The 56476-nt window shown below is 69.9% G+C and carries 50 protein-coding genes (1 of these 50 cut by a window edge); 27 read left to right on the top strand and 23 right to left on the bottom strand.

All coding sequences use genetic code 11. From position 1 onward, the window contains the following. From KGD87_RS26075 to KGD87_RS26055, 5 genes are all read left to right on the top strand, one after another. On the top strand, positions 1-53 hold the 3' portion of the coding sequence (locus KGD87_RS26075) for a hypothetical protein (RefSeq protein ID WP_284663404.1). It extends 1387 nt beyond the left edge of the window; the window shows 53 of its 1440 coding nt (coding positions 1388-1440); its start codon lies off the left edge, out of view; it ends in the stop codon at positions 51-53. A gap of 162 nt (positions 54-215) precedes the next feature. Continuing rightward, positions 216-641: a nuclear transport factor 2 family protein gene (locus tag KGD87_RS26070; protein WP_284663402.1), complete on the top strand. Its 426-nt coding sequence runs from the start codon at positions 216-218 to the stop codon at positions 639-641. Positions 642-1035: 394 nt separating this feature from the next. Further along, entirely contained in the window at positions 1036-1890 is an 855-nt protein-coding gene (locus tag KGD87_RS26065) for a hypothetical protein (RefSeq protein ID WP_284663401.1), read from the top strand. A gap of 37 nt (positions 1891-1927) precedes the next feature. Next, entirely contained in the window at positions 1928-2506 is a 579-nt protein-coding gene (locus tag KGD87_RS26060; RefSeq protein WP_284663399.1) for a YceI family protein, read from the top strand. Next, positions 2503-3321, top strand: a complete 819-nt coding sequence (locus KGD87_RS26055; RefSeq protein ID WP_284663398.1) for a QcrA and Rieske domain-containing protein — start codon at positions 2503-2505, stop codon at positions 3319-3321. Before KGD87_RS26060 ends, KGD87_RS26055 begins: the two co-directional genes overlap by 4 nt. Before the next feature lie 67 nt (positions 3322-3388). Here the strand turns inward: KGD87_RS26055 and KGD87_RS26050 are convergent, their stop codons facing one another. The 6 genes from KGD87_RS26050 to KGD87_RS26025 form a co-directional block, all read right to left on the bottom strand. After that, positions 3389-4558 carry a CBS domain-containing protein gene (locus KGD87_RS26050; RefSeq protein WP_284663397.1) on the bottom strand — a complete coding sequence of 390 codons (1170 nt, stop codon included), beginning with the start codon at positions 4556-4558 and terminating at the stop codon, positions 3389-3391. Positions 4559-4668: 110 nt separating this feature from the next. Continuing rightward, positions 4669-5793, bottom strand: coding sequence for an ArsA family ATPase (locus tag KGD87_RS26045; RefSeq protein WP_284663396.1), 1125 nt, complete (start codon positions 5791-5793; stop codon positions 4669-4671). 52 nt (positions 5794-5845) lie between these two features. Then, a complete protein-coding gene (locus tag KGD87_RS26040; protein WP_284663395.1) occupies positions 5846-6790 on the bottom strand; it encodes an ArsA-related P-loop ATPase in 945 nt (314 codons plus the stop codon). A gap of 137 nt (positions 6791-6927) precedes the next feature. Further along, on the bottom strand, positions 6928-8148 hold the full coding sequence (rocD, locus tag KGD87_RS26035) for an ornithine--oxo-acid transaminase (protein WP_284663394.1): 1221 nt from the start codon (positions 8146-8148) through the stop codon (positions 6928-6930). 132 nt (positions 8149-8280) lie between these two features. Further along, entirely contained in the window at positions 8281-8964 is a 684-nt protein-coding gene (locus tag KGD87_RS26030) for a hypothetical protein (RefSeq protein WP_284663393.1), read from the bottom strand. 78 nt (positions 8965-9042) lie between these two features. Beyond that, complete coding sequence (locus KGD87_RS26025; RefSeq protein WP_284663392.1) at positions 9043-9348, bottom strand: hypothetical protein; 306 nt, start codon at positions 9346-9348, stop codon at positions 9043-9045. A gap of 64 nt (positions 9349-9412) precedes the next feature. Here KGD87_RS26025 and KGD87_RS26020 point away from each other — a divergent pair, with 64 nt between their 5' ends. Together KGD87_RS26020 and KGD87_RS26015 are read left to right on the top strand one after the other, a co-directional pair. Next, a complete protein-coding gene (locus tag KGD87_RS26020; protein ID WP_350099822.1) occupies positions 9413-10432 on the top strand; it encodes a TFIIB-type zinc ribbon-containing protein in 1020 nt (339 codons plus the stop codon). After that, positions 10429-11400: a TFIIB-type zinc ribbon-containing protein gene (locus tag KGD87_RS26015; protein ID WP_284663390.1), complete on the top strand. Its 972-nt coding sequence runs from the start codon at positions 10429-10431 to the stop codon at positions 11398-11400. The genes KGD87_RS26020 and KGD87_RS26015 overlap by 4 nt, the downstream gene beginning before the upstream one ends. A gap of 21 nt (positions 11401-11421) precedes the next feature. Here KGD87_RS26015 and KGD87_RS26010 read toward each other — a convergent pair whose 3' ends face one another. Continuing rightward, a complete protein-coding gene (locus KGD87_RS26010; protein WP_284663389.1) occupies positions 11422-12759 on the bottom strand; it encodes a serine/threonine protein kinase in 1338 nt (445 codons plus the stop codon). 69 nt (positions 12760-12828) lie between these two features. Then, on the bottom strand, positions 12829-13974 hold the full coding sequence (locus KGD87_RS26005; protein WP_502888045.1) for a serine/threonine-protein kinase: 1146 nt from the start codon (positions 13972-13974) through the stop codon (positions 12829-12831). Positions 13975-14189: 215 nt separating this feature from the next. On the opposite strand from KGD87_RS26005, the gene KGD87_RS26000 reads away from it, so the two are divergent. Continuing rightward, positions 14190-14663 (top strand): helix-turn-helix domain-containing protein, encoded by a 474-nt coding sequence (locus KGD87_RS26000; protein WP_284663387.1) that lies wholly within the window; start codon positions 14190-14192, stop codon positions 14661-14663. On the opposite strand, the gene KGD87_RS25995 is transcribed toward KGD87_RS26000, so the two are convergent. Continuing rightward, on the bottom strand, positions 14649-15965 hold the full coding sequence (locus KGD87_RS25995) for an ATP-binding protein (protein ID WP_284663386.1): 1317 nt from the start codon (positions 15963-15965) through the stop codon (positions 14649-14651). The genes KGD87_RS26000 and KGD87_RS25995 overlap by 15 nt on opposite strands. Then, positions 15962-17587, bottom strand: a complete 1626-nt coding sequence (locus tag KGD87_RS25990; RefSeq protein WP_284663385.1) for a sensor histidine kinase — start codon at positions 17585-17587, stop codon at positions 15962-15964. The genes KGD87_RS25995 and KGD87_RS25990 overlap by 4 nt, the downstream gene beginning before the upstream one ends. 241 nt (positions 17588-17828) lie before the next feature. On the opposite strand from KGD87_RS25990, the gene KGD87_RS25985 reads away from it, so the two are divergent. Beyond that, positions 17829-18731 carry an MYXO-CTERM-anchored inactivated metalloprotease gene (locus KGD87_RS25985; protein ID WP_284663384.1) on the top strand — a complete coding sequence of 301 codons (903 nt, stop codon included), beginning with the start codon at positions 17829-17831 and terminating at the stop codon, positions 18729-18731. Positions 18732-18804: 73 nt separating this feature from the next. Here the strand turns inward: KGD87_RS25985 and KGD87_RS25980 are convergent, their stop codons facing one another. Both KGD87_RS25980 and KGD87_RS25975 read right to left on the bottom strand, forming a co-directional pair. Further along, positions 18805-19275 (bottom strand): NUDIX hydrolase, encoded by a 471-nt coding sequence (locus KGD87_RS25980; RefSeq protein WP_284663383.1) that lies wholly within the window; start codon positions 19273-19275, stop codon positions 18805-18807. Then, positions 19272-20255 carry a DUF2380 domain-containing protein gene (locus tag KGD87_RS25975; protein ID WP_350099814.1) on the bottom strand — a complete coding sequence of 328 codons (984 nt, stop codon included), beginning with the start codon at positions 20253-20255 and terminating at the stop codon, positions 19272-19274. Before KGD87_RS25975 ends, KGD87_RS25980 begins: the two co-directional genes overlap by 4 nt. A 700-nt stretch (positions 20256-20955) precedes the next feature. Here KGD87_RS25975 and KGD87_RS25970 point away from each other — a divergent pair. After that, entirely contained in the window at positions 20956-22119 is a 1164-nt protein-coding gene (locus KGD87_RS25970; RefSeq protein WP_284663381.1) for a serine/threonine-protein kinase, read from the top strand. Here the strand turns inward: KGD87_RS25970 and KGD87_RS25965 are convergent. Continuing rightward, positions 22116-22475, bottom strand: a complete 360-nt coding sequence (locus KGD87_RS25965; protein ID WP_284663380.1) for a helix-turn-helix transcriptional regulator — start codon at positions 22473-22475, stop codon at positions 22116-22118. The genes KGD87_RS25970 and KGD87_RS25965 overlap by 4 nt on opposite strands. A 210-nt stretch (positions 22476-22685) precedes the next feature. Between KGD87_RS25965 and KGD87_RS25960 the strand changes: the two genes are divergently transcribed. Both KGD87_RS25960 and KGD87_RS25955 read left to right on the top strand, forming a co-directional pair. Then, positions 22686-24527, top strand: coding sequence for a serine/threonine-protein kinase (locus tag KGD87_RS25960; protein ID WP_284663379.1), 1842 nt, complete (start codon positions 22686-22688; stop codon positions 24525-24527). Positions 24528-24564: 37 nt separating this feature from the next. Continuing rightward, positions 24565-25476 carry a DUF2381 family protein gene (locus tag KGD87_RS25955; RefSeq protein WP_284663378.1) on the top strand — a complete coding sequence of 304 codons (912 nt, stop codon included), beginning with the start codon at positions 24565-24567 and terminating at the stop codon, positions 25474-25476. Positions 25477-25808: 332 nt separating this feature from the next. On the opposite strand, the gene KGD87_RS25945 is transcribed toward KGD87_RS25955, so the two are convergent. Together KGD87_RS25945 and KGD87_RS36960 are read right to left on the bottom strand one after the other, a co-directional pair. Then, positions 25809-26564, bottom strand: coding sequence for a DUF5953 family protein (locus tag KGD87_RS25945; protein ID WP_284663377.1), 756 nt, complete (start codon positions 26562-26564; stop codon positions 25809-25811). After that, a complete protein-coding gene (locus KGD87_RS36960; RefSeq protein WP_350099808.1) occupies positions 26561-27151 on the bottom strand; it encodes a DUF6310 domain-containing protein in 591 nt (196 codons plus the stop codon). Before KGD87_RS36960 ends, KGD87_RS25945 begins: the two co-directional genes overlap by 4 nt. Positions 27152-27815: 664 nt before the next feature. On the opposite strand from KGD87_RS36960, the gene KGD87_RS25935 reads away from it, so the two are divergent. The 5 genes from KGD87_RS25935 (at position 27816) to KGD87_RS25915 (ending at position 35636) form a co-directional block, all read left to right on the top strand. Beyond that, a complete protein-coding gene (locus KGD87_RS25935) occupies positions 27816-29456 on the top strand; it encodes an NHL repeat-containing protein (protein WP_284663373.1) in 1641 nt (546 codons plus the stop codon). A 129-nt stretch (positions 29457-29585) separates the two neighbouring features. Next, on the top strand, positions 29586-29966 hold the full coding sequence (locus tag KGD87_RS25930) for a hypothetical protein (protein WP_284663371.1): 381 nt from the start codon (positions 29586-29588) through the stop codon (positions 29964-29966). A 746-nt stretch (positions 29967-30712) separates the two neighbouring features. Continuing rightward, complete coding sequence (locus KGD87_RS25925; protein ID WP_176413195.1) at positions 30713-31090, top strand: response regulator; 378 nt, start codon at positions 30713-30715, stop codon at positions 31088-31090. Then, entirely contained in the window at positions 31087-33615 is a 2529-nt protein-coding gene (locus KGD87_RS25920) for an ATP-binding response regulator (RefSeq protein ID WP_284663369.1), read from the top strand. Before KGD87_RS25925 ends, KGD87_RS25920 begins: the two co-directional genes overlap by 4 nt. Continuing rightward, on the top strand, positions 33612-35636 hold the full coding sequence (locus tag KGD87_RS25915; RefSeq protein ID WP_284663368.1) for a response regulator: 2025 nt from the start codon (positions 33612-33614) through the stop codon (positions 35634-35636). Before KGD87_RS25920 ends, KGD87_RS25915 begins: the two co-directional genes overlap by 4 nt. 10 nt (positions 35637-35646) lie before the next feature. Here KGD87_RS25915 and KGD87_RS25910 read toward each other — a convergent pair whose 3' ends face one another. From KGD87_RS25910 to KGD87_RS25900, 3 genes are all read right to left on the bottom strand, one after another. Beyond that, a complete protein-coding gene (locus KGD87_RS25910; protein WP_284663366.1) occupies positions 35647-37071 on the bottom strand; it encodes an LVIVD repeat-containing protein in 1425 nt (474 codons plus the stop codon). A gap of 292 nt (positions 37072-37363) precedes the next feature. After that, positions 37364-38968 (bottom strand): LVIVD repeat-containing protein, encoded by a 1605-nt coding sequence (locus KGD87_RS25905; RefSeq protein ID WP_284663364.1) that lies wholly within the window; start codon positions 38966-38968, stop codon positions 37364-37366. Between the two features lie 111 nt (positions 38969-39079). Continuing rightward, positions 39080-40762 carry an LVIVD repeat-containing protein gene (locus KGD87_RS25900; RefSeq protein ID WP_284663362.1) on the bottom strand — a complete coding sequence of 561 codons (1683 nt, stop codon included), beginning with the start codon at positions 40760-40762 and terminating at the stop codon, positions 39080-39082. Positions 40763-41042: 280 nt separating this feature from the next. Here KGD87_RS25900 and truB point away from each other — a divergent pair, with 280 nt between their 5' ends. Then, the gene (gene truB, locus KGD87_RS25895) at positions 41043-41951 is read left to right on the top strand and encodes a tRNA pseudouridine(55) synthase TruB (protein WP_284663360.1); all 909 of its coding nucleotides are present in this window, start codon (positions 41043-41045) and stop codon (positions 41949-41951) included. 585 nt (positions 41952-42536) lie between these two features. Here truB and tkt read toward each other — a convergent pair. The 3 genes from tkt to KGD87_RS25880 all read right to left on the bottom strand — a co-directional run bounded on the left by tkt (position 42537) and on the right by KGD87_RS25880 (position 46839). Beyond that, positions 42537-44600 (bottom strand): transketolase, encoded by a 2064-nt coding sequence (gene tkt, locus KGD87_RS25890; protein WP_284663359.1) that lies wholly within the window; start codon positions 44598-44600, stop codon positions 42537-42539. A 169-nt stretch (positions 44601-44769) separates the two neighbouring features. Then, positions 44770-45978, bottom strand: a complete 1209-nt coding sequence (locus tag KGD87_RS25885) for a vWA domain-containing protein (protein ID WP_284663358.1) — start codon at positions 45976-45978, stop codon at positions 44770-44772. A 12-nt stretch (positions 45979-45990) separates the two neighbouring features. Continuing rightward, entirely contained in the window at positions 45991-46839 is an 849-nt protein-coding gene (locus KGD87_RS25880) for an AAA family ATPase (RefSeq protein WP_176421253.1), read from the bottom strand. Positions 46840-47016: 177 nt separating this feature from the next. Here KGD87_RS25880 and KGD87_RS25875 point away from each other — a divergent pair, with 177 nt between their 5' ends. From KGD87_RS25875 to KGD87_RS25845, 7 genes are all read left to right on the top strand, one after another. Further along, positions 47017-47184 carry a hypothetical protein gene (locus tag KGD87_RS25875; protein WP_284663355.1) on the top strand — a complete coding sequence of 56 codons (168 nt, stop codon included), beginning with the start codon at positions 47017-47019 and terminating at the stop codon, positions 47182-47184. Between the two features lie 126 nt (positions 47185-47310). Beyond that, positions 47311-48174 carry a cell wall protein gene (locus KGD87_RS25870; protein ID WP_284663353.1) on the top strand — a complete coding sequence of 288 codons (864 nt, stop codon included), beginning with the start codon at positions 47311-47313 and terminating at the stop codon, positions 48172-48174. A 162-nt stretch (positions 48175-48336) separates the two neighbouring features. Continuing rightward, positions 48337-48858, top strand: coding sequence for a hypothetical protein (locus KGD87_RS25865; protein ID WP_284663352.1), 522 nt, complete (start codon positions 48337-48339; stop codon positions 48856-48858). A 474-nt stretch (positions 48859-49332) separates the two neighbouring features. Next, on the top strand, positions 49333-50445 hold the full coding sequence (locus KGD87_RS25860) for a 3-oxoacyl-ACP synthase III family protein (RefSeq protein WP_284663351.1): 1113 nt from the start codon (positions 49333-49335) through the stop codon (positions 50443-50445). Continuing rightward, positions 50445-51041, top strand: a complete 597-nt coding sequence (locus KGD87_RS25855) for a DUF2378 family protein (RefSeq protein WP_284663350.1) — start codon at positions 50445-50447, stop codon at positions 51039-51041. The genes KGD87_RS25860 and KGD87_RS25855 overlap by 1 nt, the downstream gene beginning before the upstream one ends. A gap of 76 nt (positions 51042-51117) precedes the next feature. Continuing rightward, positions 51118-51726, top strand: a complete 609-nt coding sequence (locus tag KGD87_RS25850) for a hypothetical protein (RefSeq protein WP_284663349.1) — start codon at positions 51118-51120, stop codon at positions 51724-51726. Between the two features lie 79 nt (positions 51727-51805). Next, positions 51806-53257: a hypothetical protein gene (locus KGD87_RS25845; protein WP_284663348.1), complete on the top strand. Its 1452-nt coding sequence runs from the start codon at positions 51806-51808 to the stop codon at positions 53255-53257. A gap of 16 nt (positions 53258-53273) precedes the next feature. On the opposite strand, the gene KGD87_RS25840 is transcribed toward KGD87_RS25845, so the two are convergent. Together KGD87_RS25840 and KGD87_RS25835 are read right to left on the bottom strand one after the other, a co-directional pair. Then, the gene (locus KGD87_RS25840; RefSeq protein ID WP_284663346.1) at positions 53274-53936 is read right to left on the bottom strand and encodes a hypothetical protein; all 663 of its coding nucleotides are present in this window, start codon (positions 53934-53936) and stop codon (positions 53274-53276) included. A 9-nt stretch (positions 53937-53945) separates the two neighbouring features. Beyond that, positions 53946-54428, bottom strand: a complete 483-nt coding sequence (locus KGD87_RS25835) for a nuclear transport factor 2 family protein (protein WP_284663344.1) — start codon at positions 54426-54428, stop codon at positions 53946-53948. 200 nt (positions 54429-54628) lie between these two features. On the opposite strand from KGD87_RS25835, the gene def reads away from it, so the two are divergent. After that, the gene (gene def, locus KGD87_RS25830; protein WP_284663343.1) at positions 54629-55144 is read left to right on the top strand and encodes a peptide deformylase; all 516 of its coding nucleotides are present in this window, start codon (positions 54629-54631) and stop codon (positions 55142-55144) included. Beyond that, positions 55141-55860, top strand: a complete 720-nt coding sequence (locus KGD87_RS25825; RefSeq protein ID WP_284663342.1) for a sterol desaturase family protein — start codon at positions 55141-55143, stop codon at positions 55858-55860. The genes def and KGD87_RS25825 overlap by 4 nt, the downstream gene beginning before the upstream one ends. Positions 55861-56476 lie beyond the last annotated feature (616 nt).

Below are 56476 nucleotides of genomic sequence, written 5' to 3'. Positions count from 1 at the left end.
ACGCGAAGGAAGGGTGGAATCGGGAGGCGTGGACCCGGGCCTTGCCGCGCTGACGCCACGGACCTGGGACAGACGTGCGTCGACCACCGGGCCCTGCGGCGAGTCCCCCGAACGGCGGTCCGGAGGGCGAGGCGCCGGGCCCTCCGGAGGGCCATGTCCCGAAGGCGTGCGCACCCTTCCCCCGGGTGACTCTTTCACGAGGAGCGAGGCAGCGCATGGCGATGGAGCGAGCGCAGCGGTTCGTGGACGCACTGGCGAAGCTGGAGAAGGAAGGCGACATGGAGGCCCTCGTCTCCCTCTTCAGTGACGACGCGCAGGTGAGCAACGTGGCCTCGAAGCGGGTCTTCTCCGGCCGGGAGGGCGCCCGGCGGTTCTGGCGTGAATACAAGGGCACTCTCCAGCGCGTGGAGTCCACCTTCCGCAACATGATTGAGGCGGGCTCCCGCGTCGCGCTCGAATGGGAGACGCAGGGCACCGCCCACAACGGCGCGGCGGTGGCCTATGAGGGCGTGTCCATCATCGAGTGGGATGGCGACCGGATCCGCCGCTTCTATGCGTACTTTGATCCGCACGCGCTCGGCCTGGAGCTGACCGCCGGCAGCGCGCCGCGCACGGAAGTCCCCGCCACCACCCCCGCGTGAGGCGTGAGGCCGCCCCGCCTGGGGGCGTCAATGGGTTCCCTGTGAAGTGAGCCGCCGGGCTCGCCAGCCCGGCCGCGCCTTCCACCCCTGGCCGTTGCCAGACACTGGGCAGTGACCTTCAGACACCTCCCGATTCCCAGGTGCGGACGCTACCGTCAGCCGCCGCGTCCCCGGACCGCCGACGCTGTCCGGACAGGGACCGCGGAAAATGATGCCGGTCCGCCGGTTCTTAGGCGGTACCGTTCGACGCGGTGCGTTTCCCGGAAAGCCCGGACGCGCTAGCGTTCGCTCCGTCCTCGGAGCAGGTGGGTGGGTGATGGGGTGGCGGAGGACACGCGCTCGGATGACCGGTCCTGACCCGGCAGTTTGCTTTGCGTCTACACGGAAGAGCCTGATGACCCGCTTTGCTGCCTTCTTCATCGTCCTGTCGCTGATTGCCGCACCCCAAACCGCCTGGGCCCAGCAGCGCCAGACCGAGTCCGCGAAAAAGACCCGGGCGGTGAAGTCCTCCTCCAAGACGAAGGCCACGAAGAAGAAGGCCGTGAAGCCGACCCGGGCCACGTCGAAGCGCAAGCCCGCGAAGAAGGGCAAGAAGGCCCCGCCGGCCGTGGACGCCCCGGAGCTTCAGCCCGCCCAGCCCATGATGCAGGTGGAGCCCGCCAGGCCCCTGTCTCCGACGGACGACGCGCCCACCGTCCAGAAGGAGTCGGGTGAGCCTCCGGCGGAAGGGGGCGACTCGCTGGACTTCGACCTGCTGGAGCCCGCCGAGGCCGCGGCCGCCGCGCAGGTGGACCCGGACCTGGAGAAGCGCATTGGCCGGCGCCGCACCATGCTCAAGCTGCACCAGGGCCTGGGCTTCGCGATGGCCGCCGGCCTGGTCGGCACCACGGTGGTGGGGCAGCTCCAGTTCAACGACTCGTTCCGCGGTGGCGGTGATGACCGCAACCTGCTGGGCCTGCACCGGGGGCTCGCCATTGGCACGTCGGCGCTGTTCGCCACCGTGGGCCTGCTGGGGGTCCTGGCGCCGGAACCCTTCGAGAAGGATACGTTCCAGTGGGACACCATCACCGTCCACAAGCTGTTCATGGCGCTCGCCACCGTCGGCATGGTGGCGCAAATCGTCCTGGGCATCATGGCCACGGACCGTTTTGGCAGGCTGTCGGAGACGGACCTGGCCACCGCGCATCAGATTTCCGGTTACGTGACGCTGGGCGCGGTGTCGGCCGGCGTCTTCACGCTGTTCTTCTGAAGCGCATGCCTTTCGTAGTGGTTCCCTGGAGGTTGACGTGATTGCTCGACGAATCGTCCTGATCGCCACCCTGGTGCTCGCGCTGCCCGCAGTCGCGCAGTCGCAGGCCCGCACGTATAGCGTCAAGAAGGACGCCAGCTCGCTCACCTACAAGCTCAAGCACAAGCTGCACGAGGTGGTGGGCAAGGCGCCGCCCAGCGACGGCAAGGCCCGCCTGATGCCGGACGGCACGCTCCAGGTGGCGGTGCGCGCCAACGTGAAGGACTTCGATTCAGGCAACGCCAACCGCGACGCGCACATGATGGAGACGACGGACGCGGCGAAGTTCCCCATCATCGACTTCAAGGGCGTGGCCACCGGCGTGAAGCCGCCCACCAGCTTCCCGGCGAAGGTGCCGGTGAAGGTGAAGGGCCAGCTGACGTTCCACGGCGTGAAGAAGACCGTGGAGATTCCGATGACGGTGCTGTTCAAGTCGGAGAAGGAGGCGGTGGCCGAGGGCAGCTTCGACATCAGCCTGGATGCCTATAACGTCAACCGCCCGTCGCTGTTGATGGTGAAGGTGGACGACGTCCTGGTGCTGGAGCCCAAGCTGGTATTCGAGGTGGAGGGTACGTGAGTTCGACGCGACGAGGATTCCTCAAGGGCATTCTGGGAACAGGCGCGGCGAGCGCGGCGGCGACGACGCTGCCGGGCTGCGCGCCGGACATCAACCCCGCTCCGGTGACGGACGTCACGGCCAGCGATGCGGGAACGGTGGACATCCTGGTGTCGCGCTATCCGGACCTGGAGCCCGTGGGCGGCGCGTTGACGGTGCGCGTCCCGGGTGAGCAGGTGCCGCTGCTGGTGGTGCACTCCAAGGACGACGGCGCGCCGGACGACTTCTCCGTGCTGTCGTCCCTCTGCACGCACGTCGGCTGCCCGCTGGGCTTCGACGGCAAGGACGTCATCTGCCCCTGCCACCTGTCGCGCTTCAGCGCCACGGATGGCGCGGTGCTTCAGCGGCCGGCCACCGTGCCGTTGCAGACGTTCGCGGCGGCGTACAACCCGAACACGGGCGTGCTGCGCATCAACCTGCGCGCGGGCCAGAGCGACTTCCCGTCCGCGGTGAACGGGCAGGTGGTGCTGCCGCTCAGCCAGTTCCCCCAGCTTCGGGACGTGGGCGGCTCCGTGACGGGGGTGCCTTCCGGGTACGGCAAGCGCATCTTCGTGTTCCGCTTGCAGGACAACTCGTTGTCGGCGGTGGACTCCGTGTGCACCCATGCCTTCTGCGAGGTGAACTACCGCGAGCAGGAGGCGGACCTGTTCTGCGCCTGCCACGCGTCCATCTTCACGCGGGACGGCGCGGTGACGCAGGGCCCGGCCACGATTCCCCTCAAGAAGTTCACGGTGTCGGAGACAGGCGACTCCGTGGTGTTGACCGGCGTGGCGTGAGCCATGCGCCGGGCGCGGGTGGGCCAGGCACCAGGCCCGCCCGCAGCCGAAGGGCGCGCGGCGTCGCTCAGCCGAGCCGGCTCCAGAAGGAGCGCCTGGAGGAGATGCGCTCCAGGGCTTGTTGCAGCGCCTCGTCGTGGTCGGCGCGCAGCGCGATGTCGCCCAGGGAGATGATGCCCACGATGCCGTCGTCGCGCTCCACCACGGGGATGCGGCGCAGCTGACGGCGCCCCATCAGCCCGATGACGTCATGGAGCGTGTCGTCCGGCGTGACGGCCTCCACGTCATCCGTCATCACGTCGGACGCGCGGAGCTGCTCGGGTGAGCGGCCTCCCGTGAAGGCGCGGACCACCAGGTCCCGGTCGGTGACGATGCCCGCCAGCCGGCCTCGCTCGTCCACGATGGGGACGACGCCGCAGGACTCGTCCTTCATGATTTGCGCCACGTCCCGCAGCGGGCTCTCCGGGCGCGCCGTGCGCACGTTGCGCGTCATCACCTCGCGGGCCATCAGCGGCTCGTGACGCCAGCGACCGGGGCGGGCGCGGCCCGCGACGGCGGTGTAGACCTGGGTGCTGGCGCCGTCACGCCGCGCGCCGGGGGACGAAGGCGCGCCTGTTCCCGCCCGGCGGTGGGTGCTCGCCTCGTCACGGGCTGAAGCGGACGCCGCGCCTTCCCCGCGGTAGGTGCTCGCCTCGTCGCGGCCCGGGCCATGGGAAGCGCTCCGGTCCACCCGGTAGTGGGGGCGCGGGTCGCCATGGCGCTCCTCGCCGTGCAAGGCGCGCTCACGGCCATGGAAGCGCACGTCGCGGTAGGCCTCTCCCTGAGGGGCCTGCGTGCGGGAGGGCTCGCCGCCACCGCCGCCGTAGCCGGTGCGGTCCCAGGACCGGTAGTCGGCGCGCTGGCGGGAGAACTCGACGTCCTGTTCCCCGGTGTCGTGCCGGGGGCCCTTGCCGCTGGCATAGTGGCTGTCCCGGTCGTCCTGGCCGTAGGGGCCGCTGCCCTCCGGGGGCTCGCCGTTCATGTCCTCGCGAGGCCCGTCATCCACCTGGGTGCGCGGCCTGGCCATGCGCATCGTCGCCGCGCGGTGGTAGCGGCCCTGCCGGGTGGAGGCCTCCTCGTCGCGGGCGGGGTTCCAGCCGGTGAGGTCGGACTCGGCGCGCTCCCGCGAGCCCGGAGGCGCCACGTCCGCCTCGCGGTGGGGTTCATCCCTGCCGTTGTCCATGCTTCTGTGGGTCATGACGCTCCTCGGGCGCAGTGGGGTTCAAACTGCAACGCTGGTGGTGGGGCCGCGTGCCTCCAAGGTGCGGGCGTCCGAGCGAGCGGGTGCCTGTCCCGCCCTGGCGCTCCTCACCCCGCCGCCAGCGCGTCCCCCAGGCGGACCAGGCCGCTGAACTCCTCCAGCTCCGCGCCCGCGTCCGGCGCGGCCACCGCGAGCGTCCCGGTGGGAAGGTGCCGGGTGAGGCGGTCGAGCACGTCCTGGTGGGCCTTGGCGCGCGCCTGCTCCACCGCGGCCAGGCGAGCCAGGGCCGCCACGGCGTGCTCCGCGTGGCGGTCGCCACCCGTGTGCTCCAGCAGGGCCTCGGGCGCCGCGAGCACGTCGTCATGGGCCCAGCTCCGGTTCAGCACGTAGCCCGCGAAGGGCAGGCCCCGCGCGGCCAGCGTCTCGCGGAACCAGGTGGCCTCGCGCAGGGAGGCGGGCTCAGGGGACGTCACCAGCAGGAAGGCCGCGTCCGGTGAGGCCAGCCGCTGGTGCAGCCGCTCCGTGTGCAGCCGCATGCCGGAGAAGAGGCCGCCGAACGCGCCGATGAAGCCGCGCATCTCCTGGGTGAAGCCCGCGCCGAAGATGCCCGCCAGCACGCGGTCCACCACCACCTGCGCGCCGTGCCACAGCCGCCCGCCGCGCGCCCGCTTCTGCGGGCCGAACAGCGACACGATGCGCTCATCCAGGAAGCGCGCCAGCCGACCGGGCGCGTCCAGGAAGTCCAGCGCGTGCCGGCTGGGGGGCGTGTCCAGCAGGATGAGCTCGTAGCGGCTGTCCTCGAGGAAGCCGTCCAGGGCCTCGGCGGCGGCGTACTCCTGCACGCCCGCCACCAGCTCCGACAGGAAGCGGTAGAGGCGGTGGTCGACAATCGCGCGCGCCGCCTCGGGCGTGGGCGCCAGCCGGTGCACCATGCGCTCGAAGATGGCGCGGGGGTCCAACATCCACACATCCAGGAGGCCCGGGCCCTGGCGGCCAGCGGCGAAGAGGCGCTCGGGGGGAATCGACGTGGGCTCGGGGCCGCTCTCCTGCAGTCCCATGGCCTCCGCGAGCCTGCGCGCCGGGTCGATGGTGAGCACCAGCACCCGCCGTCCCGCGCGCGCGGCGGCCACGCCCAGGGCCGCCGCCGTCGTCGTCTTGCCCACGCCGCCCGCCCCGCACAGGACGACGACGCGCTTGTCTCTCAGCAGCCGGCGCAGGTCGCCCGCGCTCACGGCGTGCGCCCCCGTGACACGCGCCGGCGCCCACCGCCTCGCGGTCCGTGGCTCACGGCAGGGCCTCCTGCCGGAGCGCGTGCTCCGGGTGAGGTGCGAAGCCCTCCGCCAGCGCCTCGATCAGCGCGGGGCCGGTGCCGGGAAGCTCTGGCAGGGTGAGCAGCGGCGCGCGCAGCGTGCGCGACAGCCGGAGGGAGGCGGCCCGGGCCCGCTCCAGCCGCTCCAGCTCACGCCACCCCTGGTGCGGCCCGTGCGCGGCGAGCAGCCGGCGCAGCGCGGCGCGGGACTCGGGCGTGAAGGGGTCCTCCGGCATCCGGTTGAGGACGGCCGCGGACAGGGGCAGCTCCAGCCGGCGCAGCTCGGCGGCCACGGTGAGCGCCTCGCTGACGGGCAGCGGCTCCGGCAGGCTGGTGAGGACCACCGCGGTGCGCGCCGCATCCTGGAGGAAGTCGAGCCCCTCCCGCACGTCGCGGCCAATGGGGCCCCCGGGCATCAGGGACAGCACGCGCTGGGGCAGGGCGGCCAGCGCCAGCGCGTGTCCCGTGGCGGGCAGGTCGACGACGGTCAGCGGGTGGACGAAGCGCCCATCCGGCCGGGTGAGCCGGAGCAGCGCCAGCAGTTGGTACATCAGCCCCATCTCCCGGAGCGCGGGACCGGCTTCCAGGAAGCGGCGCAGGGCCCGGGTGCGCAGCGCGGCGTCGGCCAGCCAGCGCGCGGGCAGGGCGCGCTCCAGGAAGTGCCGGTGGCCCTCCGCCGCGGACAGCCGCACGAAGTGGAGCCCGGGACGCACCCGCGTCACTTGGGGCCCCGCCTGACGCGCTCCCACTCGCGCGGCCAGGGGGGAAGGCCCGTCCTCCTCCGGCGCCAGCTCCGCCAGCAGCACGGTGCGGCCCGCGCGCGCGGCGGCCACGGCCAGCGCCGCCGCCAGCGTCGTCTTCCCCACGCCGCCCTTGCCCGATACGAGCAGCGCACGCTTGTCCCAGAGGGCTTCGAGCACCGGCCACCGTCCTGTCGCAGCGCCCCAGGCCGCGCGCTGTTCCGATACGGTGGGGAAGGCGACACGCCAGGACAACCGAGGCCCCGGTGCCACGGCCCCAGGCACGCGGTCGCTCGCGTGCCCGGGCGGCGCTGGGACTACAGCGCCTCGATGACCTTCTTGATGCGCTCGAAGGCCCAGTCCAGCTCGGCCTGGGTGACGATGAGCGGCGGCGTGAGGCGGATGACGGAGTCGTGCGTCTCCTTGCAGAGCACCCCCTCCTTCATCAACGCCTCGCAGGCGGGCCGCGCGGAGATGTCCAGCGCCACGCCAATCATCAGCCCCCGGCCACGCACCTCCACGATGTGGCGGTTCTTCAGCGTCTTCAGCATGGCCAGGAACGACGCGCCCAATTCAGCGGAGCGCTCCACCAGGCGCTCGTCGCGCAGCACGTCCAGGGCGGTGCGCGCCACGGCGCAGCCCAGCGGATTGCCGCCGTAGGTGCTGCCGTGCTCGCCGGGGCGGAGCACGCCCATGACCTCGTCATCCGCCATGACGGCGGACACCGGGTAGAAGCCGCCCGACAGCGCCTTGCCCACCACGACGACGTCCGGCCGCACGTCCTCATGCTGGAAGGCGAACGTCTTCCCGGTGCGCCCCAGGCCCGTCTGGATTTCATCCACCATGAACAGCACCCGGTGCTGGCGGCAGAGCCCGGCCACCTGCTTCAGGTAGCCCTCGCGCGGAATCAGCACGCCGGCCTCCGCCTGGATGGGCTCCATCAGGATGGCGCAGGTGTTGGGGGTGATGGCGCGCCGCACCGCCTCCACGTCGTCGTAGGGCACCACGGTGAAGCCGGGCGTGAAGGGGCCAAAGCCCCGCCGGTAGCTCGGCTCGGTGGAGAAGCTGATGAGGCTGATGGTGCGCCCGTGGAAGTTGTTCGCGAAGACGATGACCTCCGCCTTGTCCTCGGGGATGCCCTTGACGGTGTGGCCCCACTTGCGCGCCAGCTTGATGGCCGTCTCCACCGCCTCCGCCCCCGAGTTCATCGGCAGCGCGCGGCTCAAGCCAGACAGCTCGCGCAGCGCCTTGTAGAGGTGAGGGAGCTGGTCGTTGCGGAAGGCCCGTGACGTCAGCGTCACCTTCGCGGCCTGCTCGCGCAGCGTCTCCAGGATGCGCGGGTGACAGTGCCCCTGGTTCACCGCCGAGTACGCGCTCAGGCAGTCCAGGTACTTGCGGCCCTCCACGTCATGGACCCAGCAGCCCTCGCCCCGCTCGATGACGAGGTCCAGCGGATGGTAGTTGTGCGCGCCATACCGCTCCTCCAGGTCGATGAAGTCGCGCGTGGAGAGGGCGGGGGCGGCGTGCTCGGTGCTCATGGAACTCCCTGGGGTGTCGGGTGGCGCGAAGCAGGACCCTCGATTTCGATGAAGTCCTTCGACGTGTCCACCCTCGCATGCGCCCAGGGGGTTGTTTCGTTGAGCACCGCACCCCGGTCATGGCTCGCCGCGTCAGTGGACGGACCAGCGCTCCGCGATTTCCTCGCAGGCGAGCACCACGTCGCTCAGCCGCCGGATGTGCGCCCGCGGCGCGGTGAAGACCGTCCCCGCGAAGACGTCCACCACCTGGATGAGGCGGTGGTCACACGGGCCCAGCGGGCACAGGTGCTGCTCGGTGAAGCGCTGGAGCAGCGTGCCAATGTACTGCCCTGAGCGCTCATCCAGCGGCTGGTGCTTGGAGAAATAGAGCTTCATCAAGCCCACGCGCGCGTTGCCATGTCTGTCCATGCGCTGGAGCACGACCTCCGGCCGCACGCTGATGGTGACGCCCGCCACCTCCAGCACCGGAGGCTCCGCGCCCACCGCGCTGATGAGCGTCTCCTCCAAATCCAGCCAGGGCACCAGGTCCGCGAAGCGCTCGAGCGCCTCCGAACAGAGCTGCAGCCGCTGCGCCTCGAACTCCGTCTGCGGCACGCTGCACGCGAAGCGGCGCTGGTGCTCGCGGAGGATGGACAACTCCATGCCCCGGCAGAGGAAGTCCGTAATCGCGTGCGACGCCTCCGGGTAGCGCAGGTACTGCTGCTCCGGCGGGTGCTTCTGGTCGCGGATGATGCGCTTGCGACGCGCGGGCGTGGCGACGAGGTACTCGCCCAACTTGTTCACGGACACACGCGGCAGTTCACGGATTTCCGCCATGGAATCGCTCCCCCTGGGTGCTGGCGAATGAGCACACAGTACAGAGGGGGGCTGACACGCATGGGACGGTGTGAGGGCTTACTCCCTCTGGGGTTCGCCGTCGGGATAGGCGTTCCAGTACGTGTCGGGCAAGGGGTTGGTGCCGGCGTCGCTGCGCGGTCCATCCCCATCCCCAATCTCATCCAGGATGGCGCCGGGCGTGCGCTCCGTCGGGTCGATGGTGCGGGTGCGCATGTGAGGCGTGTCTTCAGCCGCCTCGGCGGTGTCCGCCAGGTCGCGCTCCTCTTCGCTCTCCGGAGTGGGCTGCAGCGGCTCCTGCGTGCGGCCGTAGTAATCCTCGGGAGGCTGGATGCCCGGCTGTTGCTGCGGGTCGCGCTGCGCCATGGTGGATTCCCTCCGTCACACTACGGTCGTAACGGGACAGGCCGACGGCAACGGGCCAGCGGGCATGCAAGCCAGGAGGGCGGGCAGGCGGTCGGGATGGACGTCCCTGGCCGGGTGCGCCAAGACTGGCGGGATGGCCGAGCAATCCCAACAGACACCGTCCGCCGTGGCCGGGCCGTTGCTCCACCTGGGGTGTCAGTCCTGCGGCGCGCGCCTGGTGCTGGAGCCCGCGCTGCGGACCACGCGCTGTCCCTACTGCGCCGCGCCCGCCGTGGTGGAGCGTCCTCCGGTGCCCGGTGTGCCGGAGCCCGTCTTCGCGCTGGGCTTCGCGCTCACGCATATGGCGGCGAAGGCGCATGTGGCGCGGTGGTTGCGCTCGCGCAGCCGCTTCACGCGTTCGGGCATCCGCTCCGCGGCGCCGGGCGAGGTGCGAGGCGTGTACGTGCCCGCGTATCTCTACAGCGTGCTGGCGCAGGCGCGCTACCGCGCCTCCATTGGGGAGAACTACCAGGAGACGGAGACGTACACGACGACGGAGAACGGGAAGACGGTGACTCGCACGCGCACCGTGACGCGCACGGAGTGGCGCCCGCTGGAGGGGGAGCTCTCCAGCTACGTGGCGGACGTGCTCGTCACCGCGTCCAAGGGCCTGGACAACGCGGAGCTGGAGGCGCTGGAGCCCTTCGACCTGCGCGGCCTGGCTCGCTACACCCCGGCGCTCATCTCCGGCTGGGTGGCCGAGGAGCCCTCGCTCACGCTGGCGCAGTGTGAGGCGCTGGCCCGGAAGGAAGCGGTGGAGCGCGTCAGCGGGCTGCTGTCGCGCTTCATGCCGGGAGACTCGCACCGGGGCCTGGAGCACCAGTCACGGCTGGACTGGGAGGCGCTCGACGTGTGCCTGCTGCCCGTCTGGGTGCTGGCGGTGAAGTACGCGAAGGACGCGCCGCCGCTGCGGGTGCTCGTCAACGGGCAGACGGGGGCCGTCCATGGCAAGGCGCCCATCTCCCCGTGGAAGGTGCTGGCCGCCGTGGTGGCGCTGCTGGTGGTGTTGGCCGTGGGCTGGCTGCTCGCGGGAGGCGGGCGATGAGCGCCGAGGCGGTGAGGGTGGCGCCCTGCCAGCGCTGTGACTGCGCGCTGGAGGCGGAGGACCTGCGCTGCCCCATCTGCGGGCTGACGGCGCCGCCTCCGCCACGCGCCGCGGTGGAGCGCGCGCGGGCCCGCGTGGTGCGGTGTGACAGCTGCGGCGCGGCGGTGGAGTACTCCGTGGAGGCGAAGGCGCCCCGGTGTGACTACTGCGGCTCCGTCACCCACGTGGAGACGACGGCGGACCCGGTGGAGCAGGCGCAGCACTGGCTGCCCTTCAACGTGGACACCGAGGCCGCGCGCGGCGCGCTGATGGGCTTCCTGGGACGGGGTGGCTTCTTCCGGCCGTCCGGGCTGGCGCGGGAGGCCTCGCTGGAGTCGCTGCGTCCGGTGTGGTGGCCAGCGTGGATGTTCGACGCGGGCGTGGACGTGAGCTGGACGGCGGATTCGAACGCGGGCTCGCGGCGGTCGGACTGGGCGCCGCACGCGGGCCGGACGCGCTTCGACTTCCAGGGCATCCCGGTGCCGGCCTCGCGCGGGTTGAAGGTGAAGGAGTGCGAAGCGCTGGCGCCCCACTACCAGCGAGGCTCCGGCCAGGACACGCCACGGGGGCCGGAAGGCGCGCACATCGAGCGCTTCGAGGCCACGCGCTCGGGAGCCCGGCGCAGCGTGCTGGAGGCGGTGGAGCGCCTGTCCCGTGAGCGCCTCCAGCAGGGCGTCATTCCGGGCTCCCGCTTCCGGAACGTCCACGTCGCCGTGGCGCTGTCCAGCCTGCGCACCCAGCGGCTGGCGCTGCCCGTGTTCGTGCTGGCTTATCGCTACCGCGACAAGCCGTACCGGGTGCTGGTGCACGGGCAGGACGCGAACGTGGTGCTGGGCGAGGCGCCCATCTCCCCGTTGCGCGTGGCGGCGGTCATCCTGGCGGCGCTGCTGGTGCTGGTGGGCATGCTGTACGGCGCCAGCGTGCTGTAGCCGGCCGTGACGCCGCGCGCGTCACGGTGTGCCGGGCTTCTTGGACGCCGTGGCCTCGGGGTCCGTGGTGGAAGGCGCCAGCGGCGCGGGCGGCGCGTCGCCGTCGTCGGAGGACTCGGCCGCCGGCTCCACCGTCTGGGTGATGCGCGCCTCCAGCGTCAGCTCGGCCACCTGTGACAAGCGGATGGCGGACCCCGCGGCTTCGCCCAGGGGCGTCTCGGACGAGGGCTCTCCGGCCAGGGCCGCCTCCTCCACCGTCAGCCCCTCCGGCTGCAGCCCGCCTTCGAGCAGCTCCGCCTGGTTGCGCCGGACCGTCGCCTCCACGGCGGCCTGCTCCACCTCCTGCGCGATGGCCCGCCGTCCCTGGGCGCCGCCCTGGGCCTCCAGCCACGCGCGCAGCGCCTCCGCCATCTCCGCGCCTGTCTGGAACCGCTCCGACGGGTCCTGCCGCAGCGCCCGCAGCAGGATGGCCCGCAGCGGCTCGGTGACTCCCGCCGCCAGGCGCTCCACCTGCTCCGGGCCCACCTGGGCCATCCGCACCGCCACCTCCTTCACGGGCATCCACGTGGGGCCCTGCGCGTGGAGCTCCAGCGGCTCCGGCTCCAGCACGGGCGCCAGGTCATCCACCATCAGCGGGTGCCGGCCCGTCAGCAGCTCCAGCAGCACCAGCCCCAGTGAGAACAGGTCCGACCGGGCATCCACCTTCCGTCGCCGCAGCGCCTCGGGCGAGGCATAGGCGATGTCTCCCTTCACCAGCTCCCGGCTCGTCACCTCGCGCCCGGGGAGCGACGAGGCCGCCACCGTGAAGTGCGTCAGCTTCACCTCGCCATGGACGCCCACGCGGATGTTCCGAGGGCTCACGTCCCGGTGGACGATGTGCAGCGGCCGGCCCCACTCATCCGTGAGGCCGTGCGCGTGGTTCAGCGCCTCCGCCACCTCCGCCGTCACGTGCGCCGCGAACGCCGCGGACAGGGGCCGCCGCCGCATGGCCGCCAGGTTCAGCACCGTGTCCAGCGAGCGCCCTTCCACGTGCTCCATCACCACGTGGGGCGCGCCGCGGTACAGCTTCAACAGCATCACCTTGGCGATGGCCGGATGGTTGAGCCGGAACGTGAGGTCCACCTCCTCCACCAGCCGTCGCCGCTCCACGAACGTGGCGGGGTTTCGCAGCCGCTTCACCACCACCGGGCCGCTCAGGCCATTGCGGTAGCGGCGCCGCGCCAGCATCAGCAGCTCTCCGGTGGAGCGCATCTCCAGCTTGCGGACGAACTCGAACACCGTGCCGGCCACGGTGAACATCACGCGGGGCCTGCGCGGATCTCCAGGAAGCTCCTCCGTCGTCGTGTCAGGCGTCATCATGGGCTCATGGACCTCTGAGGTTGAATGAAAGTGAAGGGATTTCCCCATCCCAATGAATGGCGCGCCGGCTCAGCGCCACGAGCGCAGCGTGGCCAGGAGCCACTTCAGCGCGTCCCGCCACCGCCGCCCTCCCGTGCTGGCGCGGCGGAGCTCCGTCAGGGCCCAGGGGGAGACGGGCTCGGTGGGCGGCGCGAAGGACGCTGGCGGGCCCGCTCGCTCCGGGACCCGCATCCAGCGCCGCAGCTCGCGCGCCTCCTCGTCTCCGTCGAAGAGCTCCAGCGCCTCCTCGGTGACGGCCTCCTCGGGGGCGCGGGGCGGAAACAGGTGCTCGTCCCAGGCCGCGTCCGCGCCAGCCAGCGCCGCGTCCAGCGCGTCGAACAGGGCCGCGCCCGAGCGAGGCCGCCCCGCCGCGGAGGGCGACAGCAAGCGCGCCACGACGGCGTCCAGCGCCTTGGGGACGCGCGGGTTGCGGACGGAGGGCAGGGGAAAGCCACCCACCTCGATGCTGGCCAGCAGCCCGGCGGGAGGCAGTTGCGCTGGATAGGGAAGGCTCCCGGTGAGCACCTCGTAGAGCACCAGCCCCAGCGAGTAGAGGTCATCCGTGGGCGCGAACGCATAACGCGAGCCCGCCGGCCGGGGCTGGGCCCAGAAGCGCAGGGCCTCCGGGCTGCGGTAGCTGGGCGTGCCCGGCGGCAGGGTGTCCTCGGTCAGCACGGGCGAGCACGCGTGGTCCCCCGAGCCGAAGTCCACCAGCACCGGCTGCCCGTCCGACGCCCGGATGATGATGTTGTTGCCCTTGAGGTCGCGGTGGAGCACGCCCGCGCGGTGGATGGCATCCAGCGTGAGCGCCAACTGCTGGAACACCTGCACCACGCGCCGGGGCGTGGGCTGCGCGGACAGGGCCCACTCGGACAGGGTGGGGCCCTCCACGTAGCCCATGATGAGGACCAGGTGGCCATCACGCGCGTCCGGCCACCGCCGGTAGCCCAGCAGCTCCACGACGTTGGGGTGCTCCAGGCGCATGAGGACGTGGACCTCCTTCCAGGTCCGCGCGTCCGCCCCGGGCGCGTCCTCCTCCGAGGGGCCCTGGAGCGCGAACTTCAGCGCCACCTGCCGGTGCGACTCGGATTCGGCCAGGAAGATGGCGCCAAAGCCCCCGGTGGCCAGCCGCCGGACGATGCGGAAGGCCCCCACCTCCTCCGAGTCCTGGAGCATCAATGGGTGCAGGTCCTCTCCCGGCGTCACGGATGGACTCCCATAGGACCTTGGAGGTCCAATTCAGACGTGTTCCCAGCGGCTGTCATTGTCGGCGGCGTCATGATTCAACCTTGGAGGTCCATAGCATGACGTTTGCCCTGTGAGGTAGTGTCCTGACTTGGAGGGCGGACGGAAACTTGCGGGACCCGGCGAGCGTGCGACCCTCGGCCGTCATGCGTGAGCCCGTCGACCACAAGCTGGCAGCCGTGTTGGGACGCGCCGCGCGTGACGCCCGTCTGCGTCTGGGCTTCACCCAGGGCGACGTCGCTGAACGCATGGGCATGGCCATGGAGGTCTACAGCCGCCTGGAGCGCGGGAAGATGCTGCCCCGGACCCAGACGCTGCGCCGGCTGTGCGACGTGCTCCAGGTCTCCTCGGACACGCTGCTGGGCGTGGGCCGCTCCGACGGGGCGCCCGTCACGCCCCGCAAGGCAGTGAAGGAAGACCCGGTGGAGCTGCGCCGCATGACGCGCAAGCTGCGGGAGCTGGAGCCCGGTCAGCTCCGCGCGGTGTCCCGGGTGGTGAACGCCGTCGTCACGGTGTTGCCTCCGCCGGCGGCCCCGGCGCCCGCCCCCCCGGTGAAGAAGCCCGCCGCGCGCGCGGCGCGCAAGCGCCGGGCGACGGGCTCGCGCTCAGCGCCCGCCTGAGGCGGTGGTCTGTTTGGGAGGAAGCCGGGGCAGCCACGCGATGAACGTCGTGCCGTGGCCCTCGCGGGACGACACGTCGACGGTGCCCCCGTGGGACTCGACGATGTGCTTCACGATGAAGAGCCCCAGGCCAATGCTGCGCCCCGCGTTGGCGCCGCCCGTCCGTGCTCGCTGGAGCGGACGGAAGAGCCGCTCCCTGGCGTCGTCGGGAATCGAGGGCCCCTCGTTGTGGACGCACAGCATGACCCGCGACGCCTCGCCGTGGACGCGCACCGTCACGCGGGAGTCCTCGGGACTGTGTTGGAGCGCGTTGCTCACCAGGTTGCCCAGCATCTGCGCGATGCGGTCCAAATCCCATTCGCCAAAGGCGTCCCCGTCCGACTTCACGTGGAGCTCCCGCTCGGGGTGGCTCAGCCGCAGCTCCTCAATCACCTGCTGCGCCAGCTCGTGCAGGTCCACGGGCCGCCGGTGGATGGGCAGCCCTCCGCCCATGCGCACCTGGGTGAAGTCCAGCAGGTCGCGCGTCATCCGCACCGCGCGCTCCGCGGAGGCCTGGATGCGCAGCACCGCGCGCAGGCTCCGCTCGTTCAGCTCCTCCCGGCGCGCCAGCACGGACGCGCCCAGCTCGCGCCCCGCGGCGACCATGCCCACCGGCTGGCCCGTCCGGGGGTCGGTGAGGGTGGAGACGTTGTAGAAGACGGGGATGTGCGCGCCCGTCTGGAGGTTGCGCAGCTGGAGCTCACCCTCCCAGCGCCCCTGCGTCGCCACGGCGGGGAGCAGGGTGTCCCGGATGAAGGCTTGGTCCTCCTCGGGGAAGTAGTCCATGAAGGCGGTGCGGCGCGCCGCCTCCTGTCCCGCCACGTCCAGCATCCGCTGCGCGGCCTCGTTGAGGTAGGTGACGCGGCCCGCGGTGTCCGCGATGCCAATCGCATCTGGGCTCTGCTCCACCACGACGGCCAGCGCCTGCCTCGCCTGCTCGACCCGGCGTTGCTCCTCGCGCACCCTGGACACGGCGAGGTTGCCCTCCACGCGCGCCAGCAGCTCCCGCGCGGAGAAGGGCTTCACCAGGTAGTCGTTGGCGCCGGCCTCCAGCCCCTCGACGGTGGCCTCCTCGCCCGCGCGGGCGGACAGGAGGATGACGGGGAGGTCCGCGGTGAAGGGCGACTGGCGCAGCGCGCGCAGCAGCCCGAAGCCGTCCAGCCCCGGCATCATCACGTCGCTGAGCACCAGGTCGGGCCGGCGGGCCCGCACCGACTCCAGCGCGGCGCGGCCGTCCCACGCCAGCGCCTGGGAGCGCTTCATGACGCCATTTCCCGCGCCGCGTCCGCGCCAGGAACCTGGCAGGGCAGGTGCACCACGAAGGTGGCGCCCTGGCCCAGCGTGCTCCGCACGTCGATGGTGCCGCCCATGGCCTTGACGTTCTGCCGCGTGACGTACAGCCCCAGGCCCAGTCCGCCGTAGTGCCGTTCGGAGACGGCGCGCTCGAACTTCTCGAAGATGCGGCCCACGGCCTCGGGGGGAATGCCAATGCCTTCGTCACGGACGCTGAACCAGGCGCGCTCCGCCGTCCCGCCAGCCTGCAGGTAGACGGGGTGGCCCACGCCGTACTTGAGGGCGTTGGAGAGGAGGCTGGACACCGCCTGCTCCAGCCGCACCCGGTCCCATTGGCCCACCACCACCGCGTCCAGCTCCGCCTGGATGGGCGTCCCGGTGCGCTGTGCCTCACCCTCGAAGCGCGCGGCCACATCCTGGACCAGCGCTCTCAGGTCCACCGGCTCCAGCTCCAGGCGCAGCTGACCGCTGCTGATGAGCGTCACGTCCAGCAGCTCACCCACCAGCGTCGACAGCCGCTTCACCTGCCGCTGCATGACCGCCAGGTCCGCGGGCAGCCGCTCCAGCAGCTCTGGTCCGCGCCGCTCCAGGGTGGCTCGCGCCAGCGTCTGCAGCTTCAGGTTGAGCGGCGTCAGCGGCGTCTTGAGCTCGTGGCTGGCCACGGCGAGGAACTCGTCGCGCAGCCGGATGGCCTCGTCCATGGCGGTCAGCAGCCCCTCGCGCTCCTGTTCGACCTGCTTGCGCTCGGAGATGTCGATGACGGAGCCGATGTAGCCCAGGAACTCGCCGCCCGGCCCGAAGCGGGGGCTGGCCGAGTCGATGGCCCACCGGTACGCACCATCCGAGCGCCGCAGCCGGTAGTCGAGCCGGAAGGGGCTGCGCCGCGCGTTGGCGTCGAGGAACACCGCCCCGGACTGCTCGGCGTCGTCGGGATGCACGGCCTTGAGCCAGCCGAAGCCCAGGCCCGCTGCCTCCGTCTGTCCGGTGAACTCGTACCAGGTCCGGCTGAGGTAGACGCAGCGGCCGGTGGCGTCCGTCATCCACAGCATCACCGGCGCGTGGTCCGCCATGTTCCGGAAGCGGGCCTCGCTCTCCTGGAGCGCCCGTTGGGACGCCTTCTGCGCGGTGACGTCCCGCATGGTGATGAAGACCCGGTCGCTTCGCTCGCTCGACGGCCGGGTCAGGGTGAGCATCACGTCGATGTGGCGCCCCCGCAGCGTTTGAAGCTCGGTCTCGAACTCCAGCCGCGTGCCGCCGTCCCAGAACATGAGGAGCTCGGCGGTGAAGGCCTTCACCGTCTCCGGGACGAAGAGGCGGGACAGGGCCAGGGTGCCAAGCACCTCATCCCAGCCGCGCGCCTCGAGCAGGCGCACCGTGGCCTCGTTCACGTCCACGACCTTCACCCACCCCGCGGCCTCCATCACGAACCCGGGGTGCTCCACGAGCCAGGCGCGCAGGTCCTGGACGCCGGAGGCACGCAGGCCGTCGAGCGCGGACGCGACGGCGGTGAAGTCCTCCTCCCAGAGGGAGACATCCGCTCCGTTGAACAGCTCCTGGTAGCGCGCGTCTCCGGCTGTCTCAGCCCCACCCAAATATGCCTCCTCCGTACCCCGGCTCGGGTGGACTGAGTTAACAGCGTGAGTACGCTCACCGCGTCCCAAAGATTCTGGAGCCGCCACGAATCAACGCACAGGCGTCTTCCTGGCGACCGGCGGTCGAACGCCTCCTTGGAGGGCGGCTCTGGAGGCCCGGCCGAACGCCCGCTTGCCTTCCGAGTCGGGCGCACGCCGGAGCGGTTGATGGGGCTCCAGCACCGTCTATGATTGTCCGGACATGCTCCCTTCCAGGGTTTTTCTATTCACTCCTCTCTTCATCCTCTTCAATGTGTCCAACGCGCGGGCACAGTCCTACGAACGGACACGAATCGAAGGGGTGGAGCTGTGCCGCGGTGACAGGGCCGTGACCTATGCGATGACCACCTCGGGTGGCCACCCGACCGCTGAAGAGAGGGCGGCGGTCACCGCCGCGTTCAACACCTGGAATCAGGCCGTGGCCAGCTGCTCGGACCTGGTGTTCACGCCCGGCGAGGATGTGCCCCATCCCGCGCCGATGCCGCTCGACGGGAAGATGCTGGTGACCTTCCGCCAGGTGAACTGCTCGGACATCGTCCCCGATAACGATGTCTGCTGGCAGAGTGACACCTGCTCCGAAAAGTATGACTGTTGGCCCTTCGCGCCGGATGATGTCGTTGATGAGACGAGCCATTTCCGGCTGTCCACCGGTGAGATTCTCGGCACCAACATCAGCCTCAACAACAGCAATGGCATGCTCACCACGCTGGACGGTCCCCCCTGCGACCAGGGAGTCATCGAGCCCGGCTGCGTTGTTGGAGATGTCCAGAGCCTGGTGACACGCTCCATTGGAGAGGGGCTGGGGTTCGCCCTGCTGACACGCACCGATTCCACGATGTCTCGCGTCCTGCCATGGGGCGATACGCAGAAGCGCATCATCGACCCTGGCACGCTCCAGGGCATCTGCGAGACCTACCCTCGAGGGCTGCCAACACCCGGCTGCCCCCTCCCAACGGATGGCGGCGTCCCGGATGGGGGTGACGGCGTCCCGGATGATGACGCTCCGTCCAAGTCTGGCTGCACCACCACCACCTCGGTGCCACTCCTCGCAGGGCTCATGTTCCTGCTGGGGGCGCGACGCACTCGCCAACGCTCACGGGGCTGAGCCCGCGGAGGGCATGACCTGCGAGCACATATCCGCAGGCAGCACGAGAAACGGGAGGCAGCTCCGGTTCCGTTCAGGCTTCGTCGTCGGGGAGAAGCGTCCGGAGCAACTCGTCGTCAGGACCGAGCGGGCGCCAACCAGGGGGCGGGGGATTGGTGAGCAGCGCATCTCCGACCCGGTCGACGCGGTCCTTATCAGGTTCTGGTGTGTAGGCGAACCACTGGCCAAGCGCTATGGCGACCTCCATCCGTGCGTCACCCTCCAGCACGGGCGGCCAGCCGTTGGGGAGACGTTCGTACAACTCCCGCACGAGTTGCCCACGCACCAGTCGAGTGAACTTCTTGCTGCGTTCAGCCTCGGCAACCAACCCCCTGAACACCTGAACGCCAGCGACGTCATCCGGGCCAAGCTCCTCTGCAAGAGCGACCAGGGACGCGGTGGGACGGGCCTCGGCAAAGGCTGTGACCGAGTCGTAACCTCGCTCACGGACTCGTTCATACAGACGGGCCTTCCAATTCCCCTGCCACGAACGTCCATCGGTCATCGGCTTCTCCCTTGAGTGAACTTCATCGGGACGTCGTAGAGCCTCATGTTCTCAGCGACGGTCCGAAGGATTGTATTCCGCGTCAACATCTGGCCCGCCCTCTTCTCAGCCTTGAGAAGTGCATCCATGATCATCCGGTTCCACTCGCCGGGCCACATGCGCCCCAGCTTCCAGTTCCCTCCACCGTGAATCGCCTCATGGTGGGCCCGCTCCAGCCGCACGCAGAACTGGTCGATGTCCATGTCCCCTTTGAAGCCGCGCGCCTCGAACCACGCCCGGTGCTCCTTCGGCAGGACGTGGTGCTTCGGTGCGTCGGACATGCCCGCGCCCGCTCTGTCCGTCACCTGCATGCCGCGCACTTCGGGACTGTCCCCCAGCGCGTCGCGCACGCCCTTGGGCAAGTCCTGGTGCGCCTGGGCCATCACCACCTGTCCGCCGTGAATGCGGATGGCCGCGCTGACGGCCGGGAGGGAGAGGACGCCTGCCTGCACGAGCCTTCGCATCATCTCCACCCACTCCGCGGAGACGACGATTCGCGAGCCCACCATGACGCCGCCCGAACTCATGACGAACCCAACGCCGAGCGTCGCGGGTGCGGCCGGGGGTAGCCGGGGCAGCGACATCTTCAGCGTGGAAACCATGGTGAGCATCTCCAGCACCTGCGCCGCCACCATGACCTTGCCGCCGAACTCCATGGCCGAGCGCGCATCCCGATGAATCGCGTCGAACTCACGGGTCAGCTCGCCCATCAGCGCGGGCATCGCGGTCGCCGCCGCCTCTACGCGCTCCGAGTCCCCCGAGGCGAGCTCTTCCAGCGTCGGAGTCATCAGGCTTTGAACTCGATGCAGGTCCACGAACAGCTTCTCGTAACCGCACATGGGACAGTCGCGTACCACGGCGTCAGCGAGTTGGAGGAAGTCCACCCACGTGGCCAGCAGCAGGGCTCCGAACATCGCGGCCTGGAGTCGAGGTCCCGACATGCGGAGGACGCCTAACTCCATGTCGGAGTCCCCCACCTGCGACGCCACTCTCACCAGCGCGGTGGCGCTCCCAAGCGTTCGTCGGAGCCACGCCCGTTGCTCGGAGCCGTGGTTGAGATAGCGTGTGAATACCCCGGCGAGCCCCCGGCCACCGAGGGAGGGCGGACGTGACGCAAGTCGGGAGCGCGCGGCTTCGCTGCCCTCCATGGAGCGCTTCACCTCGTCAATGGCGTCGAGGACGGCCTGACGCGTCGCTGCGGCACTCCGCTCCCTACCTCCGGCAGCTCCAGACACGGGGCCAGGCCCGGCTTCCGTGACGTCGTGACGTGGCCCCTTGCGGCGCAATCGCCGTGGGTGCACCTCGGGCCCTGAATCGCTTGGCGCTTCTCCCCACGCGGGGGACGCGGCCACGCGCGGCGTGTAGCGCAGCGGTCCGTCACGTTCGGGAGCATTCGGCGCCGAGGCGCACCCCGAGGCCAGCACCGCCACCACCAACAGCAGTACGTCAGCGCGCATTGCCGCCCCCTTCGCCTTGGGAAAGATTAGCGTGCCCCCGTGTCCACCGCGTAGAGCGTCCCTCCCAGGACTCGCCAGCGCATATCCTGATGCTGTGAATCTATAAAGTCCATGATATGTGGACTTGAAGGGTTCAAATCGTTGAGACTCCTCGGAAACCCAAGCATTGCCTCCCGAGGACCGCATGCCCTCCACGACCGACAGTGACAGACGCCCCGCGCGGTCCCACGCCCTTCCTCCACTCGCGACGCCAAGGACACCCCAGCCGCTCTTCACGGTGGGGGGCGTCCGGTACGAGGCCGTCCGTGAGTTGATGCGGATGCCCACGGGCGAGGCGCTGCTCCTGGCCCACCGCTATGCACTGGAGGAGGAGGTGCCGGGCCGGTGCCTCGTGCGTCGTCTGCCCAGCCCCTCGACCTACGAGGAGCGCAAGCGGCTCTCTGATGAGATTCAACTGGCCTTCCGGCTCAATCACCCCAGCATCGCCCAGGTCTTCCACCTGAAGATTCACCGGAACACGCCGCATGTCGTCATGGAGTACGTGGACGGGCCCTCGCTGGACACGTTGGTGAGCGCGGGCATCGCGCGGCGCAGGCCCGTGTCCGAAGCGCTGGCGCTCTACATCGGCGCCGAGGTCGCGGACGCCCTCCATCACGCCCACACGTCGCGAGGCGAGACCGGCAAGCCGCTGGGCATCATCCACCGGGACGTCAACCCTCGGCACATCTACCTGGGGGCGCATGGCGCGGTGAAGCTCGCCAACTTCGGCGCCGCCTACTCGCTCATGGTGGGGCGGCTTGAGTCTCCCGCCAACCTCGTCCGAGGTGACGTGGCCTATGCCTCTCCTGAGTACCTGGAGCGCCTGCCGTTGTCCCCGGCCTCGGACGTCTTCAGTCTGGGCGTGGTGCTCGTGGAGTTGCTGACGGGCACGCACCTCTTCGACGTGGAGGACGTGCCGTCACCGCCCAGGGGGCTGAGTCCCCTCCAGGCCGAGCAGCGCCCTTCCTTGCCGCTGACGCAGATGCGCGTGCTGCTCTCCAGCTTCGGTCCGGCGGAGGTCGAGGCGGCCGTGGCGGGGGTGTCTGCGGACGTGAAGGCCCTCCTCCACAAGGCTTTGCGTGTTGTCCCGGGGGAGCGCTTCGCCACGGCGGCGGACCTGGGGGACGAACTGCGCGCGGCGCTGACAAAGCGGCATCCGACCTTCGGGCGCCAGGATGCCCAGGCGGAGGTCGCCCGCGTCATCGCGGAGGGAGGTTGCCTGCGGGACGTGGTGGAGTTCGGTGAGGGCGGCCTCTACCCGGAGGGGCTGGACGCGCACGAACTCGAGGCGCTCGCGAAGGAAGACTAGCGAGTCAGGGCGGTGGCGACGTGGAGGAGCGCGTCCAGCTTCTCCGCGTCCAGCCTCCGCGCGAGCGCCAGCAGTCGGCGCAGCTCGGGCGTCTCCGCTTCCAGGGACGGAGCGCGTGGGGGCTTCTTCCCTGAACCGCGCGGCGTCGTGCCCAGCAGGACCTCGGGAGAGAGGCCCAGCGTCAGGCTGAGGCGGTGGAAGACGGGGACGCTGGGCAGCACCTTCCCTCGCTCCAGGCGCCCGTAGGCGGGCTCCACGAGGCCCACGCGCTCGGCCACCTCGGCGCGCGTCATCCCCAGCTTCTCCCTCGCCTCACGCGCGACCGTGCCGATGGTGATTGCCAGCTCTTCATTCATGGAACTTCCCGAAGGTGACTTCTTCCATCCCTCCTTCGTAGTGGAATGGGATGCCAGACGTCCAGAGGATGATGCTGGATGTCAGACGTCAAGCGGCACAAGTCGGTCGCGAGGACGGACTCCCTCCGGGGGAGTCGCTTTGGTAGGGTGCGCGGCCCGTTGGGAGGGTGCGCGCATGAGCGAGGGCCGGACGGCCGGGAGACGGACGCCGTGAGGCACAAGGAGCCTGCCCTCGCGGTGCTCGCGCCCGGTGTCCAGGTGGTGGGCTACACGGTGGAGCGTCGGCTGGGCAGCGGCGGCTTCGGGGCCGTGTACCTCGCGCGGTGTGAGGGGCAGGCCTACGCGCTGAAGCTGTTGGAGCTGGCGCGCGTGGGCGCGCGGGTGGAGCGTGAAGTCTCCATTCTGCTGAAGCTGAGTCACCCCAACGTGGTGGGCCTTCACGGCTTCGGGAGGTGGCCGGCGGCGGCTCCGGAGTTCGGCGTCATCGTCATGGAGTACGTGGAAGGGCGGCAGTTGGACGTGTGGGCGTCCGAGGAGAACCCCTCCGCGCGGCAGGTGGCGCGCGTCGTGCTGGACGTGGCGCGGGCACTGGAGGCCGTCCACGAGGCAGGTGTGCTTCACCGTGACGTGAAGGAGGCCAATGTCATGGTGCGCACCGTGGATGGTGCGGCGAAGCTGGTGGACTTCGGCGTGGGGGACTACGCGGGAGCTCCAGGAATCACGGCGGACATCCTCCCGCCCGGGACGCCGGAGTACCGCGCTCCGGAGGCGTGGAGCTTCTTCCGTCAGCATGCCCGGGTGCCTGGGGCTCTCTACACGCCGGGCCCCTTGGACGACTTGTGGGCGCTGGGCGTGGTCCTCTACCAACTCCTCACCGCGCGGCCTCCCTTCGTGGGGGACTATTTCACGCTGGCGGATGTCGTCATCACGAATGAAGCGATTGCTCCCCGCCAGGTGAACGCGCGTGTGCCCGCGGCGCTCAGTGACGTGTGCATGCGGCTGCTGGAGAAGGCGCCGGTCGCGCGGGTGCCGAGCGCGGGGGCTTTGCGTGCCGCGCTGGAGGAGGCGCTGCGAGGCGCGGACGCGGCGTGGGACGTGCCGCTGTGTGACGCCCACGGCGAGGACACCGCGACGACGGAGGGGGACAGGGACACCTTCGACAAGTGGCTGAACGAACCGCTGCACCGCCCCCGGCGCGGCAAGCGGCGAGAGCAGGCGAGGTCTCCTCCATTGGAGGCGCAGGCGCCATCGTTGGAGGAGCGGAGCGCCGCATCGGAACAAGCTTCGCGGCCCATGCTGTCCTCGCTGCGTTGGGGCGCGGCGGCACTGGCGCTGCTCGCGGTGCTCGCCGTGGTGGGGTGGGCGTGGAACTCGCGGACGTCACGCGGCGCGGGGGCCATCCCGCCCCGTCAGGAAGTAGCGCGCCCGGAGAGTTCATCCCAAGCTGTCCACGCCGCAGCGCCCCTCTCCGGCAAGGAGTCCACCCCTGCGGCCTTCGCTGCCCCTGCGATGCTCCCCGAGGCCACCACCGTGAAGATGGAGAAGACCCAGACCCCGCCGCCACCAAAGCCTGGAAGGAAGGGCGCGGGCATCATGAGCAAGGCGCTTGTCGCGGTGGCGGCCTGCACGGGGCTGGCGTGCCCCGGAGCGCAGGTGCGCCCGCCGCCGCCCCCTGAGCCATGCCCGGACGGGGCTGTTGAGGAGATGGCGCGGTGGGGCGTCAAAGTGGAAGACCACCATTTCGTGACTTTTCTAGTCAGCAGGCCGCAGGTCATCACGGTGACGGATCGTCCGGCTGAAGTGGAACTGCTCGGCAGGTGGAATCGCATTCCGTCTTCCACCATCTTCTCTGGGCGCCTCATTGTGAGTGACCGCGTCTATGGCCGGTTCACCCATGCGCGTACTCGCGATGGAAAGAGCTTTCCCGTGTGCCTGGAGTTGCAATCTGAGTCCTTGGTGAAGGGGCTGGAGCGGGAGCCAGGGGACGACAGTCCGACCTCGGCTCGTGTCTTCACGACCGGCGACGTGAGGGCGGTGCGCGAGTTTGAGTGATGCGGCGCGGGGTGCCGCGTGAGGGAGTCGTGGACGGATGCATGCAACATCATCGGTCGTTTTCCTCTCGCTCTCGCTCCTGGCGGGGAGCTCTGCGGCACAGGGGAACATGGTGTCGGGGAACGGCGCTCGGCGAATCGAGTTGGGGCCGGATGACTCAGGCGCGCTGACCGAGATTGCCGTCAGCCCCGGTTTGTCCACCGTGCTTCTCTTTGACTCGGAGTTGGCTCAAGAGGGGGTCGCCCTGGAGGGGAGGCATGCCTTTTCGAATGTCGACGTGGGCCGCACGACGATGCGACTGGTTCCTTCGGAGCGGGGGACTCCCGGGGAGAAGTTCCGGGTGTCTGTGCGCTTCCGCGACGGCGCAGCGCCTCCTGGGGCTTCGTTCCTGCTGACGGTTCATCCCGCGCGCGCAGACAGCCTTGTCGAGGTGTACCGGAGCGCGAGGAGCGTTGAGTCGTACCAGCAGGAAGCGAGGGAGGCGCGCGCCGAGACGCGACGATGCCAGGAAGAGAATGCGCGGCTGGTGTCGGAGCACGGCGCTCCGGGGGGCTTCGCGGGATTGCTCGCGACCGGCGGCATCGATGTGAACGGTGTGGCCGGTCGGATCGTGACCAAGACGGTTTCCTTGGACCGGAGGAACGCCCTTGAGCCATTCCAGGTTCAAAGTTTCCGCTCGAAGAGTCGTATCGCCCTTGAAGTCTCCCTGAGGGCCCTGCGCGGAGGACTGCCGTGGACTGCGAGTGGCGCTACACTTCGCGGGCCCTCTGGAACTGAATTGAAGGTGCTCCGCGTATGGCAAGAATCACCCATCATCTCGGGAGGAAACGGGCGCGTGGTGATTGAAGCAGAAGCGTCCGCTGAATCCGCGCGAGGCTCCTTTTCGCTCAAGCTGTGGGAGGCAGAGGGTCCTCGCACGGTGACGATTGGCAACGTGACGTTCCCCTGAGGTGTCGCGGGGCTCCAGGGTGAGCGGCGCAGGCAGCGGCGAGCACCGTCGCGCGGCTACTCCTCCAGCTTCCATCCCACGCGAGACTCGAATGCCGCGATTTGGACAGGCGTCGCAGGAGGGTTGGGAAAGTGGTGTCGTGAGAGCTCTGCGAGCAGGGGGGCGATGGGCATGGCCGTACCTCAGTCCAAGTAAGGCCGGTCAGGGCCCACGTTTCGCCACGATGCTTGAGGTCCGATACCTTGGGGGGAGTCGCAGCAGCAGTGGGTGACTGTGAGGCGTCCACCGAACAGCGCCCGGCCGCTCTCACTTGGGGCCCCCGAGCTGAGGGGTCAAGGCGCCGAGCGACCGCCAATCTCCGGGAAGCGCTCATAGGCCCACTTGAGCGCGTCCAGGTGGGTGGGGTTGTCCAGGTCGAGCGGCGCGTCCGTGAGCTGCACGACCCACCCGCCCGACGCCGTGCGCCGCGCCCGCGTGAGCAGGTCCGCGTCGCGCGAGGGGTCTGGGAACCCGATGGCCTGCGCGGCAGCAACAGACCAGTAGTTCAGCCACCCGAGGTAATAGGGAATCTCGGGGGAGCGGATGTGCTCGAAGAGCTTCAGGGCGGGCAGGCCCCGGGGGGGGGACGGCGGCCCTTCCAGAGTGGGCGCAATTTGCAGCGCGATGTCTCCCGAAGCGCCGTCCGTCGTCGCATGCCCCCAGAACGCGCGTGCGCCCTCTGCCACTGCTTCAAGCACATCCGCCGCTGCCGTGATAACGGCGGCGTCCAGTGGCAGCTTCGCATGGACTTGGAGTTGTGGCCGACCGCCTGGGCTCACATACGCGGAGCGGTGGCGCCCGGAAATCATCACGGCGTAGCGCTCATCGCCGTTGCATATCAGCGGGAACTCGCCGCGCGTGGCCGCCTCCGCCAACCACGCATCGCGCTGTGGCAACGCGGCAAGCCGTCGCCTCTCGGTGACTCTCCACTCCAGGCGCAATCCGGGGAGCGCCTTTTCCAACCCATGGACGGCAGCGAGTGTGCGTTTGTCGTTACCCAAAAGCGCAGGCGCATAGACGTTGAGAATGAGGGGGCTTCGAGTGGTCATCTTTTGCACCCCGTTACGACGATCGTGAAGGTTGGATCCTGCTTGAGCAGCGCGAGTCTGTGCGCGTCGGTGCTCACGCCAACAACGAAGTCATATCCACAGGCCCGCGCAGCGTCGCGCTCCTGGGCCAATTGCTCGAGCTCCTTCTCGATTTCCCGCTCCCGGATGAAGCCATTGTATGTGTCAAACCGGTGGGTCTTGATCTCCCATAGCACGCGCACGCCGACTTGCAGCGCATCGAAGCGGATGCCATTCACACGTACGTCCATGCCGGGATAGCGGTTGGGCGGAAACGTGTCGGCGCACTCGTTGTGCGGGGCATCCTTGCCCGCGTGAGGAACCGGGACGGGCCTGCACTCAGGACGTCGCTCTCGCTCCAGTGGCTCAGTCGGCACCGGGGGGAACCCGTCCTGCCCTGATGGCTTCGACTTGGGCTTTCGATTTGTTGAGGGTTCCTGCGGGGCGGTCTTCGTTTGGGGCGAGGGCTCTACCTCCCCCGAACGACTCCCTCTCAACTCATACGCCTCCAGCGCTTCCTTGATGACGACTCCCACCACCACCACGCCGACGACGATCACCGCGCCCACTACAATCTCTGGTGCGACCAGGACACAAAGGCCGACTCCCAGGGCCGCCGCGCCCGCTGATGCGACCGCGCACCTTCCCGTCGGGTCGTTGAACCGGACCCGGTCATGGTCGAGGGCTTGGTAGCACCGCTCCGCCATCACGGGCCAAGGCTGGGAAGCCTCACGGACGACGCAATGTCCCCCGTCCCGCCACGGCAGCTTTGCCGCTCGCTGGAGGTTGCGGACTCTTGGTGTTCGGGGCGCGCGTTCTCTTGGGCTCGGTGCCGACGTAGCGCACGCCGAGAGGAAGAGGAGAAGTGCGGCGCAGGCGCGTGGTCGCATGGTCACGTCCTTTTAGTCTAGCCAGCGAGCTGAATGGCAAGGCTGTCCGCTTCTGGAATTGGGGCAGCAGCAGTGGGTGACGGCGAGGTGTCCACCTGCCGCCGCTGGAAGCGCCATGAAGCGCCCTTGCCAGTCGCCTTGGATGTTCGCGAGCTACTGCCGCACGGCAGGGTGCCGCTGATGACGTGCCGCCCCTCGCCGTGGGGGCCACGAATTCGGATGCGCATCGGCAGCTCAGCCCGCAGTCATCTACCGCCGTAACGAGCCCGAGGCGCTTGTCCTCGGCTTGATGATGCCTGTGCCAGCTTGTCACGCGGACATGGGCTCGCATAGAAGGCCGCGCATGCTTCGCAAGCCATTGCTCTCCCTGCTGCTCAGCGCGTCTGTCCTTTCCGCCGCGTGCTCTCGCGACGAACAGAAGCCGGCCGTGCTCATCATCGACCGGGAGGAGGCCGACTTCGGTGAGCTGGAGGTGGGCCGGTCCTCCCCCGAGCACCTCTTCACCGTGCGCAACGCGTCTCCGTCGGCGGTGGAGTCCGTGTCCGTCAAGGTGGAGGGCAGCGGGTTCACCATCACCGCCAACACCTGCGAGCGCTTCCTCGACGCGGGCAGGGAGTGCGAGGTGCGGGTGCGGTTCTCGCCCCGGCTTGCGGGGCCGAGCGAGGCGCGCCTTGAGGTGGAGGGCGCGCCCGACGTGGACAGCGCGGTCCTCAAGGGCATGGGCGTCGGCTATGTGGAGGTGCTGAGCCTGCCGGGTGGCGGAGCGCGCGTGGTGGCCGAGGGGGAAGGCTGGTCCTGCGACGAGCCGTGCAGGATGCCGGTTCGCCAGGCGCAGGTGACGCTCCGGGCCGAACCAGCGGGGATTCCGACCTGGGGCGGGGCCTGCGCCGTGGTGGCGGGTGGCGGCTGCTCGCTCGTCATGGACGGGACGAAGGTCGTCTCCCTGGAGGCGCTCGAGTCCCTCCTGCGGTGGGAGGCGCGGCGGGGCTCTCATCCGCGGAGCGTGGCGGTTTCGGCCGGTGGTGACATCGTCGTCCTGGAGGTCGGGCAGCTGCAGCGGCTCAGCAGCACCGGGCAGCTGCGCTGGTCGGTCCCCCTGAGCGGCGGGGTGGAGATGGCCCTGGATGGCGCGAGCAATGCCTACGTGGTGGACTCCTCCGGACGGGTGACCCGGTACGACACGCACGGGCAGGTGCTGTGGACCTCTTCAGAATCCGTCGAGAATCCCGGCTGGCACGAGCTCGCGGTGAGCGCCAGCGGGAATGTCTACGTGCTGTTGAGCCTGGGCAATCATGAGCTCGCGCGTCAGCTGGAACTCATCGCCATCTCGCCGCAGGCTGCCAAGCGTTGGAGCCTGCGCTTCAATGAGGGCCAGTTCAACTACGCCTCTGGCCTGGCGGTGAATGACCAGGGGGAGGTCTATCTGTCCGGCAGCGTGTTCAACCGGAACGCGACGTCCGGGGAGTCGGTGTTCGTGAAGTCCTACCTCCGGAAGTACAGCGCGGAGGGCGCCATCCTGTGGGAGTCGCAGGACGGCTGGGACCTCTTCGCCGTCAACGCCGAGGGCGCGACGAGCACCCTCTTGCCCAACACCTCCCCGTCTACCAGGGGCTTCACCCAGCGGTGGATTGGAGCGAACGGGGTGACGCAGTGGACCGCGACCATCCCGAACGGGCCGGGCGTGGTCACCCTGCAGACCTTCGCGCACTCCGGCGCGCTGCTCGTCGGTGGGCACGAACCCCTCGCGGTTGGAACGGAGTTTGGCCGGGGCTGGTTCGCGGCAATGAACCTCACGACCCGTGTTCTCGGCCCGGTGACCTACGTCGAGGGGAGCACGGGGATGGGAGGTCCGGTCCGTATCAGCGACCTCGCGCTCACCCCGGCGGGCCATGTCGTGGTGACCGGCGGCTTCGGCGCCGTCACGGACCAGGGCGAGGGCTATATCCGGGTGTACGACGGGCGCGTGCTCACGGGCGTGCCGTAGCGCCCTCACGGCGCGGGGCCACGCCGGGGTTGGAGGAAGACCCACGGAGCTGGGACTTGAGCCGGACGGGATATTCTTCAGCGCCGCCGTTCGTCGGGTTGAGCGGCCTGCAAAGCGATGGAGTCCGGCATGACCATGCGCACCGCCCGCATCCTCCTCGTCGTCATCGGGCTGTTGCTCCCGTACGCAGCACGCCTGCCGCGTGGCCTCGACTGGGCGCAGCAGTACGCGGGCGGCGGCCTCGGCGCGTCGCTGTTCCTCGGAGTGTTCAATGCGCTCGCGTGGGGCGCGCTCCTCGCCGTCAGCTTCTTCTACCAGCGGCCGGTGTCGCTGCTGGCGCCCGCGCTGGCGGGCTTCGGCTTCCTCGCCTGGGCGCACGGGTCGCTGAATCTGTCGGCGGACGCGCAGTCCGCCGTCGCGCTCGTGTTCATCCCGCTCTACGCGCTGGTGCCGATTCTTATCGGCGCGGTCGTCGGCGCCCTCATCGACCGGCGGCTTCGCGCCGGGTGACGGCGACGAGGGTTCTCCCGATGCGCATGCCGTTCGTGTTCGCCTCCGTCCTGGGCACGGGGGGTACGGGCCTCGGACAGCGCCAGCGAGGCCGACGACGCCACCCGCGAGCGGGTGATCGCGGATGTCGCCCGCGAAGCGTTCGACTTCTGGGCCGGTGATCGCGGCGATTGTAGGCGGGACACCGCCGCGCGAGCTACGGTTTCCCCATGGCGCGGCCCATAGACCCGACGGCGAGCTGTCCCGTGACCCGCGGCGAAGTCAATCTCGAACGGTACGCGTCGGTGGACGGTGCTTGGCGGGAGTTGGGCCTTGCCGCGCCTGCACGCCGTGCGCTCGTCAACGCGGGGCTCCTACGCCTCAACGACCTGGCTCGGCTTTCAGAGGATGAAGTGCGGTCGCTTCACGGGATGGGACCGAACGCCTTGGGAAAACTACACGCCGCGATGCGGAAAGCGGGCATTGCCTTTCGCGCCTAGCACGATTGCGTCAGGGGTGGGCGGAAGGGCGCGTGGGCGACGGAGGTCTGGGCGTGGACTTGAGGTGGCGCGACCGGTGCGTGCGGCGCCAGACGGCGAGGTGCGCCCCTCCCTGCCACCGCGCCTCATGTCGCCTGCTCGGCCTCCCCATCCACACCTCGGGCAGTGTCAGGCCATGGCCCAATCCGTCTCCGGCACCGGGCCAACCCCTGGCGTTGCCTCGGCCGCTTCAGGGCACCGCCGCCCTGGTACAGTCCCGCTCCAGCCATGACGACCCTTCGCAAGGTGATGCTCGTTGACGATGAAGAGGACATCCGCACCATCGGCAATCTCAGCCTCAGCCGCGTGGGGGGATGGCAGACGGTGCTGGCCGCGTCGGGCGCGGAGGCCCTGGAGAAGGCCCGCGCGGAGCAGCCCGACCTCATCCTGCTGGACGTGATGATGCCGGGCATGGACGGGCCCACCACCTTCGGCCGGCTGCGCGCCGAGGAGGCCACGGCGCACACGCCCATCATCTTCATGACGGCGAAAATCCAGAAGCAGGAGGTCGCCCGCTATCTGGAGTTGGGCGCGCTGGGCGTCATCGGGAAACCCTTCGACCCGATGACGTTGCCCCAGGAGATTCGCAAGCTGGTGCCAGGATGAGTCAGGGGCTTCGCCTCTCCCGTCGCTCGGGTGTGTTGGCGGCGGGCGCGCTGCTGCTCCTGTGCGGCCTGTTCGCCATGGGCCGTCCCTGGGCCACCTCCGACAATGACCGCTACCGCGGCGCGCTGCGGCACCTGCGCATGGCCAGCGGCGACCTGGAGATGGACGTGCTGCGCGAACGCATGGGCCTGCGCACGCTCCACGGCGCGGACCCGGAGGACTTCGCCGCGCTGCGGGCCCGCGCGGACGCGCTGCGGCGGTTCCCTTCCTTCCTGTCCGCCATGGACCAGCGCACGATGAACGCGGCGCTGGACCTGTTCGTCGGCGCGCTGGAGGAGAGCGCCGCGCTGCTGGAGCGGGCCCGCGCCGCGGACGCGCGGGGCGCGAAGGAGGAGGCGGACGCGGCCGTCCAGGCCCTGCTGGAGGGCACTGTCAGCGCGCGGGCGGACCGCCTCATCAACACCTACCTGGAGCTCTACGAGCGCACGCAGGAGCGCAACGAGCGCTCGCGCATCATCTTCTTCCTCGTCTCGTTGGCGCTGGTGGCCTACGTGCTGGTGGTGATGGTGCGGCTGTCCCGCGCCACCGCCGACCTGGCCGCGCTCAACACGGACCTGGAGCGGCGGGTGGACGAGCGCACCAAGGCCTTGTCGGCGGCGAACGACGGGCTGCGCGCCAGCGAGGCGCGCAAGGCGGCGATCCTGGAGGCCTCTCCGGACGGCATCCTCCTGCTGGACGGCGGCGGGGCCTTGCTGGAGCTGAACCCCGCGGCGCGGAAGACCTTCCAGGTGGCCGCCGCGGACGTGGTGGGCCGCGACTTCCTCTCCGTGGCGCTCCCCGCGGAGTTGCCGGACGGTGCCCGCCAGAAGGTGCTGGCCGCGGGGCGGAGCACCGCGCCGGGGCAGGCCACGCGGCTGGAGTCCTCCTGCCTGCGGGGGGATGGCAGCACCTTCCCCGCGGAGCTGACCATCGTCCGCGTGCCCGGAGAAGGCCCGCCCCGCTACACCGTCTTCGTGCGCGACATCACCGAGCGCAAGGCGGTGGAGCGGATGAAGAACGAGTTCATCTCCACCGTGAGCCACGAGCTGCGCACGCCGCTCACCTCCATCCGCGGCTCCCTGGGCCTGCTGGAGGGCGGCATCGTGGGCGATATTCCGCCCCCGGCGCTGGACATGGTGCGCATCGCCCGCACCAACACCGAGCGCCTCATCCGCCTCATCAACGACATCCTCGACCTGGAGAAGATGGAGGCAGGCAAGCTGGAGCTGAAGCGCTCCACGCCGGAATGCGCGGACCTGGTGGAGTCCACCTTCGCGGGCGTCCGGGGCATGGCGGACGGCGCGGGGGTATCGCTCCACGCCGAGGTGACGGGCACGCCGCAGGTGAAGGCGGACCGGGACCGGCTGGTGCAGGTGCTCACCAACCTGGTGTCCAACGCGGTGAAGTTCTCCCCGCGGGGCGCGGGGGTGACGGTGCGCGTGGGAGAAGAGGCGGGCGGGCGGGTGCGTTTCAGTGTGGTGGACCAGGGCCCCGGCATCTCCCAGGAGCAGCGTGCGCGCCTCTTCGGCCGCTTTCAGCAGTTGGACAGCTCGGACACGCGCTCCAAGGGGGGCACGGGTCTGGGGCTGGCCATCTCGCAGGCCATCGTGGAGCAGCACGGCGGCGGCATCACCGTGGAGAGCGAGGAGGGCCGGGGCTCCACCTTCACCTTCACGCTGGAGTCGGCCCGGCCCGCGTTCGTCACGCCGCCGCCCGTCATCCCCGAGGACACGTCCCACCATGAGGTGCTGCTGACCACCGCGGATTCGGAGCTGGCGTCGCTGCTGGGCGGGCTCCTCTCACACGAAGGCTACCGCGTGCTGCGCGCCACCAGCCTCATCGAGGCGGCGAGGCACCTGGACACCGCTCTGCCGGACGCGCTGGTGGTGGACATGCAGCTCCCGGAAGGGCACGCGCTGGACTGGGTGCGGCGCCTGCGCGAACAGCCGCGCACGCATGAGCTGCCCGTGCTGGCGCTGTCTGGCCGCTCGGACGAAGCCGAGGGCGTCCCGCACTGGGTGGACTGGATGCCCCGGCCGCTGGAGGAGTCGCGGCTGCTCAAGTCGCTGCGCTACGCCACGCGGCAGCCGGGCCAGGCGCGCGTGCTGGTGGTGGATGACGACGCCACCACCCGGCGCACGCTGTGCGCGCAACTGGAGCGGCTGGGCGTGCAGGTCTTCGAGGCGGCGGACGGCGAGAGCGCGGTGGAGCTCGCGCGGGAGACGACGCCAGACCTCATCGTCCTGGACGTCGGCCTGCCGCGCCTGGACGGCTTCGAGGTCGTCGACATCCTCCGCCAGGGCAAGGGCCGCGCCACGCCCCTCATCGTCTTCACGGGCCGGGATTTGACGCGCATGGATGAGCGGCAGCTCACCCTGGGCATCACCCGGCACTTCACCAAGTCGCGCGCCTCGGAAGAGGAGCTGGTCTCCTCCGTGCGTGACCTCCTCAACGGTCTGCTGGCGAGAAAGGCACATCCCTCATGAGCAGCAGGACGCTCCTGTTCCTGGAGGACGACAAGGATTTGCAGTCCCTGGTGGGCACCTTCCTGCGGGAGAAGGGCTACCGCGTGGAGCCCGCGCGCAGCGCGGCGGAGGCGCAGGCCGTGCTGACGCGCGTGCCGGTGGACGCCGCCATCGTGGACGGCCTGCTGCCGGGGATGACGGGCGCGGACTTCATCCGCGAGCTGCGCAAGACGCAGCCCAAGCTGCCCATCCTCTTCGCCTCCGCCTTCTGGAAGGACTTGAAGAGCCACGAGCTGCTGACGCGGCAGCTGGGCGTGGTGCGCATCATCCACAAGCCCTACAAGCCGGAGGAGCTGCTCGTCTGGGTGAACCAGCTCTTCCCCGCGCCCGCCCTGCCGCCTCCGCCGCCGCCCGAGGCGCTAGAGGAGGCGGAGGAAGTGGACGTGGCGGTGGACGACCTGGCCGCCAGCCTGGCGGCGCTCAACGCGGCGTACGGCGCGCGGTTGAAGGAGAAGGTGGCGGCGCTGGAGGCGCTGCTCGTCCGCGGGCGCGGTGGTGACGCGGCGGCGCTGGAGGAGGCCTACACGGTTGTCCACAAGTTGCACGGCACCGCGGGCAGCTACGGCTTCGCGGCGGTGAGCATCCGGGCGGGCCAGTTGGAGGCGGTGCTGCTGCCGGCCCGGGCGGGGGCGCCCGTGGACGCGGCGGCGCTGGACGCGGCCTTCCGCACGCTGGCCGCTGCGGCCTCCGTGCCGGTGAAGCCCGCCGCCGCCGCGCCGCCGCAATCCTCCGGGGGCGTGGTGCTGGTGGTGGACGAGGACGCGAAGCTGCTGGCCGAAGCGGAGCACATGGGGCGCCAGGTGGGCGTGGGCGTGGTGACGGCGCGCACGGTGGACGCGGCGTGTGAGGTGGCGCGGAGGCAGTGGGTGGATGGCGTGCTGGTCCACCTGGACCTGGGGGGGCCACTGGGCGGCCTGGCCGTGGCGCATGCGCTGCGCGCGGAGGAGAGCCTGCCCGTGCTGCCGCTGGCCGTCACCGGTGCCAGGGGCGTGCTGGAGGAGCGGGTGGCGGCGGCGCACGCGGGGGCGTCCCTCTTCCTGCCACGGCCCTTCACCGCGCGGGACTTCTCCGCCGCGGCCGAGCGCATGGTGGCGGCGCGCCGCCCGGAGCGCGCGCGGGTGATGGTGGTGGATGACGACCCGGATGCCATCGCCGCGCTGACGCAGTCCCTGGCCAGCGACCAGATGGAGGTGGTGGGGCTGAACGACGCGCACGGGCTGATGGAGGCGCTGGCGCAGCACCGGCCGGACCTGCTGCTGCTGGATGTGCAGATGCCGGGGCCCAGCGGCTTCGACCTGTGCCGGATTCTGCGCTCCACGCCGGAGTGGCAGGAGCTGCCGGTGCTGCTGATTACCGCGCACCTGGGGCTGGAGTTCCGGCTGGCGGCCTTCCAGGCGGGGGCGGATGACTACCTCTCCAAGCCGGTGCTGCGCGAGGAGCTGCGCGCGCGCGTGCAGGCCCGGCTGGAGCGCACGCGCCTGTCGCGCGAGCGGTCGGAGCGGGACGGGCTGACGGGCCTGCTGCTGCGCCGGCCCTTCCTGGACGGGCTCCGCGCCCGGCTGGCCGAGTCACGGCGCCAGGGAAGGCCGCTGGCGTTGTGCTTCCTGGACGTGGACCACTTCAAGCATGTGAATGACCGCTACGGCCACCTGGCGGGAGACCGCGTGTTGATGTGGTTGGGGCGGCTGCTCGGCGCGCGCTTCCGCCGCGAGGACGTGCGGGGCCGCTGGGGCGGCGAGGAGTTCGTGGTGGGGCTCTTGGGGGAGGACGCGGGCAGCGCCTCGGAAATCCTCGCCCGCACCGCGGCGGAGCTTTCGGACATGACCTTCGACGGCGACACCGGCGAGCCCTTCCACGTCACCTTCAGCGCGGGCATCGCGGTGTCGCCGGGGGACGGCGACACGGTGGAGGCGTTGCTGCGGACCGCGGACGCGCGGCTGCTGCGCGCGAAGGAGAACGGCCGCAACCGCATCGAGGCGTGAGCCCCAGGGGCTATGGCTCGTTGAAGATGAGCAGCCCGCGCGGCGCGTCGGCGACGTAGATGTGTCCGTCGCCGGGCAACCGCACGCCGAAGGCGCCCTGGAAGATGTGGTCCGTGCGGCCGGGGTCCGTCTCCCGGAAGGTGTTGTAGTGCGCCACCTCGCGCGGCCGCGTGGGGTTGGACACGTCCAGCACCCGCAGGCCCTCCTGGTACCAGGCGATGTAGAGGCGGTCGCCCTTGAGAATCAAGTTGTGGATGGAGGTGACGGGCCGCTTGCGGTACTCGCCAATCTTCACGATGTTCGCCGGGTCGGTGACGTCCAGCACGCGCAGGTGTGAGGCCGCGAACTCTCCGCCTTCGAAGGCGATGGTGCGGCCCGCGAAGGTGCCCACCGCGCTGTGGTGGGAGTAGACGTCCGGGTAGGCGTACTGGCCCAGGTGGCGGATGTTCTCCAGGTCGGAGATGTCCATGATGGAGTAGCCGCCCTGGGCATTGCTGATGTAGAGGCGGTCCTCGTACACGAAGAGGTCATGCGGCCCGCCGATTGAGTATTCCTCGGGCAGGGCGATGCTCTGGAGCGCCACCGGCGCCAGCGGCGTGCTGACGTCGAAGATGTCCGTGCGGCCCTCGTTGGCGGTGGCGAACAGCCGCTGACCGTGGACCAGCACGGTGTGCACGCCGTACAGGCCCGAAGGCAGGCTGCGCAGGAAGGCGGGCTCCGCGGGCTGGGTGATGTCGAAGACGATGACGCCCGAGACGCTGCTGGCGACGTACAGCGCGTCACCCTGCGCCCAGACGCCATTCCAGTAGGAGTCCCCGGGAATGCTGATGGACGTCTTGAAGACGGGGTGGGCCGGGTCGCTCACGTCGAAGACGGTGAGCCCGCCGGTCTTCCCCTGCTTGTTGACGGAGACCACGTAGGCGTGCGCTTTGGCCACGTACACGTCCACGGGCATGCCCAGGGCCACGTGGGCCTCCGCGCGCAGCTGGAGGCCGCCGGAGGACTCGGGCGCTCCCTGGGGCCACGTCATGCGGTGGGCCTCGAAGGTGCCCTTGCGGCGAGGGGCGTTGTTGGTGCAGCGCACGAAGCAGCCGGTGATGACGCCGGCGGAAGGCGCCTGGCAGCCGGCGAGGGCGATGGAGGTGTTCATCGGGGGCGTGGTGCTGCGCATGGCGAGGAAGAAGCGGCCGTCCACCGTCTCCTGGGTGACGAGCGCCTGTCCGGCGAGCGTGCTGGTGCCGCCGTCATCGCGGAGCATGAAGCCCACGGCGGAGAAGTCGGCCTGCGTCCCGCCATCTGCCAGGAGCCGCTCCTCCCGCTGGCTCGCCTGGAAGACGCCCACGGGCGGCACCTGCGCGAGCGCGGCAGTATCACACGCCGACAGGTCGAAGCCGGACGAATCCAGCGTCTCGCAGGCGTGCGTGCCGTCCCCCACCAGGGCACACCGCCATCCGGCGTGGGGCGCGGCGAGTCGTCACAGCCGGCCAGCACGCAGGCCCAGAGGGTAGAGACCACGCGCAGCGCGCGGAACGTCGGAGCGGAGGACAGCGGCAAATCGCACCTCGTGGGAAGCACGCCGGCCGGAAGGGCGCGGCGGCTGTTTGCCTACGAAGCGGGGAGCGGACCTGGGTTGGGCTCCGGGGAATGCTTGCGCCGTGAAGGTGGAGTCGCGGGCCCTGTGCGCCGGAGGTGCTCACCGGCGCCTCGGGGCCCTGGACTTGCAGCGGCTACGGCTCGTTGAGGATGAGCAGCCCGCGCGACGTGTCCACCACGTAGACGTGGCCGTCACCGGGAACACGCATGCCGATGGCGCCGTCGTACATGCCGTCGGACCGGCGCGGGTCTGATTCGCGGAAGGTGTTGAAGTGCGCCACCTCACGAGGCTGGGCGGGGTTGGACACGTCCAGCACGCGCACGCCCTCGTGGTAGTACGCGACATAGAGCCGCGGACCCACCAGCACCATGTTGTGGACGGAGGTGAGGCCGCGCAGCCGGTACTCGCCAATCTTCGTGATGGCGGCGGGCTGCGTGACGTCCAGCACGCGCACGTGGGCGCCCAGCGTCTCGCCGCCTTCGAAGGCCACGGTGCGGCCATTGAAGGTGCCCACCGCGTTGGCGTGGCTGTAGGCGTAGGGGTAGGCGTACCGGCCCAGGAGCTCCGGTGTCTCGCCATCCAGGCTGACGATGAGGAAGCCGTCGGTGGTGTGGTTGATGTAGAGCCGCCCGTTGTACGCGAAGGCGTCGTGCGGGTAGCCGTTGCCGCCAGCGTGTGCGTAGCGGGTGAGGAGCTGGGGCGCCAACGGCTGGCTGACGTCGAAGATGAGCGTCTCCTGGTTGGGGCCGGGCGACATGGCGTAGAGCCGCGTCCCCTCCACGAACACGGTGTGCACGTCGACGGGGCTGGAGCCTCCAGGGTGGTTGCGCACGAAGGCGGGCCGCGCCGGGTCCTCCAGGTCGAACACGAGCAGCCCCGCATCCCCGCTGGCGACATAGAGCGCGTTGTCCCGGGCCCAGACGCCATTCCAATACCCGTCACTGGGGAGCTGGAAGGACGCGGTCTGCACGGGGGCGCGGGGGGCGCGCACGTCGAAGACGGTGAGGCCGCCCTGACGCTCGGGCGCGTTGATGGACACAACGTAGGCGTGGCCGTGCGTGACGTACACGTCCACCGGCAGGCCCCGCTCCACGAAGGACTCGGACAGGAGCTGCAGCCCGGCGGACTCGGGCTCGTCCGCCCGCCACGTCATGCGCTCGGCGCGGAAGCTGCCGCGGTAGCGCAGCGTGCCGTTGCGGCACCACAGGAAGCAGCCGGTGAGGTGCCGGGGTCCCTGGGCACGGCAGCCCGCGAAGGTGAGCCGCTCCTGCTCCTGGGTGGGGCGCGTGTACTCGGTGGCGAGGACGAAGCGCTCGCTGTCCAAGGCGAAGCCATGGGGCGCGCGGCCCATGACGGACACGGGCTGGCGGGCACCATCGAACTGAAAGCCGCCGCTCCCCGGTGACGCTTGGACGCCGGACTGTCCCTGGAACTCGTAACGAATCTCCGCGCGGTAGATGGCGCCCTCCCGCTCCAGGCCCGCGAGCGAGCCCATGTCGCAGCCCGGCAGGACGATGGCCTCCGGCGCACCGCAGGCGACCTGGGAGTTCAAGGCGGGGCACGCCTCGAAGGCGCCGGGGTCCTCCCACTCCCCCCGCTCCGAAAGCGCCTCCCAGGGGCCGTCATAGGCGGGCGGCTCGGGAGGGGGCGCCGGTGGCGTGGGCTCCGAAGAGGAACACGCTGACAACGACACGGCACAGACGAGCACCAGCAACGGGCGCGCGGCACGAACAGGCATGAGGTGCGGCCTCTGGATGAGGAAAAGGAGGTGCCCGCGTCGTTGCCGCGGGCGCCCTCCGCACAGCATAGATGTCACCGCGAGCGCCGCAAAGTGGCGCCCCTGGCCAGCTCAGGGCTCGTTGAAGATGAGCAGCCCGCGCGAGGAATCCACGACGTAGACATGCCCGTCGCCGGGCACGCGCACGCCGAAGGCCCCCTCGAAGGGGCCCTCCCGCCGGCGCGGGTCGCTCTCCCGGTAGGTGTTGAAGTGCGCCACCTGCCGGGGCTGGGTGGGGTTGGACACGTCCAGCACGCGCAGGCCTTCGTGGTACCAGGCGATGAACAGCCGGTTCCCCTTGAGAATCATGTTGTGGATGGAGGTGACGGGCCGCATGCGGAACTCGCCCATCTTCACCATGTTCGCCGGGTCGGTGACGTCCAGCACGCGCAGGTGCGACGCCGGGAACTCGCCACCCTCGAAGGCGATGGTGCGGCCCGCGAAGGTGCCCACCGCGCTGTGGTGCGAGTAGCCGCCGAACGCCGGGTAGAAGTACTGGCCCAGGTGGCTCACGTTCTCCAAATCGGACACGTCCACGACGGAGTAACCGCTGTACGCGTTGCTGATGTAGAGGCGGCCTTCGTACGCGAAGAAGTCATGGGGCCCCCCGGAGGAGAACGCCTCGGGCAGGGTGACGACCTGCTGGAGGACGGGCGCCAGGGGGGTGCTGACGTCGTAGACCCGGGTGCTGCCCACGAAGTCGCTGACGTCCGACGCATACAGCCGGTCTCCATCCACCAGCACGGTGTGCACGTTGGCGTAGCCGTTGCCGGGCAGGCTCTGGACGAACTCGGGTGAGCCAGGGTTGGAGATGTCGAAGACGGAGACGCCGGTGTCCGCGCTGGCGACGTACAGCGCGTTGTCCTTCGCCCACACGCCGTTCCAGTAGGAGTCCCCGGGCAGGCTGATGGACGCCTTGAAGAGGGGGTGGGCCCGGTCACTCACGTCGAAGACGGTGAGCCCGCCGAAGCGGTCGAACCGGTTGACGGACACGACGTAGGCGTGGTCGTGGGCGACGTAGACGTCCACCGGTGTCCCCAAATCCACTGCGGACTCGGAGACGAGCTGCAAGCCGCCGGAGGACTCGGGCTCGTCACTCCGGCCCGTGCGCTGGGCCTCGAAGGTCCCCGTGCTGTGGGTGGTGAGCCGGGGGGACTGCGTGCAGGTGACGTAGCAGCCGGTGATGAAGCCAGGCTTGGGGGTCTCGCAGCCAGCAATCGACACCACCCTATCCCCGAGCACGGGATGCGTCCGCTTGCTGGAGAGGAAGAAGGTGCCGCCATCCGTCATCCGGGCGGTGAGGGGCACGGAGCTGAGCGTGTCCGGCCCGCCGTCCGAATGGAGCTGGAACCCGCCGCTGCCGGGCGTGACGGACGTACCGCCGTCCGCGAGCAGCCGCTCCGCTCTCATGTCGGCCAGGTAGATGCCGTGCGGCTCCAGCGCGGCCAGTTGGTCCGCGTTGCACGACGACATGTCGAAGTTCGCCGGGTCCGCGCAGGACTCCAGGCTGGGGCTGTCCACGGTGAAACGGCACTCGGAGAAGGAGCCCCGGTCAATCCAGTCACCCGGGTCGTCCAGCACGGTGTAGCCCCCGTCCCAGGGCGCCTCGGGCCCCGCGTCCGTCCCGGCGTCCGCGGGCTGCTGCCCCGCGTCGGGGACGGGGGGAGGCGGGTCGTCATCACAGCCGGTGGCGGCGGACAGCAGCAGGGGCAGGGCGGACAGCAGGGCCCAGCCCGAGCGAAGCGGGGACGTCATGGAGACACCTCCTGGGGGAATGCGAGGCACTGCGGGGATGGCCGTCCTTTGCCCTATGCAGGCATACGCCTGTCAGGCCGTTCCTGGTTTGAAATGATTGCCAGATGAATGGAAAAGGACCGGCGGGGCGCCGGATGCTTGTGTTTGAAAGGGAGTGGTCCTGGCCTTGCAGGCGCCCACGGCGCACCGCATGAATTGCCATTCATTGAAGGGGAGGGGCGCGGCCTTCCGCCACCGCGCTCCCGGTCGGGGTAGGCTGGGCGGCCACAGGAGGGTCGCGGTGGGAGGGAAACTGAGTCCGGGCATCTACCGGGTCCACAAGCCGGTGGGCGCCACGAGCTTCTCGGTGGTGCAGGGGTTCATGGAGGAGGCGAAGGCCGCGCAGCCGGGCAAGCGGATACCGGTGTGCCATGGCGGGACGCTGGACCCCTTCGCGGAAGGGCTGCTGCTGGTGCTGGTGGGGCAGGCGCCGCGCCTGTTCGAGCTGCTGCACGCCGTGCCCAAGGTCTACGAGGCGGAGGTCATCTGGGGGACGGAGATGGACACGGGGGACCTGCACGGTCGGCCCGTCCTCCAGGCAGACACGGCGGCGCTGACGCCCGAGGCCCTGGACGCGGCGCTGGCGTCCTTCGTGGGCTGGCGGGAGCAGGTGCCTCCGGCGACCAGCGCGAAGAAGGTGGGCGGCGAGCCCGCCTACCGGAAGGCGCACCGGGGAGAAGTCGTGGAGCTGCCGCCCTCGCGCGTGTACTTGCACGCGGCGCGCTGGCTGTCCCATGACCTGCCGCGCGCCAGCCGCCTGTGGCTGAGTTGCCGCGGGGGTTACTACGTGCGCTCGCTGGCCCGCGACGTGGGGCGCGCGCTGGGCTGTGGGGCGCACCTGTCCACCCTGCGGCGCACGGCGATTGGCCCATGGGAGGACCCGGGGCCGGAGCCACGCGGGTGGCTGCACGGGCGCGAGCTGCTGCCCTGGGCCCGCGTGCGGACGCTCACGGACGCGGAGGTGGGCGAGCTGCGCCGCGAGCGCCCCATCCCCGCGAGCGGCCTCCAGCCCGCGGACTGGAAGCTGCCCCCCGGTTTCCCGGACCCGGAGGCGCCGGTGCGAGGCTTCCACCAGGGCCGCCTCACCTTCCTGCTACGGGAGCGCGACGGCGCGCTGTGGAGCGAGCTGGAGCTGCGCGGAGGGCTGTAGGCCCGCGCGCGGGAGGGGCCACCGGTGACAAGAGTCACCACCTGGGGCCGTCCCGGTGATGACGGTTGTCACCAGTGATGACAGTTGTCACCACCCCGCAGGGCCCCGTGAAAAGGGCATCCAAATTCATAACCCACTGAAAAGACTTGGGGCGCTCAGGTGGGCCCGCCGGAGCCGGTGTGTGGCACGCCCCGCGCAATAGGACAGGACATCACGCTCCAGCACGGAGCGGGGCTCGAAGCACGGGGGGCCTGGCCGGGGGGCCAGGCGCTGGGGGGCGAACCTCCCGGGCGAGCGAGCCAGTCGGACCTGGAGGACTTGAAGGCGCGAGCGACACGCCGGTTCGGGGGAACCGGGCTGCGACCGGGGGGACGCAACGCTCACGCCCACGAGTCAGCCGGGAACGACGTTGAAGTGACCTGATGGGCTCATGGCGCGGGGGGAACCCCAGCCGGGGGGCTGGGATGCGACGGGGGTCGCGCCTCTCCGCGCCATGAGTTCGCCAGGACGAGCACCTGGATGCCGAAAAGGCCCGAGGGCCTCGGACCGTTGGGGGACGGTCCGAGGCTCTTTCTTTTTCGCGGGCTACGGCCGCGTCTTCGTCTTCTTCAGCGAGTCCTTCGCCTGCTGGGCCACGTGGTCCACGGTGAAGCCGAACTTCTGCTGCAGCGCCTTGATGGGCGCGGAGGCGCCGAAGCTGCGCATGGCGACGATGTTGCCGTCATGTCCCACGAAGCGCTCCCAGCCGAAGGCGGCGCCCTTCTCCACCGCGACGCGGGCGCGCACGGACGGAGGCAGCACGCTGTCCCGGTACTCCGGGGACTGCTGCTCGAACAGCTCCCACGACGGCAGGCTGACCACGCGCGCGGGGATTCCGTCCGCCTGGAGCTTCTCCTGCGTGTCCAGGCACAGCGACACCTCGCTGCCGGTGCCGATGAGGATGACCTCCGGCTTGCCACCCTCCGCCTCGGACAGCACGTAGCCGCCGCGGGCCACGCCGGACGCCGCGCCGTACTTGCTGCGGTCCAGCGTGGGCACGGGCTGGCGCGTGAGCACCAGCACCACCGGGTGCTTGCGCTGCTGGGCAATCACCCGCCACGACTCGACCACCTCGTTGGCGTCACCGGGGCGCAGCACGATGGTGCCGGGAATCGCGCGCAGCGACGCCAGCTGCTCCACCGGCTGGTGCGTGGGGCCGTCCTCGCCCACGCCAATGGAGTCGTGGGTGAAGATGTGGATGGCGGGCAGCTCCATCAGCGCGGACAGGCGGATGGCGGGGCGCTCGTAGTCACTGAAGATGAGGAACGTGGCGCCGTAGCCGCGCAGCTTGCTCAGGCACAGGCCGTTGACGATGGAGCCCATCGCGTGCTCGCGCACGCCAAAGTGGACGTTGCGCCCGGCGAACTCGCCCGGCTTCATCGGGTCCGCGCCGGTGATGTACGTCTTCGTGGACGGGTTGAGGTCCGCCGAGCCGCCCACCAGCCACGGGTAGTGCTTGGCGATGGCGTTGAGCACCTTGCCGCTGGAGTCGCGCGTGGCCAGGCCCTTGGCGTCGGCGGGGAACGTCGGCAGCTCCGCGTCCCAGCCCTGGGGGGCCTCGCGGCGCTGCATGCGCTCCAGCTGGTCGGCCAGCTCGGGGAACTGCTTGCGGTACTCGGCGAACGTCTGCTCCCACTCCGCGCGCAGCTGCTTGCCGCGGGCGCCCATGCGCTCCTGGAAGCGCTCGCGCACGCCGTCGGGCACCAGGAACTTCTCGTCCTCGGGCCAGCCGTAGAAGCGCTTGGTGCCCTTGATTTCCTCATCGCCCAGCGGCTCGCCGTGGGCCTTGGAGGAGCCCTGGAGCTTGGGCGCGCCGTAGGCAATCTGGGTGGTGACGATGATGAGCGTGGGCTTGCCGCGCGCCGTCTTGAAGGTGCGCAGCGCCTCGCCCATGGCGTTCAAGTCGTTGGCGTCCGGCACGCGCAGCACGCGCCAGCCGTAGGCCTCGAAGCGCCGGCCCACGTCCTCGGTGAAGGCCAGGTCGGTGCTGCCGTCGATGGAGATGTGGTTGCTGTCGTAAATCCAGCACAGGTTGGGCAGCTGGAGGTGGCCGGCGATGGACGCCGCCTCGGACGCCACGCCCTCCATCAGGTCGCCGTCGCCGCAGATGGCGTAGACATCGTAGCCGAACATCTCGAAGCCGGGGCGGTTGTAGTAGCCGGCGAGCCAGCGGCTGGCCATGGCCATGCCCACGCTGTTGGACACGCCCTGGCCCAGGGGGCCGGTGGTCGTCTCCACGCCGCTGGTCCACCGGTACTCGGGGTGGCCCGGGGTGGCCGAGTCGAGCTGCCGGAACTTCTTGATGTCCTCGAGCGACACGGTGGGCGCGTCCTCGACGGTGTACTCGCGCGTGACGCGCTTCACTCCGGCCAGGTGGAGCAGCGCGTACAGCAGCATGGAGGCGTGGCCGTTGGACAGGATGAACCTGTCGCGGTCCGGCCAGATGGGGTGGGACGGGTCGTACCGGAGCTCCTGCTGCCAGAGCTGGTACGCCACGGGGGCCAGGGACATGGGAGCCCCCGGGTGGCCCGAGTGGGCCTGCTGCACCGCATCCATGGCGAGGGTGCGGATGGTGTTGATGGCCAGCACGTCCTGCTTGTCGGTTGTCATGGTGTCCTCGCGGTCCCGCTCGCGTGCGCGCACCATGCCGCAACTGACGCTCCAGGTGCTGCACCAAATGCGCTGCGGCTCGCCCGGCCGTCCGCCAGTCCACGGGCGCCCCCGGAATTCCTGCCCTGGGGGGCACGGGAATGAATCCCGCGCGCCCAAGGAACACGCCTCAGCGCCGCGCCGCCGCGCCCCTCACGGTGCGCCCCCGCGTCAGGTGCGTGACGGCTTCACCCAGGCCCTCCACCGTCAGGGCGAACATGGGGAACACGCGGGCAATCACGGAGATGGTCCCCGTGCGCCACGTGCCCATGGGCTCCGGGTTGAGCCACACGTTGCGCTCGAAGTGCTGCGCCAGCTGCATCAGCCACGTCAGCCCTTCCAGCCCGTCTGTCTTGTAATGTCCCTGCGCATCCGTGCGGATGGACAGCTCGTAGGGCGCCATGGAGGCATCCCCCACCAGGACCAGCTTGTGGTGCCGCCCCACCTGGGCCACCAGCTCCGGCACGGTGATGCCGCCGGTGAGCTGCGGCGTGGCGTACAGCTTCCCGTAGACGCAGTTGTGGAAGTAGTAGGTGCGCAGCTCCTTGAAGTGCGTCGCCTGGCTGGCCACGCTGAACAACCGGCTCACCAGCGCCGCGTACGGGTCCATGGAGCCGCCCACGTCCATGGCCAGCACCACGCGCGTGTTGGGCCGGCGCGGCGGCCGGGTCACGACCTCCAGCTCACCCGCGTTGCGCGCGGTGGCGGCGATGGACTCGTCCACGTCCAGCTCGTCCGGCGCGCCATCGCGAGCAAAGGCGCGCAGCTTGCGCAGCGCCACCGCCATCTGCCGCGTGTCCAGCACCACGTCGTCGCGGTAGCCCGCGTACCTCCGGGCCCCGGCCTGCATCAGCGCGCGTCCCTGGCGGTTGCCCGCGCCGCCGCCCACCCGGATGCCCTCGCGGCCGAAGCCGTTGTTGCCAAAGGGAGACGTCCCGCCGGTGCCAACCCAGCGGTTGCCGCCGTCGTGGCGCTCCTTCTGCTCCTTCAGACGCTCTTCGAAGAGCCGGCGAATCTCCTCCGGGTCCAGCTGCTCCAGCAGCGCGAGCTCCTCGGGGTTCAGGTCGGGCCGCTCGCGCGCCTCCTCCAGCCAGTTGAGCAGCTCCTGCGTCAGCTCCAGGCTCGCCGTCTCCACGCCCTGGAAGTGGGCGAGGAAGGCCTGGTCAAACGCATCCAGTTGCGTCTCCGAGTGCACGAGCAGCGCCCGCGCCACATGGTAGAAGCCGTCCAGGTGGCTGTCGTGGAGGCCCGCTCGCAGCGCGCCGGCCAGGGCCAGCGCCTCCTGGGCGCCGACCTTCAGCCCGCGTCGGCGCAGCTCGTAGAAGAAGGGTAGGAACATGGCAGCGCCTCTTCAGGCCCGGGGACGGCGCCCGCGCCCGAAGGCCTCCGCCACGGAGACCAGGTCCTGCTCCTTCTTCAGCAGCGCGCCCAGGAAGGGGAGCTGCTCGTCCATCTTGAGGTCGTGGACGCCCTGCGCCTTGAGCACGGCAATCCAGTCGATGAGCTCGCTGGTGGAGGGCTTCTTGCGCAGGCGGGTGAAGCTGCGCAGCTCGTAGAAGACCTTCAGCGCCTGCTCGGACAGCGCGCTGTCCAGGCCCGGGTGGTGCACGTCGACGATGCGGCGCATCAGCTCCGTGTCCGGGAAGTCGATGAAGTGGAACACGCACCGGCGCAGGAAGGCGTCGGGCAGCTCCTTCTCGTTGTTGGAGGTAATCACCACCACGGGGCGGTGCTTCGCCACCACCTCGTCACCCGTCTCGGTGACGCGGAAGCGCATCCGGTCCAGCTCGTGGAGCAAGTCATTGGGGAACTCCAGGTCCGCCTTGTCCACCTCGTCGATGAGCAGCACCACGCGCTCGGGCGAGGAGAAGGCCTCGCCCAGCGGGCCCTGGCGGATGTACTTGCGGATGTCGCGCACATCCCCGTCGTTGAAGCGCGAGTCATACAGGCGCTGCACGGTGTCGTAGACGTAGAGGCCGTCCTGCGCGCGGGTGGTGCTCTTCACGTGCCAGGTGATGAGCCGGTGCCCCAGGGCCTCGGCGATGGCCTCCGCCAGCAGCGTCTTGCCGGTGCCGGGCTCACCCTTCACCAGCAGGGGGCGCTGGAGGGTCAGCGCGCAGTTGACCGCGGCCTGGAGGCTCTCGTGGGTCAGGTAGGTGTCGGTGCCTTTGAAGCGGACGGGAGTGGGCGCCTGGCTCATGCGCCATCCCTTTAACACCCGCCGCGTTGTCTGGGGGGCTCGCCTGCCCGGGGCTCCCGGAAACGTCAGACCCGGACGGCAAGCTCATTCGTATGTCTCGGGCGGAGGCAGCCAGGCGGGGGAGGACCCGCGGGGTTGGCCGGCACGCACGCCCGTCACCTGCTTCGAGGAGGCGCCATGGGGCACCTGGTTGTTCCAGCACTGTTGCTCGTGGGAGCCGTCTCCCTGGCGGTGCGCACCTGCGGGACGGTCGCCGTCACCCGGCCGCCTGAGCTCCAACCGGAGCTCCCGGAGCGCTCCCTCCCCCGGGCCGAGCCGCCGTCCGCCGTCAGCGCCCGGGGGTAGCCGCCGCGCTCCCGGGAGAGGCCGACCCCTCGGGATGTATGCCTTCGCCCGCCGGTCAACGATTGGTGCGAGCCAAGCACAGGTTTTCACACCGGTTTCCCGGGGCCCCGTGTATTCTCCCGGGCAATGTCCATTGCGAATGCTCTTGGCGAAATCTTCCGGCGCGAACTCGATGCGCAGTTGGTCCCGTTGCAGGAGGCGGTCCGGCGCATGGAGGAAGGCCTGGAGGCCCTGGAGTTGCTGCGCGCGGTGACGGACCGGCTGGCGCCGCTGACCAGTCGCCTCGGCGCCATGGCGGGCGTGAGGCCGCCCACGGAACTGCCCGCGTCCACGCGCGGAGGCCGCAAGCAGGCGGTCGCGGCGCCGAAGGGTCGCGCAGCCGTCGTCAGGCCGGTGGCGGCGAAGCCGGTGGCCAGCCAGGCGCGCGCGGAGGAAGGCATTCGGGCGTGCGCCGTCATCGGCTGCGACCGGCCCAGCCGTTCCAAGGGGTACTGCTCGGCGCACTACCAGAAGCTGCGGCTGCTGATGCGGACCAACCGCCGGCCGTCGGCGTGGAAGGACGACGCGCTTCCGCAATCGGTGGCGGATGTGAAGCTGCCTCGGGGGCGCGCCGCCAGCAAGGCGCTGCATGAGGGTGGCGCCAGGAAGAAGGCCTCGGCGAGGGTCGCCGCCCCCGTGGTGGTGGCCCCGCCGCCCGCCGAGGAGAAGGCCCCGGCCGCCGCGAAGAAGTCGGCGGGTCGGAAGGCCGCGAGCGTGAAGAAGACCGCACGGGCGCAGAAGGCCCCGGCCGCCGCGAAGAAGTCGGTGGCCAAGAAGGCCCCGGCCGCGAAGAAGGCCCCGGCCGCCGCGAAGAAGGCGGTGGCCAAGAAGGCCCCGGCCGCGAAGAAGGCCGCGGCCAAGGGTGGGCGCAACGTCAAGACTGCCAAGGCGAAGGCTGGAGCCGGCAAGCGCAAGCAGGGCCGGTCCTCCTCCCAGGGCTCGCTGTTCTGATTCGAGCGCCGCGCTCCGCGGACTCCCTCGGGCCTTTGGGCCCGAGCGGCTCCAGTGGAATCCAGGGAGCGCGGTGAGCAGACCGGACGAGCGGCCGGTTCTCGGACATCCCCTTCGAGTCTCCGTTGACAGTAACGGGGCGGGGATGGGATTCGGCCCGGCATGAGCGAGCAAGGTTATCCGGTCACCGTGGCGGTGCGTCGTCCCGACGGGCGGGTGGAGCAGGTGCGTGTGGGCACGGCGTTCAAGAGCGGCGAGGGCTTCACGCTGACGCTGGGAGAGATGTCCATTGGCGGCACGCCGGACGCGGCGGCCCCGGCGGCGCGGCGTTCAGCGCCCGCGAGCAGCGGTGGTGGCGGTGGGGATGGAATGGTCTTCCCCAACTACGGCCGCAGCAAGGGCGGGCCCATTGTCGGCGCCAGCATGGGCGACCTGGAGTTCTACGCCAACGGCGCCCGCCGCTCGCTGAACGACGCGAGCAAGTCGCGCTGGCACGACAAGGAGCGCCAGCTGCTCGCCGCCATTGAAGCGGAAATCGCGCGGCAGCGGGGCGGCGACGCGGACGGTGGCAATGACGGCGGCTACGGCAGCCAGGGGGGCTACGGCGGCGGCCGGGGCGGTGGCGGTGGCTACGGCGGCGACGACATCCCTCCGCCGAACGACGACGACAACATCCCGTTCTGAGCCACCCCATGTCGGTGAGTGGCCGCCCCCATGGGTGGGCGGCCTTCCCGATGTGTTGATTTCAGCACAGCCGTCTCATCCCCCCGCTTCAAGCCAGAGACTCCCAGTGAGAGGCTCGGCGCCCAGCTCTGTCGTGTGGGTCTATAAATACTCACGCGTGCATGCGCCCTTTTCACTGTGCAGCGTAGTCATTGGCGACACCTGGGGTGACATGCTCAGTCACTGAGAGGAAAGTCTCGTGGCGAAGCGCTTCATTCTCAACGATTGCCGCTTCATTTGTGAAGCAACGAGAATCTCCAGTAATCTCAGGGGCTTCATGGGGCATCCAGCCAGAAGGTGATTCACGGATGAGCGAGCCCCGTTCGCCAGCGGCAGTTGTTTCAACGACTTCGTATATGGCCTGAATCCTGCTCAATCCCGTTCGCCAGGGAATACCTCCCATGTGGTGAGACTGTGAAAGAACGGGGCCATTAAATGACACCCAATGTCTGTGTCGTCGGAGCCGGTGCCTTCGTTCCTTCACGCGTGGTGAGCAACGAGCGAATCGCCAGGGCCATCCCGGGGTGGCCGGCGGCGCGCATCGAGGAGAAGGTCGGCATCCGCGAGCGCCGCTTCCTCTGGGACATCGACGAGGCCACGGGCCGGGCGATTCCGCCGCCCGAGAATGACGGGCACCTCTACCCGGCCAACAACACGGACATGTGCGAGGTGGCGCTCCGCAAGGCGCTGGCCCAGGCGGGTGTGGACCCCAAGGCGCTGGACGCGCTCTTCGTGGTGACGTGTACACCGGACGCGCCGCACTTCAACCACGACGCCATGGAGTTGCACCGGCGGCTGGAAATGCGCGAGGACGCGTTCGGGCTCGTGCTGGACGACGGCTGCGGTGGCACGCCGTACGTGTTGGACATGGTGAAGAAGATGATGGACGGAGGGCGCTTCCGCACGGTGGCGGTGGTGGCCTCTGCCTTCACGTCCCCGCTGGTGAACCGCGAGGTCTACACGGACGAGCTGCCGGCCGGGCCCGGCCGCTCAAAGACGCTGCAGGGCTACCTCTCCATGTATGTCTTCGGAGACGGGGCGGGCGCGGTGGTGCTCCAGTCGAAGCCGGGGGAGGCGGGGGCGGAGGGCATCCTGGCGTCCTTCTCCGGCAACGCGTACGGAGACCTGGTCATCCGCAAGGGTGGCGGCCTGTTGAAGCTGCCCTATCAGCCGGGGCGGATGCGTCCGGCGGACATGGCCTTCGTGGTGGATGGCTTCCGCGTGGCGCGCAGCTATCCGGAGTACATGCAGAAGTGCCTCGACGCCGTCCTCGGTCCGCGTCCGGAGCTCCGTTCGAAGGTGGAGCGGTATTACTTCCACCAGCCGAACAAGCGGGTGATGGACGCCTTCGTGGAGCGGGCGGGGCTGCCGCGTGAGGCGGTGGCGTGCAACGTGGACCGCTACGGCAACACGTCCGCGGCGGGGATGCTCATCCTTCTGGCCGAGGACCTGGAAGCCGGCCGTGTGCGTCTGGGAAGTGGTGACCTGGTGGTGGTGGCAGCGGTAGGCGCGAACGTCCACTACGGCGCGCAACTCGTGAGGTTGTAATGAACAAGTTGGATCCGAATATCGCCAAGGAGTTGGAAGCACGCTTGGCGCTGGCGACGAAGGACGACACGGCCCGCGGGCTCTTCTTCAACGGCGTGGTGTCCGCTGTTCGCACGATGGGCGGGGACGCGGCGGTGGAGCGCTGTCTGGCGGCCAGTGGCGAGACGCGCTTCATCGACTTCTTCAACTACCCGGTGTCCGCCTTCCTGCGGATGTCCTTCACGGCGGCGCAGATGATGGGCCCGGAGCACGGCGGCTTCGACGGAGCGCTGCGGCGCATGGGCGTGGTGGCCACGACGGACTTCCTGTCTTCGGCGGCGGGCAAGACGCTGTTGCTGCTGGCGTCGGACAGTCCGAAGCGGCTCGTGGGCAACCTGCACTCGGGTTATCGCGCGGCGGTCAGCTACGGCGAGCGCGCGGTGAAGTGGACGGGCGACACCAGCGGCGTCTTCACGATGAAGCGGGACTTCATGCCGCCTGCCTACCACGAGGGCACGCTCCAGGCCGTCATCGAGGCGGTGGGAGGCAAGCAGGTCCAGGTGCACGGCCGCCAGACGGGGCCGCTCGACACCGAATACACGCTGTCGTGGCAGTAGCGCCTGGCGCGGGGCGCGTCGAAGGGGAGCAAGCGGTGGGCTGAAAAGCCCCTCACGGTCCGGAGGGAGGTACGCCATGTCGCGAAGGCTCGGCGGTGCGGTGGGGATGCTGGGTGTCCTGTTGCTGTCGGCGCAGGCGGGGGCCAATGAGGTGGTGATGCAGTTCCGCACGCAGGAGGACCCGGCGAGCCCCGCGGACCCGGCGGTGTGCGCGGCGGCGCCCTTCGAGGTGAACGTGAAGCTGGGCGGAAGCGTGTATGTGCCGGAGCACAATCCCAAGGACGGCAAGGTGGTGGACGGGGGAGGCCGTCGCGTGGGCACGGCGACGGCATGCGTCCAGGTGACGGACAACGCCTTCCCCGTCGGGCAGCAGCTGAATGTCTACATGCGCTACAACCTGCCGGAGGGGGGCTTCACGGCGCGAGGCACGTGCACGCTGGTGAGCAACGACGTGCCAGCGGCGGGGCTGGTCCTGGCCGGCTGCGCGATGCGGCTGGTGGACGTGCCCAAGGGCTTCGCGGGTGGAACGGTGTCGAGCACCAGCGTCTTCAACCCCCGAAAGCTACCGGGCTACGCCACGGGTTCGTATTACACGCTCTACGCCTACCGTGATGGCCGCCAGCGAGACGCGCGCAAGGTGAAGGAAGCGCGGGAGGCCGCGGCCGCCGCGAAAGCGCGGGAGTAGGCGCCAATCGGCCGGACCGGAACCACGGGACGCGGCGCGCGGCATTCCCCGCGTCGGGCCAACGGGCGATGATGCGCCCATGGACCGCAAGCGGATGGAGTTCTACACGGCACTCGGGTACCGGGCTCCTTCAGCCGCGGCAGCGGCTCTGGGGACGTCCGGAGCCGCGAGCGCCGACGGATTGGAGTTGCCGCCGCTCGGTCTGGACGAACTGGGCGCGCTGCGCGAGCGCTTCCTGCGCGAGCCGGAAGAAGTCCTGGGCCTCATCCGCCACGACCTGGGCGCGCCTGTTTCGGAGGGAGCCTTGGTGCACGTGCTCCAGGAACTGGAGCAGTCCCTGCGCGAGCCCGAAGCCGCGCTCCAGGCCCTGAGGCAACCGGCATTCCAGGCACGGGCGTCGGTGGCGCTGCCGCCGGACTTCACCTTCCCGCTGATGACGAAGGAAATCCCCATCGACCCGGCGCGGACTCGCTTCGAGCCGGTGGCGGACCTGCGCGGATGGCTTTTGTTCAGCGGTCGCGCCTGGCTCCACGGCGGCTGGCGCCGGGCGGAGTTCCGTCGGCACGACGATGCGCATCACGCCAACCGTTTCCGCTACGCGCTCCGCGAGCCCGCGCCGGGACGGCCGGTGGAGGTGGCGCTGTTCGGCGGCTTTGGCACGGGCGAGTACCCCGCGCGTTACGTGGCCCGTCAGCTCATCATGCGAGGCGAGCGTCTGGAGTACGCGGTGCACCTGGGGGGCGTGTACTACGCGGGCCGTCAGGGCGAATTCGACGCGCACGTGGCCGAGCCGCTCGAGCCGCTGCTGCCAGTGACAACGCTGATGACGCTGAACGCGGGTCCGGAGATGCGCTCCGGGGGCACCCCCTTCTACTGCTACCTGGACGAGCGGCGAGGCGCCTCACGAGCGAAGCAGGTCCAGGAGGGGAGCTACTTCTGCCTGGCCTCGGAGCGCTTCCAGCTCATCGGTCTGGACACCGCGTACTTCGAGCCAGGACGGCACCAGGAGCCCGCGCTCCTGAGCTGGCTGGAGTCGGTGCTGGAGGAGGGCCGCCAGCGAGGTGCGACGAACATCCTCCTGAGCCACGATGCGCCCTATCGGTACGGACAACCGACGCACGCCGGTTTGCTGGAAGACCTCCGGGAGCTGGCGGTCGAGCGCGCACGGGTCGATTTGTGGTTCTGGGGTGCCACGCCCTACGGAGCACTGTTCGACCGGAGCGCCGCGCTCCCATTCCTGGGAGGAAGCCTTGGGCACGCGGGTCTACCGGTGCGAGCCGTGACGCCGGGCCTGAAGTCTCCAGCACCCGTGCGCTTCCTGGAGTCGCATACACGCTTCCCCGAGTGGGCGGACCTGAGACCTGAGCTGGGCAACAACGGCCATGGCTCACTGCTCCTGCACGAGGACGGCACGCTGGGACTCCAGCTCCTGGACTGGAGGGGCAACGTCCGCTGCACGGCCAGACTGGCCCGCGAGGGAAAGGGCCCGCTGACGTACCAGCACCTCGAGACGTCCGAATTGGCGCCGTGAACGCGCGGGCGCGGCGTCACAGCCAGACGCGCGTGTACCAAGGTGGTCGGGAAGGCACGCCCCTGCTCCGAGCCGGGTCGGGAGGGCGCGGCGCGGTGACATAGCGGAGCCGGTATCCGTGAGGCAGCGCCTTCCAATACGTCACCTGCCACGGCGTCAGCACCTCGCCGCGCTTCGACTCGCTGACCGGCTGATGCACATCGCCGAGTGACTCATGGAAGTGGAACTCCGCGTCCGCGGCTTCAAGGCTCGCGGCCTCGATGACCCAGGCGTCCTGGGCATCGTCGGCGGAGGGCTCCTGCCCCGCGTTGACGAACCGGCTCCAATCGGGCCTGGCGTGGTGCTCCCAGACGGCGCCGCCGGCCTCCGTGAGCGAGTAGCCGAAGGGAGTGCGGGACTGCCGGGCATCCATGGCGTTTGAAATCTCCTCGGGGGAGAACAGCTCCTGCAGTCCATCCGGAAGCATGTGGACGCGGATGAGTCCGCGCTCGGCGAGCAGCGACAGCCGCTCACACAGCTCCTCCCGAGACAACCGCGGGTCGTCCGCCATGTTGAGCGCGATGTGCGGGTTCGGCTCCACGAGCATGTGCAGGGGCGTGGGCAGCTCCATGGCGGCCTCCAAAAGCCAGAGGTCCAGGGCCGCCACGACGGGCGGGCGCTCACTATCGGGCGGTGCCATGCGTCCTCGTCACTCCTGGGGGATGCCACGCTCGCGCATGAAGATGTCCAGGGACTTCCGAGCCTTCGCCTGGACCTTCTTCTTCAACAGGGGCGTCCACCCGAGCACCAGCCCCGTGGGGCCCAGCGCCTGGCGGGACCAGGTCCAGAAGTCGAAGTGGTCGCGGTGCCGGACAATCTTCCCGTCGCGGAACTCGAACTCGGCATCAATGCGGTTGAGCACCTTCCTGCCAGTGCCGCTGAACGTGTAGTGCGCATCCCAGTGGGCGCGGCCCTGGTGGTCATCGGCCTGCACGTCGCGGAAGGTGACCTCCAGGTCCTTGCCGCGCTCGCAGAGCATGAGCCACATGGCACCGGGCTCCCGGCGACGGAGTCCGACGAAGGCGGCGTCAGAGAACTCCACCTCAGGGTGGTAGCAGGCGGCCATGGCCTGGGCGTCCCGGCGTTGGAACGCTGAGTAGAAGTCGGTGATGAGTTGGGCGTGCGGGTGCATGGGACAGGTGTAGCAGACCTGCCAGTGGAGACGCGCCAACTGTCCGGAGGGCACCGCTCGGAAGGTGAAACGCCCCTGGGGTGCATGTGGCCAGAGCCGCAGTGAGGTCCCGGTGGGGTAGGGCCGTCGTGTGAACCGGTGGACCGTGGGCCTGCCGAATCGGGCGGCGCGGAGGGGGCGTGCATGGCAGATTGCGGCCCATGGCTCGCGACATCGTCATCTGGCCCCATAAGGTCCTCACCTCGTCCACCAAGCCCGTGACTGACTTCGGCCCTCCGCTCGAGAAGCTCTTGGAGCAGATGGCCGAGTCCATGAAGGAAGCCGAAGGCATCGGCATCGCCGCCAACCAGGTCGGCGAGCCCCTCCGCGTGGCGCTGGTGGGACGGGAGGACGGCACCTTCTTCGAAATCGTCAATCCGCAGATTCTGGAGAAGAAGGAGCCGGTGACGATGGAAGAGGGCTGCCTGTCCGTCCCGAGCGAGTGGGAGAAGTGCCCGCGCTTCCAAAAGGTGAAGGTGCGCTACCAGGACAAGTCAGCCGAATGGCACGAACTCGAGGCGGAAGGCCGGCTCGCGCACGTGCTGCAGCATGAAATCGACCATCTCGACGGGCACGTCTTCGTGGACCACCTGTCCAGCCTCAAGCGCACGCTCATCCTGGACCGGATGAAGAAGCTCCAGAAAGTGAAGGCCCGCCAGAAGGGCTCGTCAGGGTGACGGGATGGCTGAAGCCGCCAGGGCCACGCGCGCGCTCCATCCCCGAGCGCGTGGCGCGATTCCGCGAGGACTACCGGCGCAATCACGTGAGCCCCCGCTACTCCGGGCGCGCCCACTTCGTCTTCACGAGCGTGGGCTCGCTGGCGGTCATCGGCTGCGCCATGTCTCTCATGGAGGGAGGCCGGCCCGTGGAATGGCTGACGCTGCCCGCGGTCTTCCTGCTGGGCAACGTGGTGGAGTTCCTGGGGCACCGAGGGCCCATGCACCACCGCAGGCGGGGGCTGGGCCTGCTCTTCCAGCGTCACACCGAGCAGCACCACCGCTTCTTCACCCACGACGCCCTGGCCTACGAGTCCGCTCGGGACGTGAAGATGGTGCTCTTTCCCCCTGTATTGCTGCTGTTCTTCCTGGGAGCCATCGCCGCGCCACTGGGCGCCCTGTGCTTCGTCCTCATCTCGCCGAACGTGGGCTGGCTCTTCGTCGCCGCGGCGGTCGGGTACTACCTGGCGTACGAGTGGCTGCACTTCTGCCACCACCTGCCGCCCGAGCACCCAGTGGCCCGGCTCGCGCTGATGCGGCAGCTGCGCCGCCACCACGAGGCCCATCACGACCCTGCGAAGATGCAGCGCCACAATTTCAACATCTCGTTCCCGTTCGCGGACTGGCTCTTCGGGACGTCATGGCGGCCCGAAAAGAACCATCGCGAGAAGCCGTAAACACCCGAAGCCGTGGGACCTGGCCTGGAGGGCAGGTTACTTCCCGAGCGGCAAGCCCATGATATTTCAGGGGAAGGCTTGCGTCAGTGCCTGGGTTGTCCCACATGGTTGTCCCACATGAAGGTGCGCTGAACCTGCGGGAGCGGGCGTCAGGGCACCGCCCCGATCAAGATCCATTGACGTGCAGGAAGCGGCGCGTTAGTAAGTGGACCCCTGCTCGCCGCCTCGGTGCCCGTCACCCGGGAGACGATCAGGAAGAAAAGAGTCGACGAAGTTTGTTGACCCTGAACGCGGCGGTGATAGAAGCCGCGCCCCTCGCAAAGAAGCCCGCGCACTGGCGCGGAAGGCACTTCGAGCGAGTCAGTAAGAAAATACGGAATACGGCGGTCAACGCAGCGAGTTGACAGGAGACGCGGTGGTGGTAGAAGCCGCGCCCCCGACGAAGAAGCCCGGAAGGAAGGGCGGACGAGTCGAGGGAGTCAGCGGAAGGCGGCGGTTGACAGGGAGGGCGGCGAAGCGGTAGAAGCCGCGCCCCTCCGGAAGAAAGCAGCGGAAGCCACTGGGCGGCGCTGAAGACTCCGGAAGCCAGCAGGACGGCGAAAACAGCAGCTTGACA

This window comes from Myxococcus sp. SDU36, from assembly GCF_030168875.1.
Classification (GTDB): Bacteria; Myxococcota; Myxococcia; order Myxococcales; family Myxococcaceae; genus Myxococcus; species Myxococcus vastator.
Note: the sequence above shows the minus strand (reverse complement) of the source record. Positions and strands in the feature narration are given on the sequence as shown.

Excerpts from the sequence above, each read along its gene's own strand:
- KGD87_RS25930 (WP_284663371.1), top strand. The coding sequence starts at position 29,586 with ATGACCATGCGCACCGCCCGCATCCTCCTCGTCGTCATCGGGCTGTTG.
- rocD (WP_284663394.1), bottom strand. The coding sequence starts at position 8,148 with ATGAGCACCGAGCACGCCGCCCCCGCCCTCTCCACGCGCGACTTCATC.
- KGD87_RS25995 (WP_284663386.1), bottom strand. The coding sequence starts at position 15,965 with ATGAAGCGCTCCCAGGCGCTGGCGTGGGACGGCCGCGCCGCGCTGGAG.
- KGD87_RS25865 (WP_284663352.1), top strand. The coding sequence starts at position 48,337 with ATGAGCGAGCAAGGTTATCCGGTCACCGTGGCGGTGCGTCGTCCCGAC.
- tkt (WP_284663359.1), bottom strand. The coding sequence starts at position 44,600 with ATGACAACCGACAAGCAGGACGTGCTGGCCATCAACACCATCCGCACC.
- KGD87_RS25965 (WP_284663380.1), bottom strand. The coding sequence starts at position 22,475 with ATGAATGAAGAGCTGGCAATCACCATCGGCACGGTCGCGCGTGAGGCG.
- KGD87_RS25945 (WP_284663377.1), bottom strand. The coding sequence starts at position 26,564 with ATGACCACTCGAAGCCCCCTCATTCTCAACGTCTATGCGCCTGCGCTT.
- KGD87_RS25880 (WP_176421253.1), bottom strand. The coding sequence starts at position 46,839 with ATGAGCCAGGCGCCCACTCCCGTCCGCTTCAAAGGCACCGACACCTAC.
- KGD87_RS26050 (WP_284663397.1), bottom strand. The coding sequence starts at position 4,558 with ATGACCCACAGAAGCATGGACAACGGCAGGGATGAACCCCACCGCGAG.
- KGD87_RS25885 (WP_284663358.1), bottom strand. The coding sequence starts at position 45,978 with ATGTTCCTACCCTTCTTCTACGAGCTGCGCCGACGCGGGCTGAAGGTC.
- KGD87_RS26005 (WP_502888045.1), bottom strand. The coding sequence starts at position 13,974 with ATGCTCCAGGACTCGGAGGAGGTGGGGGCCTTCCGCATCGTCCGGCGG.
- KGD87_RS25875 (WP_284663355.1), top strand. The coding sequence starts at position 47,017 with ATGGGGCACCTGGTTGTTCCAGCACTGTTGCTCGTGGGAGCCGTCTCC.
- KGD87_RS26020 (WP_350099822.1), top strand. The coding sequence starts at position 9,413 with ATGCAAGCCAGGAGGGCGGGCAGGCGGTCGGGATGGACGTCCCTGGCC.
- KGD87_RS25970 (WP_284663381.1), top strand. The coding sequence starts at position 20,956 with ATGCCCTCCACGACCGACAGTGACAGACGCCCCGCGCGGTCCCACGCC.
- KGD87_RS26025 (WP_284663392.1), bottom strand. The coding sequence starts at position 9,348 with ATGGCGCAGCGCGACCCGCAGCAACAGCCGGGCATCCAGCCTCCCGAG.
- KGD87_RS25975 (WP_350099814.1), bottom strand. The coding sequence starts at position 20,255 with ATGTCGGGACCTCGACTCCAGGCCGCGATGTTCGGAGCCCTGCTGCTG.
- KGD87_RS25915 (WP_284663368.1), top strand. The coding sequence starts at position 33,612 with ATGAGCAGCAGGACGCTCCTGTTCCTGGAGGACGACAAGGATTTGCAG.
- def (WP_284663343.1), top strand. The coding sequence starts at position 54,629 with ATGGCTCGCGACATCGTCATCTGGCCCCATAAGGTCCTCACCTCGTCC.
- KGD87_RS25840 (WP_284663346.1), bottom strand. The coding sequence starts at position 53,936 with ATGGCACCGCCCGATAGTGAGCGCCCGCCCGTCGTGGCGGCCCTGGAC.
- KGD87_RS25850 (WP_284663349.1), top strand. The coding sequence starts at position 51,118 with ATGTCGCGAAGGCTCGGCGGTGCGGTGGGGATGCTGGGTGTCCTGTTG.
- KGD87_RS26070 (WP_284663402.1), top strand. The coding sequence starts at position 216 with ATGGCGATGGAGCGAGCGCAGCGGTTCGTGGACGCACTGGCGAAGCTG.
- KGD87_RS25920 (WP_284663369.1), top strand. The coding sequence starts at position 31,087 with ATGAGTCAGGGGCTTCGCCTCTCCCGTCGCTCGGGTGTGTTGGCGGCG.
- KGD87_RS25845 (WP_284663348.1), top strand. The coding sequence starts at position 51,806 with ATGGACCGCAAGCGGATGGAGTTCTACACGGCACTCGGGTACCGGGCT.
- KGD87_RS25900 (WP_284663362.1), bottom strand. The coding sequence starts at position 40,762 with ATGACGTCCCCGCTTCGCTCGGGCTGGGCCCTGCTGTCCGCCCTGCCC.
- KGD87_RS25985 (WP_284663384.1), top strand. The coding sequence starts at position 17,829 with ATGCTCCCTTCCAGGGTTTTTCTATTCACTCCTCTCTTCATCCTCTTC.
- KGD87_RS25925 (WP_176413195.1), top strand. The coding sequence starts at position 30,713 with ATGACGACCCTTCGCAAGGTGATGCTCGTTGACGATGAAGAGGACATC.
- KGD87_RS25860 (WP_284663351.1), top strand. The coding sequence starts at position 49,333 with ATGACACCCAATGTCTGTGTCGTCGGAGCCGGTGCCTTCGTTCCTTCA.
- KGD87_RS25835 (WP_284663344.1), bottom strand. The coding sequence starts at position 54,428 with ATGCACCCGCACGCCCAACTCATCACCGACTTCTACTCAGCGTTCCAA.
- KGD87_RS25905 (WP_284663364.1), bottom strand. The coding sequence starts at position 38,968 with ATGCCTGTTCGTGCCGCGCGCCCGTTGCTGGTGCTCGTCTGTGCCGTG.
- KGD87_RS26065 (WP_284663401.1), top strand. The coding sequence starts at position 1,036 with ATGACCCGCTTTGCTGCCTTCTTCATCGTCCTGTCGCTGATTGCCGCA.
- KGD87_RS26030 (WP_284663393.1), bottom strand. The coding sequence starts at position 8,964 with ATGGCGGAAATCCGTGAACTGCCGCGTGTGTCCGTGAACAAGTTGGGC.
- KGD87_RS25935 (WP_284663373.1), top strand. The coding sequence starts at position 27,816 with ATGCTTCGCAAGCCATTGCTCTCCCTGCTGCTCAGCGCGTCTGTCCTT.
- KGD87_RS25870 (WP_284663353.1), top strand. The coding sequence starts at position 47,311 with ATGTCCATTGCGAATGCTCTTGGCGAAATCTTCCGGCGCGAACTCGAT.
- KGD87_RS26015 (WP_284663390.1), top strand. The coding sequence starts at position 10,429 with ATGAGCGCCGAGGCGGTGAGGGTGGCGCCCTGCCAGCGCTGTGACTGC.
- KGD87_RS26000 (WP_284663387.1), top strand. The coding sequence starts at position 14,190 with ATGCGTGAGCCCGTCGACCACAAGCTGGCAGCCGTGTTGGGACGCGCC.
- KGD87_RS25855 (WP_284663350.1), top strand. The coding sequence starts at position 50,445 with ATGAACAAGTTGGATCCGAATATCGCCAAGGAGTTGGAAGCACGCTTG.
- KGD87_RS26010 (WP_284663389.1), bottom strand. The coding sequence starts at position 12,759 with ATGATGACGCCTGACACGACGACGGAGGAGCTTCCTGGAGATCCGCGC.
- KGD87_RS25955 (WP_284663378.1), top strand. The coding sequence starts at position 24,565 with ATGCATGCAACATCATCGGTCGTTTTCCTCTCGCTCTCGCTCCTGGCG.
- KGD87_RS25980 (WP_284663383.1), bottom strand. The coding sequence starts at position 19,275 with ATGACCGATGGACGTTCGTGGCAGGGGAATTGGAAGGCCCGTCTGTAT.